Raw genomic sequence first — 57671 nt, forward strand, 5'->3', positions numbered from 1 at the left:
CTCTTGTCTAAACTCTCTAGTCTTTCTTTCTGCTTTAAACATTCTTTAGTTGATTGGTTTTAATATTATAAAGTCTTGTAGGTTAAGATGAGATACAAAATATCGTTTGCAGAACTTAAGGGTGGGGTGATCTTTACAGTGATTGGGTTCTCTTTGTTTTTCTTGAAATCATAATACTTTCATCAAAAAAACTGCTCATAGTTTTCCACCTACTGTGCTGAACAAATAAGGTATATCATGACAAGCTTAATGAAGTAGATTTAAGGTTATAGAAAAACTGTATATATCACAATTTATCTGGATAATGGATTGTTGCAATCGTACATTTTTTTATATATATCACCGCCGAATATGAAAATGAACGAAGCTTTAATTTTCTTGCTGCTAACTTGATGCTAAGCGGTGTGGAGCAAGAGTAAGCGGTGTTGTTATTCGTACTTCTTCCCATCTATATACTCAAAAGAATTATAGGTGATGAATTTCCAAACAGTCAATTTTGAGGGCTACCGTGTTAGCTACATTACCTAAAAATATACGCTCTTTAATAATACAAGCGCCTATGGCTGGTGTATCGACGCCTGAGATGGCGGCTGCCGTATCTAATTCTGGTGCGGTTGGTTCGATAGCTATTGGCGGATTGGGGCCGGATGAAGCAGTTTTGTTAATTCAAAAAACGAAAGCACTAACTGATCGGCCGTTTAATATTAATCTTTTCTGTCATGATCCTTTTGTGCGTGTGGATACAGCAAAAGATTCTCATTGGCGAACTAAGCTAAACGATCATTTTTTAGGTGGGGAAATGATTCTAAATACTCCTCTTAAGAATATATACACCTCTATTAAAAATAATAAGGCTTTAGCTATCGCTGTTGCTGCACAATCCCCTGATATTATTAGTTTTCATTTTGGTATTCCTGATGATGATATCATTGACATCTTTCGACAGACTGGTGCCAAACTCATGGCTACAGCAACTTGTCTTGAGGAGGGGAAAGAAATTGCAGACAAGGGTTTGGACGCAATAATTGCTCAAGGCTTTGAGGCAGGAGGCCACCGAGGACAATTTAATCTTTCACAATTCGACGAGAAGTTATCAACGCACGCCTTGACTCGGCTTTTGGCCCAGCACTTGTCACTTCCTATAATTGCTGCGGGCGGTATAATGACTGGGGCTGATATAGCGAGTGTTATGCTCATGGGTGCTCAGGGGGTACAATTAGGGAGTGCCTTTATAGGGTGTAACGAAAGCGGTGCGAGCCATTGTCATAAAAATCTTTTAAAGTCTGATAAATCCATACCAACCGTTTTGACGCGAGCCATTTCTGGGAGGCCTGCGCGGTCAATAATGACGTCGTTTGTCCAATGGGCGATGAGTATTACTGATAAGGATATTCCGGAGTATCCTTACGGTTATGATGCCTTTAAGCAGCTGCAAAAAAATATGCTCTTACGAGGAGATCTTGATATAGGTCCTTTTTGGGCGGGGCAAAACGCTTTCTTGGTGCGTTTTATTCCGGCAGCACAAATTATCGCAGAGTTAGAAAACGAGTATGCTCATTATATACAGGGCTAAGAAAAAGTAAATCTAAAGCTAATATAACAATGAATAAAACGGTCAAGTACGTATTGAGTGGATTTGCTGCATCTTTGGTTGGCATAGGTTTATCACGCTTTGCTTATACACCTGCAACACCTTATCTTATAAGCCAAGGTTGGCTTGATGAAAATCATATTTTTTGGGTGGGTTCTGCAAACTTTTTAGGATACTTCATCGGTGCTTTTTCATCCCCTTATATTTTACGCCTCACTTCTCCAAGATATGCATTGAGATTAGCATTCTTCATGAGTGGGCTGTCTTTTTTATGCTGTTGTTATCCATATGGAAGCTTATGGTTCATGATATGGCGTTTTATTGTAGGCTTGTCGGGTGGGGTCTTAACAGCTGTGGCTGCTCCGACTTTGTTATCGGCTATAGATCCAAAAGATCGCGCTCATTCTGGTGGTATAATGTTCTCAGGAGTGGGGTTAGGCGTGCTATTGTCTGCTTTGTTTATACCTATGATAGCAAGTATTAAAGTATATTATTATTGGGGGGCACTTTTTTTTATCACTCTTATATTTTTTATAATAACCTATCAGTTTATCCCCAACACCAATTTTGAGCACATTAAAAAGTCGTATAAGTCTAAGCGAATAGATTATTTCATATATCTAACATATGGTATCAACGCTGCAGCGTTGATACCATATATATTATTTCTTGTGAATTTTGTTTTGCTTCGCACAATACCATCAACCTATTTTGCTTCTATTATTTGGCTAGTTTATGCCTTTGGTGCGTTTTTAGGAGCCATAATATTGGGCATAGCAGCCAAGAAAACATCGTATCGCTCAATGATCTTTTTGATGAATTTTGTGCAGTTATTTGCTTCGTTGCTATTGCTATTGTTCCCTGATTCAAAGATCGCGTTGTTACTATCGGCTTTTATTATGGGGGCCGCTACCCCTGGCATTGTACCTTTATATCTTGGTTTAATAGGAGAACTGTCTTCATCTGATCCACAAATTCAGCAGATTATCTGGAGCAGAGCAGTGTCAGCATTCGCCTTATCACAAGCAATAGCTGCGTATATGTTTACTTGGTTTTTCTATATAATAGAGAATTATATCCTCATATTCTCTATTTCATCATTTCTTCTTTTTATTCTATGCGTGTGGTTTATACAGGAAAGACACTATGGCTACAAACAGAAAAAAAATCATTAATTGTGCTATCATCGGTTTTGGGGCTCGTGGAATTAGTTTTTATGAAAGGATAAATGCCTATGCGCGTCGTTATATAAGTAGTGTGCATATAAACTTGACAATATTTGATCCCAATGAACATGGTTGTGGATCTCATTCGCCAAGACAAGCAGATTATTTATTAGTCAATACAGTTGCATCGCAAATGACTATGTTCTTAGATAAAACTTGTGAAGTTTCTGGCCCATATACCAACGGACCATCATTTGCTCAATGGGCTAAAGATGCAGGTATCCGTAAAATAGGTTCTAACTTCTATCATATGGCCGAAGACACAGATATTGGAGCACCTATAGACGATAATGACTATCTATCACGTGCTGAATTAGGGAATTATTTACAATTCGTTGTAGATCAATTGACAGCAAACAGACCGCGTAATGTAGATGTGTCTATTATCAGATCTCATGTCATTGATATTAAGCCATTATCAGAGCGTGAATTTATTGTTGTGGTAGATGGGGATTATAAGCAGTCGTTTGAATTTATATTTATGACTACTGGGCATGGTACGAATATACTCACAGAAAATGAGCAACAAAAAATAGATTTTGTTTCTTCAAATAAGCATAAAAATCCCAATTTAGGATTTATAAGATCTCCTTATCCTTTATCCATGATAGAAAGTGTTAGCCCTGATGCTCGAGTGCTGGTGCAGGGTATGGGACTAACGGCGCATGATGTTATAGCTGAGCTAACAGTTGGAAGAGGAGGACGATATAAAGAGAACAGAGGCCGTTTGGAATATATACCATCAGGGCGAGAGCCTGTCATCAGTCTCTTCTCAAGACAAGGACTTCCATTTTCTTCTAGAGCCATAAATGAGAAAGGGGCCTCTGAGGCTTATACAGCTGAATTTTTTACATTAGATTACTTCAAATCTTTGCGACAGAAAAAAAAGAAATTTGATTTTTTTGAAGATGTTCTTCCAGTCTTGAAAAAGGAAATGTTAAGGGCATACTATCATGCCGTGGGTAAGACTACGTGCATTGACTACGAAGATTTTAGGAAAATTGATGAAATATTATATCCTTTACAAGACGTTGTATTCAAAAATGCTGTTGATTACAAACGCTATATCTATGAATTTTTGGAAGATGATCTCAAAAATGCTTACGCAGGAAATGTTTCTGGCAGTGTCAAAGCAGCAGCCGATGTTTTGAGAGATGTGCGTGATACTATGCGTTATTGCGTTGAATGGGGTGGTTTGACACCAGAGTCGCATGCTTGTTTTGTAAGAGACTTTGTCCCTATTATGAATCGTATAGCTGTCGGTCCGCCTTTAGTGCGGAACAGGCAGTTACTCGCTTTAATTGATAGTGGTTTACTTCGCATAGATCTTGGTCCTTCACCTATTTTAGAAATTGATGAGAAAAATTCTGTTTTCCGTATTGTTGGTACTTTCTCAGAAGAAATAACGACTCAGGTTGCAGATGTTGTTATCCAAGCAAGGATAGATCCATTTGACATAAATCTTGAGCGTTCACCATTAATCAGAAACCTCTTTAGTAAGGGTTTTCTCACAGAATATGTAAATGGAGACTATCATACTGGTGGCTTGAATATTGATAGAAATTATAACATTATCGATCTCAATGGAGATGTGAGAAAAAATGTGTGGTCTTTGGGTAATCCGGTTGAAGGTCCTTGTTTTTTTACCTTTGTTCTGCCACGACCAGGTGTGAACTCTCGCTTTCTCTTGGATTCGGATAAATGTATCCAGCAGATGTTTAATGAAATAGAAGTGAACTATGCCACATCTAGGTAAATTTAATCCCTCAAAAAGTGTTTGGAAGCGCTAAGTAAACAGTTAAGCGTAGTAAGGATATTCGGCAGCGTGTTTTGGATAACTCTCATGTTTATGAGAGGTAAAAGAAGTAAATTGTCGATAATTTTAAGAAACCGTTGCAAGAACGGGTAACTGTTTGTGTGTGAGGATATCCCAATAGAGGCAAAAAGGATAGAGGTTTCGCTACTGTATTCATGCTTATGGATATGGGAGCGATTCTTGAAGTAAAACCACATGTGAGAGATGCACTGAACGTTTGTTAAACTACAAGGAAACTACGTGAAGTTAATATTCAGGTAACGAATTGATTTATAATGATAAGTCATCGCTATACACTTTGAATCATAATCCCGCATATTGTAAAATACGCTGTTTTGTGTGCGGCGTTTTTTCCCTAGTGTCTTGTGTGTTTACAGGTGTCGTGTTCATTTCCCCATCTTAGTTTTTAAGCTAAATCCTAAAATTATCGCGCACTTTATTGTGTTTTCTTACAAAATGCAAAAAAATATTTTTAAAATCATCACACTTTCCTTTTATTTCCATAAGGGGATAAACATCAGTAAATACGTCAATATGGTTTGGGGATAGGCTAAAGAGGTTTTCTTATATTATGCAGCCAAGAATAGAGAGAACGTCTAAAAGTTAAGATATTTTAAACCTTTTGGGGGAGACACAAGAGCCATTGACGAATTGGTCTAAATTCGATAATCGAAGGTATTTTTAATTGGGTGGGAAAACATGACGACGTTACAATCGCTTTTACAGACTTATCGTGATGAAGCGCGTACAAAACGGGATAAGGGTACGTATTTTGAGCGTTTGGCTCTTGCTTATCTGACTCATGATCCAATCCAGTCAGGATTTTATGAAAAGGTTCAAACCTTTAAAGATTGGGCCCATGAAAATGATTGGGATGGTCGTGATACCGGTATTGATCTGGTGGCAAAGCTTCGTCATGAAGATGGTTTTGCAGCAATCCAATGTAAATTTTATGATGAATCCTATCGGATTAAAAAAGCAGATATTGATAGTTTTATTTCAGCATCAGGTAAGGAACCGTTTAAGCAGCGTGTTGTCATAGATAGCACCATGAATGCTTGGAGTGACAATGCGGAAGCAATGATACGGGGGCAGGATATTCCTGTTAATCGGATTGGTCTTTCCGATTTGCAAAAAAGTCCGATCCGTTGGGAGATTTTTGCGGCCAAAGGTCAAGTTGAGCTGGAGGGTAAAAAGAAACTCCGTTCCCATCAGCAAGAGGCATTGCGTTTTGTGCGTGCGGGGCTTATGCAAGCAGATCGGGGTAAACTTATTATGGCTTGTGGGACCGGTAAGACATTTACCAGTCTTAAGATTGCTGAGGATTTAGCGGGTAAAGGCAAGTTTGTCTTGTTTCTTGTGCCTTCTTTAGCCTTGATGTCACAAACAGTGCGTGAATGGACGACGGATGCAGAAATAGGCTTGCGTTCCTTTGCGGTCTGTTCTGATACACAAGTAGGAAAGCGTCGTAAAAATAGTGATGATGTTGCAGAAATTGATGTGTGTGATCTTGCTTTTCCAGCAACAACCGATGCAGCGAAACTGGCAGAACAGGCGGGTAAGAGTGTTGCAGATGAGATGAGCGTGGTGTTTGCAACCTATCAATCCATTCAGGTGATTGCGGATGCGCAGAAAAACTATGGTTTTCCTACCTTTGATCTGATCATTTGTGATGAGGCACATCGTACAACAGGAGCAACGCTGGAGGGAGAGGATGAATCCAATTTTGTGAAGGTGCATTCCAATGATGTTATTCGGGCTAAAAAACGTCTTTATATGACAGCGACACCCCGCATTTTTGGGGATAACGCAAAAAGTCGCGCGAATGAAGCCAATGCTGTTCTCGCTTCGATGGATGATGAAAAGCTTTTTGGTAAAACACTTTTTTATCGGGGCTTTTCATGGGCTGTACAACATAACCTTTTAACGGACTATAAGGTTATTGTCTTAGCCATGGATGAAAAACTGGTGAGTTCTGCTGTTCAAAAGCGTCTTAGTGATAGCGAATCCGCGCTTATTCTGGATGATGCTACGAAAATTATTGGCTGTTATAAGGCGCTGACCAAACAAGATATGAAGGCTGATGTTGGGGGTGATCGACATCCTATGCAGCGTGCTTTGGCATTTTGTAAAGATATTCGCAGTTCTGAATTGGTTCGTGATGAATTTTCAGCCGTGGTTGAAGAATATCTTGAGTATACGCAAGGGAATGCGGAAAATGCGCCATTTTTGCAATGTGAAGTGGAACATGTTGATGGCAAGTTTAAGGCTAAGGATCGTAGTGCACTGCTTGATTGGTTGAAAGCTGAGAGCGGCGATGATGTTTGTCGTATTTTGACCAATGCTCGGTGTTTGTCTGAAGGGGTGGATGTTCCAGCGCTTGATGCCATTATGTTTTTAAATCCACGCAAGAGTCAGATTGATGTTGTGCAAGCGGTTGGGCGGGTGATGCGCCGCTCTGAGGGCAAAAAGATGGGCTATGTCATTTTACCCATTGGTGTTCCTGCTGGGGTTCCAGTGGAACAAGCTTTGAACAACAATGATAAATATCGGGTTGTTTGGCAAATTTTAAATGCTTTGCGCGCGCATGATGATCGTTTTGATGCGACGATTAATAAGGCATCGCTGGGGCAAGATATTAGCAATGTGATTGAAATTATTGGGGTGACGCAAAGTAGTGAGTTACAGGCTGTGACAGCTGTTGTCGACAATCTTCCGGTTCGCTCAAAAGCTGCAAGCTCGAGAATTGGAAGTTCTGCGCCTGATCTCCTTTTGACGGATGGTCAAGGGGAGCTTTCTTTCCCTGTGGATGAGCTTTCGCGCGCCATCATGGCAAAGATTGTCAAAAAATGCGGTACGCGTGATTATTGGGAGGATTGGGCAAGCAACATTGCGGAAATTGCCAAGAACCATATCACGCGCTTAACAGGACTTCTGGCAGAGCCAGAGACGAGAGCGCGTCAAGCTTTTGATCAGTTTTTAGCGGAACTGCGTGATGATTTAAACAATACCATAACAGAGGCTGATGCCATTGAGATGTTGGCACAGCATATTATCACGCGTCCTGTCTTTCAGGTGTTGTTTGAAGGTTATCAGTTTACGCGTGAGAACCCTGTCTCGCGTGCTATGCAACGGATGCTTGATGTGCTTGATGAGGCCAATCTTAATAAGGAATCCAAAGATCTTGAGAAATTTTATGCTAGTGTAAAATTACGCGCCAGTGGCATTACCGATCCACAAGCCAAGCAGAGGTTAATTGTAGAGCTTTACGATAAATTTTTCCGTTATGCTTTTCCTCGTACGGTAGAAAAGCTCGGCATTGTTTATACCCCCGTTGAGGTGGTGGATTTCATTTTGCACTCCGTCAATGATGTTTTAGAGAAAGAATTTGGTCAAACGCTTGGTTCGTCGGGGGTGCATATCATGGATCCCTTTACCGGAACGGGCACCTTTATTACACGGCTTTTGCAATCGGGCTTGATCACACCAGAGGAGATGAAACACAAATATTGTCATGAAATTCATGCCAATGAAATTGTTCTCCTGGCTTACTATATTGCAGCTATTAATATTGAGACAACCTATCATGGTCTGATGGGGGGTGATTATGTTCCGTTCGAGGGAATTTGTCTGACCGATACATTTCAGCTCTATGAGCAAGATAAAGATCTGATTAGCGATTTGCTGGCGGATAACAGCACCCGACGGGCACGCCAGAAAGAACTGGATATTCGTGTTATTGTTGGCAATCCCCCTTATTCTTCTGGACAAAAAAGCGAAAACGACAATGCAAAAAATATTGGCTATCCTAAACTGGATCGTTGCATTGGAGAAACTTATGCCGTTCAATCTAAAGCAACCTATGTACAAACACTTTATGATAGTTACATTCGTGCTATTCGCTGGGCAAGTGATCGCATAAAGAGTAGTGGTGTTATTGGTTTTGTGACAAATGCGAGTTTTATCAGTAGTCACTCTACGGATGGTTTACGAAAATATTTAGTCGAGGAATTTAGCAGTCTTTATATCTTCCATTTGCGGGGAAATCAGCGGACCTCTGGCGAACTTTCTCGAAAAGAAGGGGGTAAAATTTTTGGTGCCGGAAGTCGAGCACCCATTGCTATTTCTATTCTGGTAAAAAATCCAGATGCACAGCAACATGGGAAAATATATTTTCATGACATTGGCGATTATCTCACGACAAAAGATAAACTCCGTGAGCTTCAGCGATTAGGCAGCGTTGATGGCGTCAAACATGAATATGGATGGCAGACAATTACACCGGATGAACATGGTGATTGGCTCAATCAGCGCAACAGTGATTTTGAAAAATTTCTAGCTTTAGGTGACAAGAAGGGTCGTGATAAAAGACTCTTTGAAAATTTTTCTTGTGGTATTGTAACCAGTCGTGATGCATGGGCATATAATGCAAGCCGTGAAGCTTTAGAGAGCAATATGAGCCATATGATTGCTTTTTATAATAATGAAGTGGAACGTTTTAATAGCGCTTATGGACATGCTGATCGCAAGGTACGTACAAATGCTGTAAACGATTTTGTTAACACGGATGTTACAAAGATCAGTTGGAGTCATAATGTTAAACAAGAATTAGTAAGAGGAAAAGTTTCCGAATTTGAAAATGATTGCTTAGTTCAGAGTTTGTATCGTCCTTTTACACGACAGTGGCTCTATTATAATCGTACTTTCAATGAGAGAGTATATCAAATGCCGTGTATTTTTCCTCTAGAAAAGACAGTTGAAAATAGGGTCATACAAGTTACAGGTATAGGAGGAAAAAAGAGTTTTTCTGTTCTTATGATTAAGAATTTGATTGATTATCAAGTGATAGAGAATGGTCAATGTTTTCCACGGTATGTTTATGAAGATGGTGCTTTAGAAGATAAAGAAGGAAATTTGGTTCATTTATTTGCCAACCTTGCAGAGGAAAGCAAAAAAGCTGGTTTAGAGCGGCGTGATGCACTCACAGATGAAGGGTTAGCTTATTTTAAGGCGGCATATCCTGGTGAAGTAATTACAAAGGATGATTTGTTTTATTATATTTATGGGGTCTTGCATTCGGAAGATTATCGTGCGCGTTATGCGCATAATCTGTCTAAAGAATTGCCGCGAATTCCAACGGTCAAAAAAGCAGAAGACTTTTGGGCTTTTGTGGAAGCGGGGCGAAAGCTTGGTGATTTGCACATGAATTACGAAGAGGTTGAGCCCTATCCGGTGACCTATAAACAAGGCGATCCAAAAACTTGGGTGATTTCTGATGCGGTGAGTTTCTATCGTGTTCAAGCGATGAAATTTGCCGGTAAGCGCGGGGCTATTGATAAAAGTACTGTTGTTTACAATGCGAATATCACCATGCAAAATATTCCTCTTGAAGCTTATGATTATGTGGTCAATGGCAGGTCTGCTCTTGAATGGGTGATGGAGCGACAGATTGTCAAAACGGATAAAGCGAGCGGCATTGTGAATGATGCCAACCGCTATGCTGTTGAGACGGTGGGTAATCCAGCCTATCCTTTAGAATTGTTTCAACGGGTTATTACGGTAAGTTTAGAAACCATGAAAATTGTACGCAGTCTGCCAAAATTGGAAGTGCGAGAAACTGAAAAGGTTAAGTTATCCATTGTGCGGTAAAATAGTGTCGAGTTCTAACAAGATGGAACTTTCATATATTTTTGCCAACTCGTGGGTGTAGCGATAAGCCCTTGAAGTTTGCGGTGGTCTATAAGGGGGGCATGTTTTTCTTAATGGGTCACGCCTCTCACGTAAAACAGAGCGCCACCCAGTTGCTAATCTACGGGTTTGTTTTAAGAGACATTTCTTAAAGTAGTCACACCTATTTCACGGCGTTGACCATGAATGGTATAATGGTAAAGCCCCCTGGAATAATATAAAATCCATTGATCACCCCCCATCTTTACGTTTGTGAAGTAACAAGCCGACATCATCACACACTTTGCCAGCCTTAGAATGTTGCGATAAGCTCTTGGCACTTAAGACGATTCATAAGAGGCATTTTTAGTCCTTTCTTTAACAGTTTTTAACCACATACCAGCCCTGCTTATGACGTTTAAGCAAGTGATTTGGGTTGATTCAACAGAGAGCATATTTGCAATGAGAGAATCATAGGGTATTTAGGATTCTTATTTAAGATAAAGAGCTCTAGTCTTTATTCATCAATAGGGTATTGATCATAAAACATCCTATGCAATAAGGAAGTTAAAGTTTTGAGATATGAGCTTTAGCGACAGGGGTGAATATCTTTAAGGGATTGCTTGTCGCGCTTTATATGAGAGTGAACCCTATAAAGGAGGAAGCAAAGTGGAACTTGCTTTATTGCCACCCGCTTTTGTTCCTTTTGTTCTATTAATAGGGTCACGTCCGTTACGAAGAAAAAACGCCCGCCCCAAGCGGAATATATTTGCGTTGCATATTCATGTGCTTGTGTTAAAAGAACATCTCTCAATGCTCGTAAAACTCATTTTACGACGGCAGCCTGTACAAGAGTATAACGATAAAGCTCCAATGAAGTGTATAAAATTTATAGGGCGCCTCCTCTTTACGTTTCAGAAAAGAGCAAGCCAACACTCTCATACATTTTGCTCACTCGTGGGTGTTGCAATGAGCCCTTGGAGTTTGAGATACTTTATAAGAGGCATGCCTTTCTTGTACAGTTTTATTCCAGATCCAAGCAGTGCTTTGATGATTTTTCTGGTGTTCGTTGCTCATCTCTTATACTGAAGCAATTAAAATCTTTTCTTATACGTCACAAATAGAGCATGTTATTATTAAAAAGGCATAAAAATGTTCTTGTATGCTCTCAAGTGATAAGGGCTGTTATGGACACGTTTGGGGATATGGGAGAGGTGTGTGGTTTGCTCCTTTTATGAAGCCTACGGTGGTTCTATAATATGTCTGGAGAACTTTATTGATAAGGGTTGTCTTAATATATTGTGAGATGGCATTGATAGATCTGTGCTGTGAGAGATGTTTTTTAAAGCGGGTGAAGGTACAACACAGTGACAGGTGTCTTGGGGCGTTTTGCTTTGCATGAAGATAAGGGGTTGCTTGTCGCGTCTGATAGAGTAGAATATTGACCAGCAGTTGGGATCTAATCAAAAGAAGCTAATCTTTAAATGAGATGAGAAAGAGACTTTCATTTTTTATAACGATAAAGTCATTCATTGAGCATCCCCATCTTTACGCTTGTGTAGGATTAAGCCGACATCATCACACACTTTGCCAGCCTTAGAATGTTGCGATAAGCTCTTGGCACTTAAGACGATTCATGAAAAACCATTTTAGTCCTTTCTTTAACAGTTTTTACTCATACGCCAACCCCACTTATGAGGTGAAAAGGAATGATTTTGATTGATTCAAGATAAACAAGTTTGAAATAAGAAAATCTTACGCTATTCGGGTTTCTAATTCAATATGAGCAACACTATATTATTATAAATCAATGTATTGTCTAAGGTTCCGGGGAGATGTCAACGTTATTGTCTTATGGCTTGATTGTATATCTGTTGGTTGAGAGTTTATAGTCTAATACAGTTCTTAATGATTTTAGTGTTTTTTATTATTGTTATTTAGGGTTGTGGGTGATGTGAAGCCATAGCACTAGAAAAATCATCGAATAAAGCAAGCGTTTTAGTGTTTAGAATATCGTTACAATCATCATGCGGATAGTGTGGGTAGTGTATATTTGTGGGAAAATGATCACGTAAGAAATATAAAAATTGAGGGAATAGTTGACTGGGTTAAGCTTAAAGTAAGGCTCTTGAGCGGACAGTGGAGTGGATAAAAAAGTTTAAAGTCATAAAGGGGAAAGGCCAAGGGAAAAGTCAGAGGAAAGGCTGGGGGGGGGGAAGATCAGAAGGCTGTTCTGATGTAGACTTGGAGCGTTTTAATATATTGGATTATAAGAATGCGGAATTGATTGATCTGTTGTATTGTGCTTTCCGCATTACTTTTTTTAACAGGGTAAGCAATGAAATGGATATCAGGCATGAGATATTTAAGCTCACGCATTGAGCGCCATATGTGGTAGTCATGGGTGACAATATAAAGGGTTTTATAATGGTGTTTTTTAATCCAAGCGGCACTTTCTTCAGCGTTTCCTCTGGTGTTAATTGCCTGATGCCCAATGTCAATACAACAGGATACAAGCCGTGGGCTAATATGCATATTATGCATAAAACCCTTTAGATTGGTTGAGGTGTTAACACCACTGATGAGGAGTCGTGAACCAAGCCCCTTTTGTAAGAGATGAAGTCCTATCTCTATTCGGTTTTCTCCGCCTGTAAGCACAATGATGGCATCGGCTTTGGGCAGAGGCGTTGGGGGGGAAAGCTGTTCGGTTTTTTCAGAAAAAATAATAAAACCACCCCAAAAAATGAAAAAAATGACAGTAAGAGTAAGGGTTGTGGGTGGAAAATAGCGAAATAAGCAGCCGAGAGACCAATTATAATGGAGCCGTTTTGCAACAGAGTGTTCTAAATAGTTTTGCGTTGATGAGTTAGAGCTGCGAGTCATAAATTAAAATAAACCATTTTCACATTGATCGATTTTTTTCAATTGCGTTAAAATAGTCATGCGGTTTGTAAGAGTAGTGAGAAAAGAAACGAAAATAATAAGGAGGATGATTTTTCCATAAGGAATGGAACTTATGGAAATATGTCCAAACAAAGCCGTTACTTGGCTGGCTTTTGCTCTTCCTAGATTATACTTCGACCAGAGGCAAAAGGCTGAAAATAAAAATATGCTTGTAAGCCCCCCATATAAGGCTCCGCGCAGCGCAGTTTTAAAAAAATGCCAATCAAATTGGCGCGCAATGAAAAGGGTTTCAGTCCCAAGGAAATATAACACATTGATAATATGGGCATTTTCTGCCAATGCATTGCGGGTGGCAAAAATGATGGTGAGGATAAGAGAGCCTAAAACCAATGCTAAAATTGAAAAACCAATGAAAACTGTGGTAAATGCCATGGTTGTAAAACGTTTGACCCAAAAACGGTGATCGTCAAATTGACCACCTGGAATTTGAGTTTTAATGGCATGATTGATGGCGGCAAAATCGCTTTCTGCATTTTCTTTTAGGGTGACAATAATAAGACGGGGAAGAGGCAGTTCGTTCAAATTAAAACCGGTTCCAAGCCATGGTTCCAGTAACTTTTCCGTGGCTGTTTGGTCAACTATTTTTGCATCTTGCACACCGGAAAAGGTTTTAACCAATTGTACAGCATCATGAAGTGCTTTGTTGATATCAACATTGTCAACGGGGCGTATTTGTATTGTTGCTTCATAGCTAATCTGATTGCTCCAATTTTTAGCAGAACGCTGGACTAAATCAACACCAATTAAGGTGAGGCTTGAGAGAAATGTCATAATAGCAATTACGGCAACCAATGCTTTTCCAGAAATATTGTTACTGGGAATAATCGCTGTTGTGTTTTTTTTATTGTTGGTAAAAATGGAAAAAACTTTATTCATGAATCGTCATCCGTCCATTATGGAGAAGCATACGCCGTGCTGCAACTTGTTCCATTAAGGCGATATCATGGGTGGCAATGATAACAGCTGTTCCAAAACGATTTAATTCAATAAACAAACGCAGAAGGCGTTTTGCCAAGGGCGGATCAACATTTCCTGTTGGTTCATCCGCAAGCAGAATTTCTGGTTGATCAATAAGCGCGCGTGCAATGGCGACCCTTTGTTTTTCTCCACCAGAAAGAACCGGTGGTAAAACATGAATATGATCTCCAAGACCGACCCAACAGAGAAGATCTTCTACTTCACTGCGATAGGTTGCCTCTTCTTGTCCTTTAATGCGTAAAGGTAAGGAAACATTTTCATAAGTGGTCATATGGTCGAGCAAACGAAAATCTTGAAAAACCACACCGATACGTTGTCGTAGTGCAGGGAGTTCTTGTCGTTTGAGTAAAGCTGTATCTGTTCCAAATAAATCAATATGACCGCGGGTGGGTTTGAGCGCCAAAAACATCAGACGCATTAAAGATGTTTTCCCTGCTCCAGAGGCACCAGTGAGAAATTGAAATGATCCAGCAGGAATATGAAAGCTAATATCACGAAGGACCTCCGGGCCCATTCCATAGCGCAGACCGACATTTTCAAAATGAATCACTTTTTATTATTACTCCTGATCTTATATTGCATTATTTATTCTAAAAATTATAGCTTTCTTTCATCATGCTAAGCTTTTGTTGTAAATTTGTTCATTTCAGAGTTCATGTTTTTTTCTACGCTTTTGTTGTCGATAAATATTCCTGTTCAAGAATATCATCACTTATACTTGCTCTTTTTAACTTTATTTATGATTTTAACAGGAATTTCAAAGTGATTCTAGCATAAACATGAAAATCATCTTGCCTTTTTGCTTAGAGGCTTTTTTTGCATTGGGTAGGCATTAAACGATTCAAAAAGGTTCTGTTGTTCTTTTTATCTCATTTTCTTGTTCGCATTTATCCTCCAATTCTGGCCTATTCCAATTTGGAAGTTTTTTTAATTGTTCCTTTTTTATTATGAAGAAACCCGTTTTTTGTTAACGTTATTGAGCTTCTCATAAATTATTTTCTTAATTCTTATCGGTGGTTTTTATAACAATGCTGAGCTAATTTTAGCAAAAGAAATAAAAACCACCCTGTTTTATAGTAAAGTTTGGTTTCTTTAATCTTGTCGGTTAGCAATCAACTCTTCAACAACTTGTGGTTCTGCAAGGGTTGAAATATCTCCAAGATTATCAAAATCGTTTTCAGCAATTTTTCGTAAAATACGTCTCATAATTTTTCCTGATCGCGTTTTGGGGAGTTGCGGAGCAAACTGAACTTTATCCAATATGGCAATGGAGCCTATTTCCTTTCTGACATGTTTTATAAGGTTGTTTTGCAATTCTTCACTTGGGGTTATTCCTTCCATAAGCGTGATAAAACTGTAAATGCCTTGTCCTTTAATGGGATGCGGGTAACCTACAGTAGCCGCTTCTGATACAGCTGGATGAGAAACAAGGGCTGATTCAATTTCAGCGGTTCCTAACCTATGTCCAGAGACATTGAGAATGTCATCAACGCGTCCCGTAATCCAGTAATAGCCATCACTATCGCGTTTACTGCCATCACCTGAAAAATATTTTCCTTTATAGGCGGAAAAATAAGTTTGAATAAAGCGTTCATGATTCTTATAAAGCGTTCGCATTTGTCCAGGCCATGAATCACTGATACAAAGATTGCCTTCTGCTTCCCCCTCTAAAACATTGCCATCGGCATCAACAATTTGCGGTTGAACACCAAAAAAAGGACGCGTGGCTGATCCCGCTTTTAGGGGTATTGCACCGGGCAAAGGGGTGATCATATGTCCCCCTGTTTCTGTTTGCCACCATGTATCGAGAATTGGACAACGGTCATTTCCAACGGTATGATAAAACCATTTCCATGCCTCTGGATTAATCGGTTCTCCCACGGTCCCTAAAAGACGCAAAGATGTCCTTGCTGAGCGTTCAACAAATGAATTTCCTGCTCCCATTAAAGTACGGATAGCTGTTGGGGCAGTATAAAGCGTATTGACTTGGTGTTTATCGACAATGTCCCAAAATCTGCCCTTGTCAGGAAAGGTTGGCGTGCCTTCAAACATTAAAGTGGTCGCACCGTTGCATAACGGTCCATAGACCAAATAAGAATGCCCCGTAATCCAGCCAATATCAGCTGTACACCAGTAAACTTCATCTGGATGATAATCAAAAACATATTGATGGGTCATTGATGCAAAAACAAGATAGCCTGCGGTGGTATGCAAAACACCCTTCGGTTTGCCAGTTGAGCCTGAAGTATAAAGAATAAAAAGCGGATCTTCAGCATTCATGGGTTCTGCTGGACAGTCTATTTTAGCATGCGCTATCTCTTCATGGTACCAAAAATCACGCCCCTCTACCCATTGAATGGGTCCACAAGTGCGTCGTATAACCATGACTTGGTTGACATGCATGTTTTGACGGGCGGCAATCTCGATGGCATGATCAACAGTGTCTTTTAAGTTGATCTGTTTGCCACCACGCAAGCCTTGATCAGCGGTAATAACGAAGGTTGATTCACAGTCAACAAGGCGCCCTGCTATTGCTTCAGCAGAAAAGCCAGCAAAAATCACCGAATGAACAGCACCAATGCGAGCACAAGCGAGCATAGCATAGGCTGCTTCGGGAATCATAGGGAGATAAATAGTTACTTTATCGCCTTTCTTAATGCCGTGGCTTTTCAAAAGATTAGCAAAACGACAAACATGTTCATAAAGTTCGTTATAGGTTATTTTTTTATCATGATAAGGGTTATCCCCTTCCCAAATGAGTGCAATGTGGTCGCCATGGGTTTTCAGGTGGCGATCAATACAATTATAGGCAACATTTGTTATCCCGTCCTCGTACCATTTAATCGATACATCTCCATTAAAAGAAGTGTTTTTTACTTTTGTAAAAGGTTTAAACCATTCAATGCGTTGACCATGTTTTGCCCAGAAACTTTCTGGATCATTGATGCTTTCTTGATACCATTTTTTATAAGTTTCCTCATCAAGCAAAGTATTTTTTTTAATATCTTCTGATATTGGATAAATCTTTTCAATCATGCTTCCCTCTTTTATTATGCTTGGAAAAATCCGCCATAGTATTTTTTAGGCAAAACTTCCCCATCAGCTTTTCATTTCATTTTAAGGGTAGACTAAAGGACAAAGATTGGAATAGTCAATTTTTAAAATCTGATGTGATGATATTAAAGAGAGTTTTTACTTATTTAGGATAGGCAAATGTGGTAGAACCTATCATAGTACAGAGCTTTTTATAAAAACATAAAAGAAATTAAAAAATACCCTATAAAAAAGGCAAAGGGAATGAGAGCGCTTTCTTGATGAGAATATTTTTTGTTTCTAAAAGAATAGCTCCCATTAATATAAAGCAAAATATCAAAAATAATGAACAGAATTACTGACGATAATGCCATTATAATAGATAATTTCCAATCCACACCACAGAATATTTTAAAAGGAATGGCAGCTATTAGGAGTCATTAATTAGTATGAAAAATATTCCTATGATTTCATAATGAATATTCATTATAAAAAAGTCTTAATTATAAAATGTAATCTATATTAAATATCTCTGAAAACTATTTTATTCATAGATGTAGATATTTTACTTTGGTATGTTTTTTCAAATATATTTACAAAACTACTAATTTCAGAGATAGCTTTGTAGCTACTTTTTATAAATTAGAACCAATAATTTCAAGCAGACTGTCCAAAGCTATAAATAGAACCTCCAATGAGTCCCCCTCCCAAACCTACAGTTCCACCTGTAAGAGCGCCTGCTGGTCCTCCAAACAAAAATCCCCCTGCTGCACCTGTTAGTCCTCCCTGACCTCCTAGTGTAGGGGCGTGTGAAACCATGTTATTAGCAAAACCACTGGGACTACATGCATTTCCATAAACAGGTGTTGAGTTATGTATCGTATAAGTTACATATGAAGCAAAATTTCTTATATTAATCCTCTTTGAATTATCTCTATTAAAACAGTATGATAATGATATATTTCAAATGACTATTACACACTTTATAAGATATTAAAATATATCACTATTTTTCTTAATTTAATTTTAAAATTAGAAGAATTTCGTATCTGAAAAGTTGGTGGTTTTCCTTTGATTTATAATAACTGGTTAAGAAAATGAGACTGTTATTAAATTCGGCTTCGTTGCCGTTGTTTTGCGTGTATGTGTTTTGTGCATACGCACGGTTTTTTTTATTTTTTTTCAGTTGAATATCGACCGTATTTTACGTTCAGTGTGTGGAAAGCCTTTGTTGTCCTTTGCTGAGCTGTTGTTGTTCTTATAATGGCCCCCTTGTTGTTTCGTATGGTTTTATATATTTTCTTGGGCGTAGGACATTTGTCGTGCATCGGTTTTATTGGGTGTCGTCTTCGAATCTTTTCTTTGCCTGCTTGATGGTATTGAAGTGAGGGCATATCGGAGAAGTTGGTAAAGTGCCCCTTTTTACGAAAATTGTCGCGACAACTGGAATGTTCTTTTATCTTTTAGTTATTTTGCGATCTTTTTTCATTAATGTACAAACTACTTTTATCGTTCTTATCATTTTACCTTTACAAATAGTTGTTTCTTTTTTTCTGGAAAGATGGTCGAGGGAGGTGCTTTAAGATAAGTCAATATGTTTATGTATCATGGTAATATATCGTTATTCACCTTGAATGAGAGCCTTAAAGACCGTTAGATTCTCTCATTTAAAATCTCTCTTATGGTGAATCAATCAAAACCATTTGTTTGTATGTGATAAGAGGAGAAGTCTTGCGTGGCGTAAAACTGTACAAGAAAGGCATGTCTTTTCATGAAGTTTTTTCAATGGCTTAAGGGTTATCGCAACGTTGTGAGGGGAGTGTAGGACGGCGCTGGCTCATCTCTTCATAAAGCAGAGTCAAGGTGAAGAACCGGGAGAGCCAATAGGACAATTTTGAAGTCATTGTACAGGTTTAGGGATGTGCTGGTGAGAAGATTAGGAAGAGCAGCTTTTGCTCATTTTGCGCATAGGGTGAAAAAGGGATGGGGGTAAAAAAGGGACGGGAATTTTTTCTGCTAGAGTTGCGCTTTTATCGCGATTGAGGGGAATATTTTTTCTCATTTCTGTTGTTTTTGGCTTGTTCGGAGAGTTTTCAATAGGAATTTATATGAAGGGGGAATGACTTTATATGAAGCGAAATTGCTTTACACAGGACGTTTTCCAAATAAAGCAGAGCCAATACGAAGGACATTAGAGCCAAATTGTAGAGCGGTTTTGAAGTCACTAGACATGCCCATGGAAAGCTTTGGAAGACCGGCTTGTTTTGCCAACTGTGCTAAGAGTGCAAAATAAGGACCGGGGTTTTCGTCGACAGGGGGGATGGCCATAAGACCGATAATATCAAGCCCATAGGTGTTTTTGCATCGAGAAACAAAAGGGATCACTTCTTGTGGATCAACACCACTTTTTTGTGGTTCTAAGCCAATGTTGACTTGCACATAGCAGGGAAGGTGCCTTTTTTGTTTTTGCATTTCTATGCTCAAAATTTTGGCTATTTTTTCACGATCAACCGTTTGAATAACATCAAAAAGTTTGACAGCTTCAGCGGTTTTATTGGATTGTAGAGGTCCGATGAGATGAAGTTTAATATTTTCAAATTCTTGACGTAAATCGGGCCATTTTGCGGTAGCTTCTTGCACACGGTTTTCTGCAAATTGAGCATGACCGGCTTGCAAAAGGGGGCGTATATCAGCGGCAGAAACAGTTTTTGAAACAGCGATAAGTTCAATTTCTTCTATGGGGCGTTGTCGTTCTTGGCATATTGCCGCAATGTCTTTTTGCAGGTTTTCCCATGCTTCAATGGAAGAGTTATGAGGGGGGATGTGTATATTCATGTTTTTGTTACCATTTTTGTTCAATTTTTATTCAGGGGTTGATTGTTTTTATAAAATACTTAAGGAAATATTTCATGAAATTGTTGACGATGAGGTTAATCCATGGTCAAGCATAATAAAACAAGTTTTTTGGTTCAGTTTTGTTAAAAGAGTATAATGGGAATGACAGTTGAACATTATAAGTTAGGTGAACGCTATAATCCACGGGCACGAGAAAAAAAATGGCAAGAAATTTGGGATGAAAAGAAAATTTTTCAGACTGTGGGGGAAGATAGTCGTGAAAAATATTACGTTTTAGAGATGTTTCCTTATCCCTCAGGGCGTATTCATATGGGGCATGTACGTAATTATGCTATGGGAGATGTGGTTGCGCGCTATAAACGCGCAAAAGGCTTTAATGTGCTTCATCCTATGGGTTGGGATGCTTTTGGTATGCCGGCTGAAAATGCGGCTTTGCAAAGTAAAGTTCATCCTAAAACTTGGACCTATGAAAATATTGCGGTCATGCGTGGGCAATTAAAGCAATTAGGGCTTTCACTCGATTGGACACGTGAATTTGCAACCTGTGATGTGGACTATTACCACCGTCAACAAATGCTGTTCCTTGATTTTTATCAAAAGGGATTGGTGGCGCGTAAAGTGGCTAAGGTGAATTGGGACCCCGTTGATCATACCGTTTTGGCCAATGAACAGGTTGTTGATGGTCGGGGATGGCGTTCGGGGGCGTTGGTTGAACAACGTGAGTTGACCCAATGGTTTTTCAAAATTAGCGACTTTAGTGAAGATCTCTTGACAGGCCTTGAAGAACTGGATCAATGGCCGGAAAAAGTTCGCACGATGCAAAAAAATTGGATCGGCAAATCCCAAGGCTTGCTGATTCGTTGGGCTTTAAAGTCGGCAGCTGATGACGCGAGGAATACTGGTAATGCAAGGGATGCGGATGATGCCAAGAATGCTGAGGATATTTGTAAGGCATTTGATGAGGTTGTGTGTTATTCAACGCGTCCTGATACGTTGTTTGGCGCTTCCTTTTTAGCGCTGTCTGTTGACCACCCCATTGCTCAAGCTTTGGCAAAAAAAGACAAAGCACTAGAGGCTTTTGTTGAGAGTTGTCGGAGCGGGGCAATAACAACAGCAGCACTTGAAACAGCTGAAAAACAAGGTTTTCTTACCCCTCTTGTAGCGGTGCATCCTTTTGATTCAACGGTGCATATACCCGTTTATATCGCTAATTTTGTGCTGATGGACTATGGAACGGGGGTTGTTTTTGGTTGTCCGGCTCATGATCAGAGAGACTTTGATTTTGCGCGTAAATATGACCTTCCGATAAAACCGGTGGTTTTGCCCAAAGGGGTTGAAAAAGAAGATTTTGTCATATCTGAAACGCCTTATGTTGGTGATGGGGTAATGATCAACTCCAGCTTTTTGGATGGTTTGACACCGCAACAAGCCTTTGAAGAAGCAGCCAAAAGGCTTGGGGAGCAAGTGCTTAATGGGCAATCGCAGGGAGAAAAGACTGTGCAATTTCGTTTGCGTGATTGGGGAATTTCGCGTCAACGTTATTGGGGATGTCCCATTCCGATGATCCATTGTACAACGTGTGGCGTTGTATCTGTACCACGTTCCGATTTGCCGGTTGTGTTGCCGGATGATGTTACTTTTGATCAACCAGGCAATCCTCTTGCGCGGCATGAAAGGTGGCAGGATGTTGCTTGTCCTTCCTGTGGGAAACCTGCTAAACGTGAAACGGATACCATGGATACATTTGTTGACTCTTCTTGGTATTATGCACGCTTTACGGCTCCTTTTGCATCAGAACCTGTTGAGAAACAAGCAACCACTGAATGGTTGCCTGTACAACAATATATTGGTGGAATTGAGCATGCGATTTTGCATCTTCTTTATGCGCGCTTTTTTATGCGTGCTATGAAATTAGTTGGTCATGTGACGGTGAATGAGCCTTTTAAGGGGCTGTTTACCCAAGGGATGGTGGTGCATGAAACCTATCGTGATGATCAAGGGTGGGTTTCTCCAGCAGAAATTTCGATTGTTGAAAAAGATGGTAAGCGTCAGGCTTATAAATTAACTGATCAAAGCGAAGTGACGATCGGCTTAATTGAGAAAATGTCAAAATCAAAAAAGAATGTTGTTGATCCGGATGACATTATTGCTTCCTATGGCGCCGATACTGTGCGTTGGTTTGTATTGTCTGATTCACCTCCCGAGCGAGATGTTATCTGGACAGAATCGGGGGTTGAAGGTGCGCATCGCTTTGTGCAACGTGTTTGGCGCCATGTGGCTTTGAGTGCTGTTGTGTTAAGGGATGTGGCCCCTTGTGCAGGGCATCAGGGGGTGGCTTTGGAACTTTCAAAGGTTGCACATCGTACGCTTCAGGCTGTAGAAGATGATTTAGAAAAATTCGCTTTTAATCGCGCTATTGCACGTCTTTATGAATTCTTGAATATTATGGCACCTTTGTTAAATAAAGTGGCTGATCTTGAGGGTGAAATGAAAGCCTCTCTCCGTCAAGCCGTGGATTTTTTTCTTGCTATGATTGCACCGATTATGCCCCATTTAGCTGAAGAATGCCATGCTGCTTTAGGGGAGAGGACTTTAATGTCTGCGCTTGCTTGGCCCATTTATGATCCCGCATTAATCGTTGAAGAAAGCTATATTTTGCCGGTACAAATTAATGGTAAAAAACGCGGTGAAGTGAGGGTTGCAGCAACAGCGAGTGAGACGATGATTAAAGAAGCGGTTTTGGCTTTAGATTTCGTACAGACACAGCTGGGCGAAAAGCCTATGAAAAAAATCATTATTGTTCCACAAAGGATTGTAAATGTTGTTTTTTAAAAGTTTTTTGCTTGTCAGTATAGCTGGTTTGTTAACTCTTTTATATGGATGCAAAGTTGAGCCGCTCTATCGTCAAGAGTCGCAGAGTTTAAGGGCAATGAATTCTATTACTTATCAGGATTCTGTTGCTTCTCAGAACTCTATTGCTGAGCACCTTTCTGGGCAAGCTTCTTTGGGGCTTGCAGCAAAGCTTGCCTCTATTGTTGTGGAAGAGCCTTCGGATCGTTTTGGACAAATGGTGCGTAATCATTTGTTGTTTTTGCTGTATGGCAATGGTGGTAAATCTTTAACTCCAGCTTATCAATTGGCATTGCAGATATCTGTCTTTACAAGAGAATCAATGCAAATAGAGGTTGATCTTGAGAAAAAGAGAGAGGGACGACCTTCTGTTGGAACTGTTATGAGCAGAGCTTCCTATATCTTGCAGGATATGAAAAATATGCCTGTTGCAAAAGGAACAGCAATCATGAATGCATCTTTTGAACGACTTCGTCAAGAATATGCAACGATGCAAGCAGAAGAAGATGCAAAAAAACGTGTGGCAGAAGAGTTAGCTGAGCAGATTTTTTTATCACTTGCAAAAGATCTTTCTCATAAGATTTCTCGCCATTAAGCAATATTTTGTCCTGTTTTTTTCCAATCATCGAGAAATATTTGCAATCCTTTATCGGTGAGAGGATGCTTGATCAGTGCTTTTAAGATTGCGGGTGGGATTGTTGCAACGTCAGCACCGCTTAAGGCTGCCTCTTTAACATGATTAACGGTGCGGATTGAAGCAGCTAAGATTTGTGTCTTAAAGTTATAATTATCATAAATTGTGCGAATTTCATGGAGGAGTTCATTGCCATTGATTCCGCAATCATCGAGTCTTCCGATAAAAGGCGAAACAAATGTTGCACCTGCTTTAGCAGCAAGTAAGGCTTGATTGGCAGAAAAACAAAGTGTGAGATTTGTTTTTAATCCTTCTGCTGTAAGGGCTTTACAAGCTTTTAATCCATCAAGTGTTAAAGGAAGCTTGATGCAAATATTGTCAGCAACCTTTGCTAAAATAGCTGCTTCTTTCATGATGTTTTCAAATTCTGTTGCTGCAACTTCAGCAGAAACAGGTCCGCTAACAAGGGAACAAATTTCTTTTGTCACTTCAAGAATATTGCGTCCTGATTTGAGGATAAGAGAGGGATTGGTGGTCACACCATCAACAAGGCTTAAATTTTGTAATTCTTGGATTTCTTCAATATTGGCGCTATCTACAAAAAATTTCATCTCTCACCTATTCTTTTTCGCTTTTTTATTCAAAGCTTTTCGCACTTTATCCTGCTTTTTTGTTATGCGCTATTGTTGACTGTAAAAGCAAGAGCAAGAATGAATATCTCTGTGAAAATAGGAATGCCGTGGAGTTAATGAAAAAGGGTGTTCATGAAAAAGAATGCCATGGTGTTCGTTATATCCCTGCTTTCTGTAAACAAGATCTCGTGTTATTTGCACATCTATTTTATGGCTTTGTTTGTGATAAGACATAGGATTCATTGCGCATTAATATTTTTGTGTATTGGCATCTTTGTAGAGCGGTATCTTTATACTTATGGCAATAGGCGAGCATTATCACACCCTTTGCTGATTTTTCATGGGTGATTGCTTTTGATATTTGTGAGTGCATCATAATCATAGGGTGCTCCCCTTTTTCACAGGGAATTATGTTTCATTTTGTTCGTAACGTATAAAAGAATGGATTTATTGTGTCGTAAAACACTACTGGAGAAAGCATGTAAAATTTTATTGTATGAAGTATTTTTTATGATCAAGATATTGATTGAGAATGATAAATAATAAATTTTAAACTTAAATCATAACAGTGAAGATAGTGTGGTTTTCTCATCACATACGTTGCTTTGTGTTACAACCATTAAAATTGCTTTTTTGTACGTTATAGAGGAGAGGGAAGATGAGGTAAAAACATTAAGGATTAAAGATTCTTCTTATGAAGTGTTTCAAGCGCTAAAGATTATTGCGGCATTTACAGGTTGGCAGAGCTTGTGATGGTGTTCGCTTTCTCTTTTATAGCTTTTATAAAAGTGTAAAAAGGTTGGTGACCAATGGTTTTATCTTTAGACTATTGATGATTACCTTTACCAAGTAAGCTTGGGAGTGGGTGATGAATATTTTAGAGAAGGGCGGGTTTTATCTTACGAAATAGCGTTTGGGGGATATGCACGATATGAGGAGGCTGTAAAGCCTGTTTTGGAAGTTAGAGTATGGGCATTATTTACAGATTTGTGGGGTTAAAAACTTTCGTTTTTTTAAGATGTTGTAAGACATTTTAAAGGGCTATGATCGTGGGGGCTTATGATTAAATGGAGGCATCATAAGATGATGAGAAAAATGGGTTTAAATAGCGCTTAATATCAAGAAATTTTATGAGAAAGATTTTTAAAAAATACACAATAATTCTTTAACAATTTACCTCTGTATTGCATTGATTTATAAAAATAATGTATCGTTCTTCAATTTGAATTAAGAACTTTCTGTAAAACTTTCTCATCTCAAATTTGTTTCTGTGTTGAATCAAGCAAAAACATGGACTTGCATGTTATAAGGGGGTAGCCTGCGTGGATAAAGTTTGTTCAATAAAGGATTCAAAATGTCTCTTATGAACTGTCTTCATGGTTGTTGCAACATTCGGGGGTTGGCAAAAGGGTATGATGGTGTCGGTTTGTTGCCTATATTGTTTGTGTATTTTTCCAAGCTGAAAGATACGTGTACTGTTTTCATGCCTTGGTATGAAGCTTAAGACGAATATTGCAGCGGTTCTTACAATGGTTTCATTTGCAGTATTACTTTTCCTATTATCAAAAGCATTGAATATTTTTGCATCAATAAAGATTTGCAAATGTTTCTCGATGGGGTGGAAATGAAAAAACGCTCATATTAGGGGCATATTACAGTATATAAAACAGTTATTTATCTTTATAAATCAAATTATTGATTACAAATTGAGGTATGGTGTAATCAGAAAATAAAAGGGCGTATTAGGCATGAAGCTGCACTATGGGATCACTAAAGAGCGTACTGATGATATTCTATTGAATGCTTAATGGCGATGAGCTTTATACACTAGAGAATGGCACTGTTTTTTTGTTATAGAAGATGACGTTGTGTTGATTGTTGGTGTTTTGGTGATGGAATGCGTATTAAAAAGAACTTTTGTGAGAGGCGTGTGTGTGAAAGGGAGAGTGATTTAAATCCCGCCATGCGTTTTATAAGAGTGTTTAAAGATAAGATGTAGATCTGTTGATGCTCGAGAGGATTTGAGATAAGGGGGGAAACGTCGCTTGGTTAAAAGGGTAAATTCAAACATGATAGAGGAAAAGGTTGTCTCTGTATTGGTTCCTCTTCCTGTTGCTCATGCTTATAGTTATAAAGTTCCGTCTTCTATGGAGGTAGAAATTGGTTCTTTTGTTCGGGTTCCAGTGATGGGGCGTGAGCTTTGCGGTTTTGTTGTGGATGTTGGAGAGGGGGAAAAGGATGGACAACGGGCTGCTTCGGTAGCGCGTGAAAAATTACGTTCTCTCTTACATGTTTTTGATTGTCCGCCATTAAAGCCAGAAATGATTGCATTTTTGCAGTTTGTTAGTCGTTATACAATGACGCCTTTTGGTCTTGTTGCACGATTGGTTTTGTCCGTACCGGCTGCTTTAGAGCCGGAAGCGCAGATGCTGGGATTGCGCTATTGTGGGGGAGATGTGGAACGTCTCACACCAGCCCGATCACGGGTTTTGGAATTGGTGCGTGGTGAGAAGATATGGACACGTTCTGGTCTTGCGCATGCGGCTAGAACTTCTGTTTCTGTTGTTGAAGGGTTAAAAGCGTTAGGCGTTTTTGAAGATGTTAAGATTCCTGCTCCTGATCTTGTGGGCATGCCTGATCCTGATTTCTGTTCTCCTCAGTTGCAGGGTGCACAGAGTGAAGCAGCAAAATTGTTGCGGGAAGGGGTTTTATTTTCTCAGTTTCAAGTTTTTTTGCTGGATGGTGTGACGGGTTCTGGAAAGACAGAAGTTTATTTTGAAGCGGTTTCTCAAGCTTTTAAAGGGGGGCGCCAAGTTTTAATTTTATTGCCGGAAATTGCTTTAACACAGCAATTTTTAGATCGTTTTTATGCACGTTTTGGCGCTGTGGCAGCAGAATGGCATTCTGATTTGACTCCACGTCGTAGAGAACGTGTTTGGAGACAAGTTGCAGAAGGGCGGGTGCGTGTTGTTGCGGGCGCTCGTTCGGCACTTTTTCTTCCCTTTCATGCACTTGGTTTGATTGTGGTTGATGAAGAACATGATAGTGCTTATAAACAAGAAGAGCGCATTTTTTATCATGCGCGTGATATGGCTGTTGCACGGGGCTCTTTTGAGCATTTTCCTGTTATTTTATCTTCAGCAACACCGTCGATTGAAAGCCAAGCCAATGTTTTAAAAGGGCGTTACCAAAAGGTGCATTTGCCTTCGCGTTTTAAAGAAGTCGCTCTTCCACAATTGCGGGTCATTGATATGCGTCAAGGAGGGGTGCAAAAGGGGCGTTTTATTTCCTTTTCTCTTGAAAGGGCTTTAAAACAGACGCTTGAGAAAGGTGAGCAGGCGCTGCTTTTTCTTAATCGCCGTGGTTATGCGCCTTTAACTTTATGCCGAGTTTGCGGACATCGTTTTCATTGTAGCGATTGTTCAAGTTGGTTGGTCGAACATCGTGCGCAAGGACAACTGAAATGCCATCATTGTGGCTATCATCAACCAATTCCAGAAGCCTGTCCTGAATGTGGAACATTAGACCATCTTGTGGCTTGTGGACCGGGTGTGGAAAGAATTGCAGAAGAAACACAAGGACTTTTTCCACAAGCGCGATCATTGATTCTTTCAACAGATCTCAAAGGCGGGATTGGACAGTTGCGAAGCGAATTGCAAGCTATTGCCAATGGCGATGTGGATATTATTATTGGAACACAGTTGGTCGCTAAAGGACATCATTTTCCCAAGCTCTCGCTGGTGGGGGTTATTGATGCTGATCTTGGTCTTGCCAATGGCGATTTACGGGCAAGTGAACGGACCTTCCAGTTGCTTTCTCAAGTGACTGGAAGAGCAGGGCGGGTAGGATTGGAAAGTTTAGGATTATTGCAAACCTATCAACCGGATCATCCGGTTATAAAAGCTCTCCTTTCGCAAAAAGGTGAAGATTTTTATGCGCATGAGATTGCAGTACGTCAGCATTATCATTTGCCTCCCTATGGGCGCCTTGCCTCTTTGATTGTGTCATCACAACAGCGTCAAGCCGCAGAACATTATGCACGTGCATTGCGTCAAGCGGCACCACGGGACAAAAATATCTCGGTTATGGGACCCGCAGAAGCCCCTTTGGCTTTGGTTCGAGGGCGTTATCGTTTTCGGCTTTTACTACAAGGTCTACGCTCTTTTGATATACAAGGGTTTATTCGTACCATGCTTGGCAATACCCCCAAAATGCCGAGTTCCGTTCGGGTTCAAATTGATATTGATCCGCAAAGCTTTTTTTAAAAATTAAATTTCTTTTTCATATGACTGGAAGAGTAGGGCGGGTAGGATTGGAAAGTTTAGGATTATTACAAACCTATCAACTTCAAACCTATCAATAGGGTCATCCAGTTATAAAAGCTCTCCTTTCGCAAAAAGGTGAAGATTTTTATGCGCATGAGATTGCACCACGTCAGTGTTATTATTTGCTTGTCCTATGGGCGTCTTGCCTCTTTGATTGTGTCAGCATAACAGCGCCAAGACGTAACAACATTTTGATTTATAATGATATTTTACTATTTTGTATGTTGAATGAGAGTCCTGAATATCGTAAGATTCTCTCATTTCAAGTCTACTTATGTTAAATCAATCAAAATCACTTGCTTGCACATAACAAGCGGGTGGGCCATGTGGGTAAAAGCTGTATATCGGAGAGGTTGGTAAAGTGCACATTTTTAACGAAAATTATCGCGACAACTGGATTGTACAATAAAAATGGCTTTTTATGAACCGTCTTACAAGCCCAAAGTCTGGTCCGCAACATTCAAAGGTTGGCACAAGTGTGTGATGGTGCCGGCTTGCTCCTGATCAGGCGTAAAGATGGGGGGCTCAATGGATTTTATATTATTCCAGGGGGGCTTTACCGGTATACCATTCACGGGTGCCGCCCGCGAAATGGGTGTGGTGTGCACTTTGAGAGATGTCTCTTTAAAAGAAGCCCGTGAAACTGCAACTGGGGGGCGTTCTATTTTACGTGAAGGTCGTGATCCCATTAAGGAACGTGAGAAACAAAAGCGTGAGGCAATAAGCAATTTCCATTATTTAAAAGAAGAATCGTTGTTTGGAGCTGCAAAAGCGTTTGAAGCAAAATTAAAGAGCATGACTTTTTTTCACAGAATGTCAAAAAGAGGCATAAAAAAACGTGATGCCATCTTATCGATCTAAAAAAATCCTTTTCAAAAATATTTTGAATATTTTATTTAAAATTTTTAAAAAGCAGCGATTTGTGGTGTTGCGAGTCGGTTATGTCTATGCTAGAAACCAAAAGGTTTTTATTCGAGGTTTTAAGAAGAAGATTCTTAAGATTGAGGATGTCTGTTTCATTATCATCTGATAACTATCAGAGAGTCGCTTAAGGGAAAGAGGCGGTATTTCGTGTCAGATTCATTTTCTCTCATACCGCTGCCGTTGGTAGATCAACGCTATGCGCAAGCGCTTTTTAATTGCGTTCAAGAAGCAGGAAACGTTGAAAAGATTGAAAAGGCAGTGGAAGATTTTTTGCTTGTTTTAGAGCAAAATGAAGATTTAAAGCACTTTGTGCTCAGCCCATTCTTTTCGGTTAAAGAGCAAATTAAGGTGATGCAGTCTGTTTGTGAAAACATCAAATTTGCTGATAAAGAAGCAGGAAAGGTTGTTGGTAATTTTTTACGCGTTATTGCAGAAAACCGTAGGCTTAGTGCCGTATTTGGTATTTTACATGCTTTTCAGCGTTGTGTTGCACGTGCTCGTAGGCAAATTACTGCACAAATTGTTTCTGCGCGCCCACTGAATTCTCAACAAAAACAACAGTTGTGTGAGACTTTGGAAGGTGTCGTTGGGGGAAAAGTTTTGCTACACATCATTGTGGATCCAACAATTCTTGGTGGATTAATCGTTCGTGTTGGGGCGTTTCAAATTGATACGTCTCTTTTAACAAAATTGTCTTCACTTAAGCTTGCATTGAAAAAAGAGGTCAGCTGATGGATATTAGACCATCTGAAATTTCAAAAATTCTAAAAGAGCAAATCAAAAACTTTGACCAAAAGGCTGAGGTTTCAGAAATTGGTTGGGTTCTCTCTGTGGGGGATGGTATCGCTCGCGTTTATGGTTTGGATAATGTTCAAGCTGGGGAAATGGTTGCTTTTCCAAATGGTGTGCGCGGGATGGCGCTCAATTTGGAAGTTGATAATGTCGGTGTGGTCATTTTTGGCTCAGATCGCGATATTCGCGAAGGGGATTGTGTAAAGCGCTTGGGCGCTATCGTGGATGTCCCTGTGGGGCCGGCTTTGCTCGGCCGTGTGGTTGATGCTCTTGGAAATCCTATAGATGGTAAGGGGCCACTTCAAGCAACAGAGCGTCGTCGTGTTGATGTTAAGGCGCCAGGGATTATTCCGCGTCAGTCTGTGCATGAACCAATGTCGACCGGATTAAAAGCCATTGATGCACTCATCCCTATTGGGCGGGGACAGCGTGAGTTGGTGATTGGTGATCGCCAAACAGGAAAAACAGCGATTTTGCTCGATACATTTTTAAACCAAAAGCCTTTTCATGAAAAAGGAGCTGGTCGAGAGCAGGATAAAGTTTATTGTATTTATGTGGCTATCGGCCAAAAACGTTCAACTGTAGCGCAATTTGTTAAAGTTTTAGAAGAACGTGGCGCATTGGAATATTCCATTATTGTTGCGGCAACCGCTTCTGATCCTGCGCCCTTGCAATTTATTGCACCTCTTGCGGGATGTGCTATGGGCGAATATTTCCGTGATAATGGGCAACATGCTTTGATCGGTTATGATGACTTGTCAAAACAAGCCGTAGCTTATCGTCAAATGTCTCTTTTGTTGCGTCGTCCACCAGGGCGTGAAGCTTATCCGGGAGATGTTTTCTATTTGCATTCGCGTCTTTTAGAACGGGCTGCAAAGTTGAATGCGGAAAATGGATCGGGGTCGTTGACCGCTTTGCCAGTCATTGAAACGCAAGCCAATGATGTTTCGGCTTATATTCCTACAAATGTGATTTCGATTACGGATGGGCAAATATTTTTGGAGACCAATTTGTTTTACCAAGGTATCCGTCCTGCTGTAAATGTTGGTCTTTCTGTGTCTCGTGTTGGTTCGTCCGCACAAATTAAGGCAATGAAGCAGGTTGCCGGTTCGATTAAAGGTGAATTGGCGCAATATCGTGAAATGGCAGCTTTTGCGCAGTTTGGCTCTGATTTGGATGCGTCAACTCAGAGACTTTTGAATCGGGGAGCGCGCTTGACAGAGCTTTTAAAGCAGCCACAATTTTCTCCACTCAAAACGGAAGAGCAGGTGGTGGTTATTTTTGCGGGTGTGAACGGCTATCTTGATTCTCTCGCGGTTTCTGATGTTGCGCGGTTTGAGCAAGGGCTTTTGGTGCTTTTGCGGAGTGATTATCAAGATCTCTTAAAGGCAATTGCTGAGCAAAAGCAGATAACAGATGAGTTGAAAGATAAGTTGATCACTGTTCTTAACACTTATGCGAAAAATTTTTCGTGATGAATCGATGGAATGCTTGAATGGCTTCATTAAAGGATCTTAGAGACCGTATCGCTTCGGTTAAAGCAACACAGAAAATTACCAAAGCTATGCAAATGGTTGCAGCAGCAAGGTTGTCGCGTGCGCAAGAAGCGGCACAATCAGCACGCCCTTATGCGAAGAGGATGGCTGATATTTTAACCAGTGTTGCTGCGGATGTGGATGGTGTTGATGCCCCTGCTCTTATGCGTGGTACGGGGCGCGATGATGTGCATCTCTTGGTGGTGTGTACTGCCGAGCGCGGTTTGTGTGGTGCTTTTAATGTGCAGATCGCTCGTCGTGCTCGTGAGCAGATTAAAGCGTTGTTGGCAGCCGGTAAGATTGTGAAAATTATTACTGTGGGTAAAAAGGGTGCTGATATTTTATCGCGTGATTACAAAAGTTTGATGATTGATCACATCGACTTGCATGCTGTAAAGCGAGTTGGTTTTGCAGAGGCGATGATGATTAGTCAACGCATTGTTGATTTGTTCAATGAAGGTGCTTTTGATGTCTGTACGCTGTTTTATTCTGAGTTTATTTCTGTGATTAATCAGCGTCCAACAGCTTTCGGCTTGATCCCTATGGTTGCTCCAAAAGCAGCTGTTGAGGCAATAGATGTTGTGGATCAAACAGAGATGATTGGAGATTCACAATCGGCTGTTAATGGAGCAATTGTTTATGAGTATGAACCTGATGCTGCTTCTCTTTTAGAGGTGCTTGTGCCTCGCAATCTTTCAGTACAAATCTTTCGGGCTTTACTGGAAAATGTTGCGGGTGAAATGGGGGCAAAGATGACAGCTATGGACAATGCATCACGCAATGCGGGTGAAATGATTAATAAATTGACGGTGGCTTATAATCGTCAACGTCAAGCACAAATTACGACAGAATTGATCGAAATTATTGCGGGCGCTGAAGCGCTGTAAATGGAAAAGGTAAAGATTGATGGCAAAAGCAGTAACCTCAAGCAAAGGAGCAGAAAAAGGTGAAAAAAAGAAACCAGCTGCTCGTTCCAGCGTGAAAAAAAACATTTCAAAATCTCAAGTGGATGTAAAGGATTCGTCCACGGTGTCTGCGCGTAGCGCCGCTAAAGGGACAGTGGGAAAAAAGGAAACGGTAAAAAAAGAAGAGCATGCAAAAGGCGCTGTTGGTGAGATCAAGCAGGTTATTGGTGCTGTCGTTGATGTGCAATTTGAAGGGGCATTGCCAAATATTCTCAATGCTTTGGAAACAGAGAATTTAGGCAATCGCTTGGTGTTAGAAGTTGCGCAACACTTGGGTGAAAATACCGTGCGTACGATTGCGATGGATACGACCGATGGTCTAATGCGCGGCCAAAAGGTCGTGGATACAGGAGCACAAATTCGTGTTCCTGTAGGAGAAGCAACATTGGGACGTATTATGAATGTGATTGGAGAGCCGGTGGATAATGTAGGACCAATCCCTGCGACCAAAACACGTTCTATTCACCAAGAGGCGCCTGAATATGTTGAGCAATCGACTGTTTCAGAGATTCTTGTCACGGGTATTAAGGTTGTGGATTTATTAGCCCCTTATTCGAAAGGGGGTAAAATTGGCTTGTTTGGTGGTGCTGGTGTTGGAAAAACCGTTCTCATTATGGAGCTTATAAACAATATTGCAAAAGCACATGGTGGTTATTCTGTATTTGCTGGTGTGGGAGAACGGACACGTGAGGGAAATGATCTTTATTACGAAATGATTGAAAGCCGCGTGAATGTGAATCCAAAAGACAATAATGGTTCAACAGAAGGGTCAAAATGTGCACTTGTTTACGGGCAAATGAATGAACCACCAGGGGCTCGTGCGCGTGTTGCTCTTTCAGGCTTGACCATTGCAGAAAGTTTCCGTGATGAAGGACAAGATGTTCTCTTCTTTGTGGATAATATTTTCCGTTTCACACAAGCAGGGGCTGAGGTGTCGGCTCTTTTAGGACGTATTCCTTCTGCTGTGGGGTACCAGCCTACTTTGGCAACGGATATGGGGGCTTTGCAAGAACGTATTACCAGTACAAAAACAGGCTCTATTACTTCCGTTCAGGCAATTTATGTTCCTGCCGATGACTTGACAGATCCAGCGCCGGCAACGTCTTTTGCTCATTTGGATGCAACAACTGTTCTTTCGCGCTCTATTGCGGAAAAGGGAATTTATCCGGCTGTTGATCCGCTTGATTCTTTCTCGCGTATGTTGGATCCATTGATCGTGGGAGAAGAGCATTATACGGTTGCTTGTCAAGTGCAAACCATTTTACAACGTTATAGAGCGCTTCAGGATATTATTGCTATTCTGGGAATGGATGAACTTTCTGAAGATGACAAATTATTGGTGGGACGGGCGCGTAAAATTGAACGTTTCCTTTCGCAACCTTTCCATGTGGCGGAAGCCTTTACGGGTTCGCCGGGGAAGCTTGTTCCTTTGGAAGATACAATCAAAGGCTTTAAAGGTCTTTGTGCAGGCGATTATGATGATTTGCCAGAAGCTGCTTTTTATATGGTTGGTTCAATTGATGAAGCTCTTGAAAAAGGAAAACGTCTCATGGCAGAAGCTTCTTAAATGAGAAGCTTTTTACTTGAAGAGAAATTTTTCGTTAAATAAGGGCAAATTGTTGAAAAGATGAGTTGTTAAAGAGGGCAGAGAGTCCTTCTATCGGGTATTGTGGAGACTGTTGTGGAAAACAATAGAGAAGAGCATTTTTTATTTGAGCTTGTATCGCCGGAAAAGATTGTGTTTTCAGAGCAGGTGGTGTCTGTTGTTCTTCCTTCAGCTTCAGGTTCTTTGACCGTTATGGCACATCATGCGCCATTGGTGGCAAGCATTGTGTTGGGGAGTGTTCGTGTTCACACTTCTGCGGGTGAAAAGCTCTTTGCTGTTTGCGGAGGTGTTGCCAATATTACCTTTTCGGGTTGTTCGTTATTGGTCGAGCATGTTGTGGCTGTTGAGCATCTTTCTTTTGATGTATTAGAACAGAAGATTTTGCAGGTTCAAGCGACGTTAGAGGGGGGAGTGAGCGATGCGGACAATCCTAAAATCGAGGCTTTTTTCCAGCAATTTTCAGCTGATGGTTCTGTATTGATAGAAGCGTAGCTAAGGGTGTATTAGGAATAGGTGACATGAGCGGAAAAAAGAGTACGGTTGTGTCTGCTAAAAGAGGCGGAAAACCTTTTCCGCATCCTGGGCGTATTTTTGCCGGACCTTTGCCGAAATGTTTTGTTTATATTTTTGCTTCTCTTATTTTGCAGTGGGCTTATGGTTTAGGGGCTAATATTGTTCAGTCTAATATTGTCCATCTGACCGGTGATTTTCACGCAACTTTAGCTGAGACGACATGGTTGGTTGCAGCCTACATGGCACCCAATGTCAGTGTGGCGATTATGTTGATCAAAATCCGCTATCAGTTTGGGTTGCGTGCTTTTGCTGAACTGTCGATCCTTGGCTTCGTTTTGGTTTGTGTGTTGCAGCTTTTTGTGACTGATTTGCGTTCTGCGTTGATTATTCGCTTTTTTGCTGGGATTGCTGCTGCGCCTTTGGCCTCGCTTGCACTGCTTTATATGATGGAGGCTTTTGCGCCAGCAAAAAAGTTTACTGTTGGTTTGAGTTTGAATTATATGAATGCAGCTCTAGCGGCACCTTTATCACGGTTGATCTCGCCTGATTTATTGGAAAGTGGTGATTTTTCCAGTCTTTCTGCTTTGGAAATGGGGTTGGTTCTCATCAGTTTGGTCTGTATCTATACTTTACCCCTTACGCCTGTTGTTCGCAGCAAGGTTATTCAAAAGTTAGATTGGATAAGCTACGGTTTGATTGCTTTTGGTCTTGGTCTTAATGCCGTGATTATGTCTGTTGGCATATTGTATTGGTGGTATGAAGCACCATGGATTGGTTGGGGGCTTGCACTTGCTATTTTCTCGTTGGCTATTGCTATTATGATTGAGCTTAATAGAGAGAAACCATTGATTGATCTGCGTTGGATCTTCAGTAAAGAAATGATCCAATCTGTTTTTATTTTATTGATTTTTCATGTTTTTTTATTGGAACGACCCAATTTGCCTGTTGGTTTTTTTAATCTTTTTGGTTTGCTCAATCGTGAAATGGCACCCATGTATCTTGCGGTGACATTGGGGACTCTGTTAGGGGGAGCTGTTTGTGTGTTTTTTTTACGCGTAGGGCGTGAAGATTATTTTTATTTGTTATCTTTGGGGTGTTTGGCACTTGGCGCTTATTTAAACAGTCGTGTCAATCATCTAACGCGTCCGCAAGACATGATGCTCAGTCAAGGGTTGGTGAGTTTTAGTTATGCACTTTTTTTGCCTCCTGCTCTTTGTAAGGGGTTTGTGATAGCCGGAGAAAAAGGACCACGTTACGTTTTGAGTTTTATTGCTGTTTTTTTGCTCACGCAAGTGACAGGAGGGCTGATGGGGTCGGCTTTTTTTGGCAGCCTACAGGTTTATTTTGCCCATAAGAACTTTGAGTCTTTAACACAAAATATTGTTGTAACTGATCCGCTTATTTCTGGTGAGATGAATACTTTGTTTTCGCCTTCTTATGGTGCTTCTGTTCCTTATGGTTTGGGGAGTGAGCAGGGAACTTCTCTGTTGATAGAGAAATTTAAGTTAACAGCAAATATTTTTGCTTATGATGATGTTTTTCGGCTTTATTTTTATATTTCAATGGTTGTATTCGTTATTCTTCTTGTCACAATGGTTGTTAAGTCATGTTCTTTACGGGCATTAGATAAAGTAGAGTGATGTTATAGAAGAGGGGTGCAAAAAATGATAAAAGCATTACGGTCAAAAGCTACAATTGTTGCATTTCTGTCAGGTATTACGGGTGTTCTGCTGATTTTGTGGGCTTGGAGACTTCCTCCTTTTGTGAGTAACATTCAAATAACAGATAATGCTTCCATTAAAGGTGAAGTTACTTTGGTTAGTTCACAGATCTCTGGGGTGATTGCACGGATTTATGTGCAAGATTATCAACGCGTCGAAAAGGGAATGCTGCTCTTTGAGCTTGATGATTCTCTCTTTCGTCAGCAGCTTGCACGGGCACAGGCTGTTCTTGATTCAAAAAATGCAAAATTGGCTAGTATTGAATTGCAAGCACAGCTTTTGCAGGGTGAAATTAACACAGCAGAAGTCGAATTGGCGCGTTCACGAGCGTTCTCCAATGTTGTTCCAGACAGTAAAAAATTAGGTTTTGATGATGCAGAAAATGCTATTTCTCGTCCTCTTTCACAACTCTTGGCAGCGCTGGAAACAAAACGACAATTACAAAAACAATTAAATCTTGAACGGCAAAGTTTACAGTCAGAAGTTGCGGGTGCAAAGGTGAGTGTTGAGTTGGCAAAACTTAATCTCGATCATACAAAGATTTTATCGCCTCGAACAGGCTATATTGGATTGGTTGGTGCTAGGGTAGGGCAATATGTTATGCCGGGTACGCAACTGCTTTCTGTTATTTCTGATGATATTTGGATTATTGCTAATTATAAAGAAACGCAGCTTTCTCAGATGCGTGTGGGACAACCGGTTGTTTTTTCTGTTGATGCATTGAACAATAAAAAGTTAACAGGGCGTGTGGTTCGTTTTGCTCCAGCGACAGGTTCAGAGTTTTCATTGTTAAAAACAGATACGACAATTGGTAACTTTATTAAAATTGCGCAACGTATTTCAGTGCGAATCGCTTTAGATCCTGGTCAGGAAGGGATCGAAAAGCTCATTCCTGGGATGTCTGTGGTGACATATGTGGATACTTCGCAGCGGGTCGATTCTGGAGGATAAAATTTTGGGTTTTTTCAGTTTAATTTTTATACCATTTGCTTATAGCAAATGGGTGTTCACTTTAGAAGATTTCGTTTGGTTTGTGATGATCGATTTTGTAAAGCTCTTATCTGTTATGATGTAAAATAATATTTTTTAGAATTTTCAAGCGCATGCCTCTTTGAAACACTTCCATTTCCTTTGAAATAACTTCAGTAGAGGAGAATGGGGGTGAATGGAATACTTTAGAGCTTCCTTGACGTCTCTCACGACACTGTTCTTTGAGATATGGTGGTTCTTTGAGGTATGGCGATGTGGGGTGGCATGTGAGGACATTAGGTGAAACTACTCGATAAAAAATTGAGTGTTTACAGACTGATGACTTGGAGGAATATTAAAACAATATTGAGAACAGAGTTTGCCTGACGTTTCGCGCAATGCTGTTCTTTAAAGTGTGGTGGTTATGAAGTGCAAATGTGTGACAGAGGACGCGTTGATAAAAAGTTGGATGATAGAGACTGGTGGGGTGGAAAATTTATCCTGTTGAGGATGTCAAGTTAGGAGCAGGGCGTCAAGTATTGTGCTTGATCAACGGTGAAAAAATGCCCGCTTTGGGGGCGGGCATTAAAAGAGGGAGGTTGTTGGGGGGATTAATTTTTACGCATTAGTAAGACGCTTGCTAAAGCTAATCCTGCAGCGAGTGCGAGGGTTTTTTTAGGGTTTTCTTTCACTTTTTTCTTTAATTCTGTCGCATGTTCGTTGAGGTGATAAAGCGCATGGCGCCCCTTTTGTTTCCACGCGTTAAATAGCTCAGAAATGTTTTCAAAGCTATCATTTTGAGAACCCCAATGATTGACGGGGACCAGCTCTTTTTTTACCAGCTCTTTTTTTAATTGTGCGATACGTTTTTTTATTTTAGCATTTTTAGCGTTAGTTGAAAATAGACACATCTGTTGACTCCTTCATGTGTTAAATTGTTGCATGATCGTTGGAATTGTGTTTGGGGTTTTGCTATAACGGCTTAAAAATTGAAAGGTTGCATGGATCATCTGATTGGGGTATGCAGCTTTGGGGGTGAGAGAAAATTTAAGCGTTTGGGTTTAATGAGGTGTCTATTGATGGGTGGGCGTTTATTTCATGATGGGTTTGTGAAGGGTGTAAGGTACAATCTCTTGCAAAGAATGATCCTTTGTGAAGGATATAAAGCTCGTTTTTCATCCTCTCTTTGATTTCATAAAAGCTGTACAGCTTGTGCCTTCGTTTTTTTTTGTTTTTTTCGTATTGTGATAGCCTTTAGAGACGGCTTATCAAGCATTTTTATCTTTTTAGTTTTTCTACACGGCTGCTTTTAGGTGCTTAGGAGATATGGTTTTGATTGATGATGAATAGGTTTGAAATGAGAGAAGCTTACGATGTTTCGGTTTTCCATTCAAATTTGGAAAAAAATGGATTATTGTAAATCAATATGTTGACTTAATTGGGCGGTATTTTTCATGCATTTTTTAAAATTATGCTATGATAAGCGTTATCTGTTGTGTTGTAAAATATTGTTTTGTTATGATGTTGATGTAGGGTATAGGTGATGCAACTTAAACATAGCGTATTGTCTCTGTTTGATTTCAGTTTCTCTTTGAAGAAAGCAAGTGTAAAAGTGTGAACCGGAACAGGAGGGGTAGGATTTATCTGGGGCATTTGTGAAATGAATCTCGCTTATGGGCTGGATTGCATCAGGGGGTGACAGGTGGAACTTAAAGCAATCTCTTAAAGATTGGGGGGCGGTATCATTTTCGTCCTTTGAGGCGCGGAGAAAGTCAATATCAATGATGATTGAGAGCGCAGGCTTTAAAGATTTGAGGACTTGATGAGCACGACCTATTCTTTATCTAAACCCCTTGAGCGTCGTCGCTCTGTTGGTGTTGCTGTTGGTGATGTGATGATTGGGGGGCAGAGCCCGATTGTTATACAGTCAATGACCAATACCGATACTGCTGATGTTGATGCAACCGTTGCTCAAGTGGCAGCTCTTTGGCAAGCCGGTTCAAAATTGGTCCGGATTACGGTTGATCGTGATGAAGCGGCGGCAGCGGTACCAAAAATACGGGAGCGATTGGAGCGGTTAGGATTTTTTATTCCATTGGTTGGGGATTTTCATTATATTGGCCATAAGCTTTTATCAGAGCACCCAGCATGTGCTGAGGCGCTTGCAAAATATCGGATCAATCCTGGAAATGTTGGTTTTGGTGCAAAAAAAGATCGTCAATTTGCAGAAATTATTGAAATTGCTTGTCGGTATCATAAACCTATTCGCATCGGCGTGAATTGGGGTTCTCTTGATAATGCGTTGTTAACACGGCTTATGGACGAAAATGCACGACAAGAAAATCCTTTATCGGTTGCTGAAGTCATGCGGGAAACGATTGTGCAGTCGGCTTTGCTTTCGGCATCTTTTGCGGAAGAGCTTGGGTTGGGGCGTGATAAAATTATCCTTTCTGCTAAAGTGAGTGATGTTCAAGATCTTATTGCTGTCTATACCTCTTTGGCAGAGCGGTGTGATTATGCTCTTCATTTGGGGTTAACGGAAGCGGGGATGGGAACAAAGGGAATTGTTGCTTCTTCGGTGGCTTTGGGCATTTTATTACAGCAAGGGATTGGCGATACGATACGAATTTCTTTAACGCCTGAACCGGGTGGGGATCGAACACGAGAAGTAAAAGTGGGGCAAGAGCTTTTACAAGTGATGGGATTTCAGCAATTTTTGCCTGTTGTTGCGGCTTGTCCTGGATGTGGTCGCACAACCTCGACAGTGTTTCAGCAATTGGCACAAAAAATTGAAGCGGATTTACACAAAAATATGCCCGTTTGGCGTGAAAAATACCCTGGAGTTGAAAGTTTGAAGGTTGCTGTGATGGGCTGTATCGTCAATGGACCTGGAGAATCAAAACATGCGGATATTGGAATTTCATTGCCTGGAGTGGGGGAAAATCCAGCGGCTCCGGTTTTTATTGAAGGACAAAAGGTCAAAACTTTGCGAGGGGATCACATTGCTGAAGAATTCGAGGCGCTTTTGAGTGATTATATTCATACACGCTTTGGGCAAGGTGAAGAAAAACAATCGCACAAGGTTTAAAAAAGGCGGTAAAGATATCTTTTAAGATCCCTAAGTTTTAAAGTTCCCAAGCCTGTTTCACGATAGGGTTTATGAGTGGTATAAGCGTAAAGTTTTCGTGAAGTGTAAAACTTATGGAGCCCCTTTACGCTTCATAAATAATAAAAATTGCTTATTGCCTCATGCCTTTATTCCTCACGTTTTTAAATGCAGGCACGATTCTCACGTAAAAAACAAAACGCTATTGGTTTGCATATTTATAGGTTTGTTTTAAAGAGACATCTCTCAAAGTACTCAATCTTATTTCATGGCACCGACCCATGAAGAATATAACAATAAAGCCATGAAACCCCTTCATCTTTACGCTTTATAAAAGAGCACACTATAAAAGAGCACACCGGCACCATTGTACTATTTGCTAGCCTCCAATGTTGCGATAGCTTTTGCATTGAAACGGTTCATGAAAAGCTATTTTTTGTTCTTTCTTTAACAATTTTTACCCCCATGCCCGCCCCGCTTATGATGACGTGCAAGCAAGTGATTGTGTTTGATTGATTCCAGTATAACAGAGATTTTAAATGAGAGAACTTTATAGTATTCGGGATTCTCATTCAACATAGGAGACAATGAATTATCTTATTCAATCAATGTGTTGATATTATATGCTGCTTTGGTGATGATAAATGCTATTGGTGGCCCGCTTATGATCTTAAGTCACAAAAACAGTTATTATGCATGTTATCAGAAGCCTATAATCGATATCGATGTATTTGAGTTTTTAAGACTATTAGGCAAAATTATATGAATACTTTGATAAATCTGTAAATGTTGTTGCTGACTCGTCGGCAGTTCTTGAAACCATAAAAATATTTAATAGATTTTGACAAATGTCACATTATAGAGAAAACATGATTTATTAATTTTTCCAACATTTTCGGGCGTTTTTCTAGATATCAAATTAATAGGACCGAAGATCCCTATAGCGGTTATTGCCCTATTTGTCATAAAAATATAAGCTTTTATATTGATATAAAAAATGTATACAGGTGCCTTTTGGGCGTTAGTGGGGGATGAATGGCAAGTATATTAGCCTTTGGATTTTTATTTAACGGTATAAGAATTTTAACGGGTGCTTTTATTGTCTTTTATATGCTTGAAAAAGGTTTAACGCTTATTGATATCGGGATCATTAAGTCATTTCAGGCTTTTACTATGATGGTGACAGATATCCCTTTGGGGTATTTTGCCGATCGAAAAAGTTATAAAATATCAATCGTTTTAGCAGTGACTTTTGCAGCCATATGGCTCTTGCTTATGGGAATTTCTACAAGCTTTTATGGTTTTCTTGTGGCAGAATCTTTCAATGCAGTGTCGCTGGCATTGATTGCGGGGGCTTATAATGCTTTGCTTGTTCAATATGCAAAAGCCAAAGTGACATCGACTAAAAAAGTGCTTGGATCCAGCGCGCAATATAATTACATCGGCATGTTTGTCTTTAGTTTGATCGGTGCTTATTTTGCTGATTATTCGAGCCAATATATATGGTATATCGCGGCGTTTTTAATGTTGATGACAACGGGATTTGGTTTGTTTTTTCTTGATGATCTGAAAGGGGCGAAAAAAACAAGTCGTGTCAATTCTCTTCAAGAAAATTCTTTTATTTGTGAAGCCAAAGAGATGATCTCTATTTTTGTTAAAGTGCCTTATATCTCTTTATGCTTTTATTTTTCATTGATTTTTTTCAATATATTTTCGCAATATTGGCAGTGGATCTTTAAAGATTATGATATTCATATCACTTATTTTGAGCTTGGTATAACGTTTTCTCTAATATTGCTCTCTCAGCTCTTGGCGAGTTTTCTCTTTACAAAACTCAGTGAGAAGATAAATTTTGTTTTATTGTTGTTTCTTTCGGTTTCAATGATTTTTACAATGGCTTTCTTTGAACCAAGAAAAGAAATGGCTATTCTTTTAGTCTGTATGATTTTTTATCTCATTAAGTATACTTATCTTCGTGTGGAAATTTTCCTACATGATAGCATTAGCGATCATTTCAGGGCGACATACGAGTCTTTTTTGTCAACCGTTGGAAGGCTTAGTTTGTTGGTATTTTTTTACATGAGTACATTTATGGTCAATATATTTGGTTTTTTCTCACTCGTTTATATTTTTGCTCTTTATTTATTGATTTACTTGTTGGCAGTGTTTTTTTTAGAAAGAACTCTCAAAAAAGCTCCGTGAGAATGAGAACGTATTATGACACGTGTGTTTTATGGGCTGTTATAGCCGATAAAGTCTTTGATCGAGGCGTATCATCGTTTTGCATGTTGCATGAGAAAGTTGAATAATAAACTTATTGATGGAGACTTTGAGTAATATTCCCTCTTTTAAGAGGAAATAAAGCTAAGTGTAGCAATATTGTTGAGTATAATTTGCTACACATAAGTGATAAAAATAATACAGATTGATGTATTTGATCAGAAACAGTTAAGTTAAACAAATTTATAGTTATTAAAAGGTTAAAGCGATGAAGTCGTTATCCATAACGCCTTTTGCAATATTTATAACGTTTTTTCTGTATTAATCTTATGGGGGTGTACGCGCGTCGATAGTCTCGAGCAGTACAATAAACTTTACGAAGAATATATCAGTGAAAAATATGAAGCTTTTGAACATTTTCAAAAGCAAGAAGAAGCAAGAAACTTTATATATAGGCGCGGCTATCAGAATATAGCATCTAAATTTGATGTTATAGAACATCGTCATATACTGATTGTTTTATGTGGACGCTTTGTTAATTTATTACGTGGTGATTATAATGAAGAGATGTCATGGGCAATACTACCCAATGTCATAAGCAGTTTGTGTTATGATTATAACTGGAGAGAAAGCGATTTTATTTGGGCCTATAATATGTCTATGAATTCTACAGATCTTATGATTGATTATGCGCAAAGGTTTCTGAATTCTTCAAGTGGGAATGGCATTAGTCCCAAAACACAAATGATTGATCTCGTATCAAGCATGAGTGCTGGCCATGGTGAAAATGTTAAACAAATAGTGCGTTTTTGCAAAGAGCTCCATACGATATATGACATGATGAAACCAAGAAGAATTTATAAATAACATTGAGTGAGAAAATGAAAGATATTCAATGGTTATGGTACGATTGATTATCATGATATTTTTGCTTATTTTTTCATTATGGTCATATTTTCCAACTTTGGCAACGGGTATAGGTTCGGTTATAATAGTGCTTTTTATCTCTATAAAAAATATCGTTTAAAGTATGAAATTTATTCTTGGCTTGAAAAAAGGACTTATCATTATCCTATTATGCCGTAAAATGCTGCCGTTTGAGGTGTGGTGATGTGAAGAGATCTAAAATTCTACGTATTTGGTCTTACGTGCGTGGTGAATATTCTTAAAGGCTTGTTTGTTAAGCCTTATGTCAGTGAACTATACAGCAGCTGTGAGTACCCGCTTTAAGAATCCAGATGGTTTATAAATTGGCAGGGGGAAATCCTTGCTCTTTGAAATGTGGGGAGGAGGCAAAGTTGCGTTATTCTATAGAATAATAAGGACTTGCCTTTTTATCGCGAGAATCACTCTTTCATTTAATTTTTTATGCAATAAATTGAATAAATGCGATAAAGATTCTGACAAACTGAAGGACTACAGTGATTATTATTATTAAACTGAAGTTATTGTATAATTTTGTAAAAGTGCTTCTGTGTTTCGAAAAAGCAAATCGGCACCATCATTCACGCTTGCAATGGTTATAGCCTTTGGTATGTAAGATGGCTCATAAGAGGTATTTAGCTCTTTCTTGAATATTTTTTCCATACTCCAGTTTGTATTGTGTAAGAAAATAGTTTTGATCGATCCAACAGAGAAAAGATTTGAAATGAGAGAGTCTTACGATTTTCGGGTCTCTCATTCAAGTTGAATAACGCTATATTATATTTATAAATCAATAGTTTATATGATTATTGAAACCTTCGTTTAATGATGTGGTTGATGATATAATGTGGATCAATGGTAAGTTTTTTTTAAACTTCTTGTATCCTCAACGAGAAAGATGATGGTGTACAATATGTATAACAGAGTGGAATGTAATAGGGTGGATGACGTTAATTTTTGCGTATTGCACTAAAGCGGGCAGCTTGTTGGAGGGGGAGTGCTTTGGCATCAAAAGGGTGTAAGAGGGTTTCTGCTTTTGTGATGAGCGCATTTCGCTTTTTTTGGGTTTCTTCAATGCCATAAAGGCGAACAAAAGTTGCTTTTTGTGCCGTTTCATCTTTTCCAGCGGTTTTGCCTAGGGTCTGCGTGTTAGCGGTGACATCAAGAAGATCATCGGTTAATTGAAAGGCTAAACCAAGATAGGTTCCAAAAGCCGTCAATTTTGTCGTTAATTCTTTGGACGCTTTGCCAATGATGGCACCTGCTTGGCAAGCAAAGCTCATCAAAGCTGCTGTTTTCATGCGTTGTAGTGTGATGATGTCAGTACTTTCTTGCGGTTTTTTTTCCGCTTCAAGGTCCAGCATTTGTCCCCCTAGCATACCGCCAAGCCCAGCTGATTGTGCAAGAGCCGTGATCAATTTTATTCTGATATCTGTAGATAGTGCACACGCTTTATGGGCAATGATTTCAAAGGCAAATGTCAAGAGAGCATTGCCTGCGAGGATTGCTGTTGCTTCATCAAATTCTATGTGAACGGTAGGTTTTCCACGCCGGAGGGTGTCATTATCCATAGCCGGAAGATCATCGTGAATGAGCGAATAACAGTGAACACATTCTAAGGCACATGCAACATCAAGTGAATGCTCTACAGGGATATCAAAAAGTGCAGCACTTTGAATCAACAGAAAAGGTCGCAGGCGTTTTCCACCGTTCAGCACGCCATAGCGCATGGCTTTGAGTAAGTTTTCAGGGCGCGAAATTTCACCATTTTGGATGTGATCACTTAACAGTGTGCTTAGTCGCCTTTCAACGGTGTGGCCATGTTTTGCAAGAAGGGTAGTAAATTCGTGCATTCTTACTTCCTTTGTTTTGACAAAAATGAAATTATGAAGTTTCAAGAGAAAGGCTGTTGCTCTTTTCCTTGTTTTCATCAATTGCTGTAGCTTTTTATTAAAAATAAATGTCTCTTTATTATGCGTATCTCTACTGTATGCGTAAATCCCTTTTAAAGCCAAATAAAAATTAAATGTTCATCTTATGAAAAGGTTTTTATTGCTGTATAAGACTTCCAAGTTTTTCGGTGTTTTTGATATTGACTGAATTGTTGTGACATCATTTTTGGTAAAAAGAAGATTATTTTTGGTACGAGGAGGATCATTTTGACATTGCCTCTTCTTTTTTATCAGTGTATAATGCTCTCAAAATTTTATGGTGTTTTTAAATGAAGCATTGTCATTTTTGACATTGCTTTTTCTGTTTTAATGGATTTGGAGTGTCTTTTTATGGCTGTACCTAAACGAAAAACCTCTCCAGCGAAGAGGGGCATGCGCCGTTCGGCTGATGCTCTGAAGGCGCCGACTTATATCGAAGATAAAAACTCAGGTGAATTGCGTCGCCCTCATCATATTGATTTGAAAACGGGAATGTATCGTGGACGTTCCGTTTTAGTGGTTAAGGACTGAGAATTTTTATTTCTCTTTTGCGTTGGTGAGCTTCTCTTTGATTTATTGGTGAATGCACGTTCTTAAGCCGTGCATTTTCTGGCTTGAGGTGTCTGTTGATATGTCCTTGTGTCGCTCTCATGCGATTGATTTGAAAACGGGAATGTCTCGTGGGCGTTCCGTTTTAGTGATTAAGGCTTTAGAGTTTTATTTCTCTTCTGCGTTGGTGAGCTTTTCTTTGATTTATAGGTGAATGCACGTTCTTAAGTTGTGCATTTTCTGCGTTTCCTTGAATAGAGAGTGGGCTTTGCTGTAGAAAAATGATTCTATTGTGGGGGATGATTTTCTTGTTTTCTTGAGAGGCTATAAAGGATTTCTTATGTGCGGAGTCTTTTATGATGACTTTGTTAAGAGCTTGGGTCTTGATATAAGTTAGCTCACGCATGGAATTATTTTCTTAAAAAGATTTTTAAAGAGCTGTTTTCTAGGGATGGTAAAAGACAAACATAAAAATAATCAACGTTATTGGAATTATGAAACTGTATATTCTGTCTGTATCGCACTTCATGTTATAGTTTAGGGGGATATCCATTTCGTATTCTACAAGATATTGATTTATCATGATAATTTATCGTTATTCATATTGAATTAGAACCTCAAATATCGTAAAATTTTCTCATTTCAAATCTCTTCCATGGTAAATCAATCAAATATGAACCATCTTAAGTGCCAAGGTTTATCACAACACTCAAAGGCTGGCACATAGTGTGATAATGTCGGCTTGTTACTCTATGAGATCGTAAAATATCGTTATTGGGGGTGGTTGACTCAAGACTTTAAGCATGAGGTATTTTTATTGGGAATGTGTGATGAATGGCCAATGAGTTTTATAGAGTTTATCGTATAACATGCTGTTTTCAGTAAAAGGATTATGATTTATAAAGATTATTCATTGTTTTACGCTTTAAATGAAAGGGTTTTATTTTTTTATTTAAAATCTGTTTTACGCTGAAGCGAGGACGATTTATTTACTTGCGCATTGTAAGTGGGGATGGTCTATGGGTAAAAATTGTATAAGAAAGGAAAAATACCTCTAATGGACACCTTCAAATAGAAGGGGTGTTAAAATATTGGAGGCTCAATGGTTGCGGGTGTCTTATAAGCAGAAAAAGAAAACTTTCTAAGACAGAAGGGGCCCATTTAATAATCGTTCGTGCTTTTGGGTGAAAAGGTGCATGAAATTTTTTATGAGAATTGCGCTTTCTTTTCATATTTTTGAGCTAAGAATTGTGCATATATTTTTCTTATTTTTATGAATATAAGGGACTTGTTACGAACAGCTTGTCAAAATAAGAAACGTCAAACCAGTATCATGGGTTTTGAAGTTATTTTATCAAAGTCGGTATGGTCTTCTTCATTCATAGCTTGTTTATGAATGGTTTTATGGCATTGTTTACTTAAATTTTACCTAAGCTTATGCTTTTTTATTGTTTGTCAATTAAAATATAATCCTTAGCAGTATGTTTGAGACAGAGATTGAGACTTTAGAGTTTTGTGAGTCGTTCCAGATTTTATGTATCGAACTGGCGTGAAGAATATTGGAATATATCTTATAATTTTTGAAATGAGAAAGCTTCATTTTGCAAATATGACATTGCATGTGATGTTGCAAGGGGTGATGCCAACGCTCATTTTTTAATTTAGCCTTATCATTTTCAAAAGTATTTGGACTGTCTGTTAAAGAAGAAGGGGATAGTTTTTTCAATGTCTTTATTCTTCTCGTTTTTAATGGGGGCATGCTTTTCATACAAAATAGAATACCTTAAATAGAAGATATTTGATGTGGAAGCTTCACGTTTTTTTTAAGAAAATATTTCTTGATGTGTTTTTAAGCTCATTTTGTGATGGTGCTTCGTGAATGGTAGAACGGTAAAGCCCTATGAAATAATATAAAATTTATTTATTTTGTCTTGAGGCTTCATAAAGGTGCACGCGAGCACTGGCATATACTTTTCTAGCTCGTGGGTGTTGCGGATAGCTTTTAACTCTTGAAACGGTTTATAAGAGGCATGGCTTTTATGTAAAGTTTTTACTCACATGATCTCTGCGCTTGTAATGGGTAAGCGAGTGTTTTTGATTGATTGAATATGGAATAGATTCAGAATAAAAGAATCTTGCGATATTAGGGGGGGTTAACTCAAGATGAGAAAATGTAAATTATCTTTATAAATCAGTATTTTGAATTGAACGTGTAAGCAATTTATTTTAAGGGTTTAATGTAATCTTTCAGTATTCAGACTTATGAGTGAATATAAAAAATGCTTATTATCATTATAAATCAATGCGTATCTTATCCGTCGAGCCTTTTAAAATATTTCAGCTCCTAACACCATTAATGGACTATGTTTGTGACGTTGCTGATATGCAACAATCTTCTATCGATTTTGTGGCTATCTCTGCATTATGTGGTTTTGTTGCTGTCATTGGAAATAGTGTGCGTATCGCTCCAGAACAACATGCCAATTGGACAATTGTTCCTAATCTCTGGGGGGCTATTGTGGCGCAACCTTCAACCTATGAAAAACACCTACCATGAAAGCTGCTTTAGCCCCTCTCTATGCTTTTCAAGAGAAATGGCATCAAGAATGGGTAAAGCAGAAAAAACAGCAAGAAACAAAAGATATTCTGATTGAATTAGACAAACGAGAAAAGAAAAAACAAGCCTACAAAGCACTCAAAGATCAAGACGAGGAACAAGCCCTTGCTCTTCTTTCTCAAGCTCTTGAACACAAAGAAAGTGACGATGATGACACGCTTAATAAACGACGTCTGATTGTCAACGATGTCACGGTCGAAAAGCTTGGGGAATTGTTAAAAGAAAACCCCCGTGGTCTGTTGTTGGTTCGTGATGAATTATCTGGTTTTTTAGCCAATTTGGAGAGAAAGGAATATCAATCAGACCGTTCTTTCTATTTAACAGCTTTCAATGGCAATAAGCCATATACCTATGACCGTATAGAGCGTGGAACCATTCATATTCCTAATGCAACTCTTTCCGTTATTGGGGGCATTCAACCTTCACAGAATTATTCCAGTCATTCAAGCAATGCACCGTGGAATAAACGATGATGGTTTATTGCAACGATTTCAAATGCTGGTCTTTCCCGATGAACGAAAAGAACGTGAATGGGTTGATAAACCTTTCAAGCAAAAGGCATGGGAAAATTATCAAGAGGTCTTTCGTTCTCTTTATGATAAACCATTAGGATCACCAAAATACCCCATTACCATACGTTTTTCTGCCGAAGCCCAAGAGATGTTTCGTGAATGGTGGGAAAATTTTCAAAAAACAATCAAAGGGGAAAATTTCTATACAAGTTTACAATCATATCTTTTGAAAATGGATAATAAGGCGCATGCGGTGGTAGTGGGTGAAATTTGACGAAAAGTTAGATTATTTATTGGTACTTCAAGAAACGTTCTCCTTGAGAGTACAGAAGGTGATAAAAAATAAAACCAGCATTTGCTGGTTTTATCAAAATATCCTGTTTTTATGAAGAGTGTATTATGCAGCGTAGACAGTTTTGCTGTTTTCAGCTGTTTCATCTCTCTCAGTTTTAAATTCGCGCTTCGGTTTGTTGGAGAGATGCATCTCGATGAGATTGATCGCTTCTGTTTCAGAAAGGCTATTAATAACCGCAATTTCACGTGCCATCCTTTCAAGAGCAGCGGTATAAAGTTGACGCTCAGAGTAGGATTGTTCGGGCTGTATGTTAGAGCGAAAAAGATCACGGACAACTTCGGCTATACAAATAAGATCTCCAGAGTTGATTTTAGCATCATACTCTTGAGCACGGCGAGACCACATGGTTCGTTTAACGCGTGCTTTTCCGCGTAAGACTTTTAAGGCGCGTTCGACGGAATCACCAGCAGATAACTTACGCATTCCAACGGAAAGGGCTTTTGCAATGGGAACTTTGACATCCATTTTATCTTTTGCAAAATGAATGACAAAGAGTTTTAATTTGTGTCCTGCAACTTCTTGATCTTCAATCGCTATAATTTGTCCTACTCCATGCGTAGGGTAGACGATATATTCAGAAGTTGCAAATTCTTTAATCTTGGAAGATGTTCCATGTTGGGATGCCATAATTTTAATTTACTCCCTTATGATCAATAAATGTATCGGAAAACAGGTTATAAACCTGAGGGTTGAGTTTTCTTTAACCAAGTATATTGTACCAATTAAGTGAGCATAAAAGTTGAGTACCTTTAAATCCAAAAAAAATACATTGCTTTATTACAAAAAGCAAAGAAAAATACTTAGAAAGATGATCACGTTAGAGTAACATTAACATCAAACTTCAAAAGAATCAATCATTTCGCTTAAGGATTTTTTATTTTTACAAGAGAAGTCTTTTACTTGTTGAAGAAGGGGTTGTACACTGTATCATTACTCTTCTCCGCTTCCTGGATTTTCTGAAAAATACTTTTCTAATTTGTTTGGAACGCCATCCATTTCTTTTGCTTGAGGAAGAGGCTCTTTTCGGGTCGTCAGATTAGGCCATTTATTGGCATAAAGAAGATTAAGTTCTAACCATTGCTCGAGCCCTGGTTCTGTATCAGGTATAATAGCTTCTGCTGGGCATTCTGGTACACAAACACCGCAATCGATGCATTCATCAGGATGAATGACCAACATGTTTTCACCTTCATAAAAACAATCAACGGGGCAAACTTCAACGCAATCCGTATATTTGCAGTGAATGCAGTTGTCGGTTACGACGTGGGTCAAGATCAAACTCCATTTATTATTTTAATGCTCTTTAGAAGAAAGTGCGTGTGTGTTTTTATGATTGGTGAGTTGATCGCGTAGCACAGCGAGTTTTGCGAAAGGTGAATCAGGGTTAAGACGCTTTTCTTTTTGAAAGGGTTTATGATTCACACGCTTGTCTTGAGATTTATGGAATTTATGAGAACGTTTTGTTTGTGTAGAGGCTTCTTGAGGGGAATTTCCATTCGCATTATCCCCTTTTTTTATAGCGCTTTTGGGTTTATTCTTCCATTTATGTCCGGATTTATCACGTTTTTTTTGTGTATTGTGGTGAAATGGATGCCTATAATGCCATAATAAAATAACTTTATCTTCTGCGAGAGGGGGCGTGGGTTTGGCAAAATTTCCAACAGGTTCAGCTGCTGGTAAATCATTGGTTTTATGGGAGGATTTTTCAATATGAGAGGATAAACTATTCAAGGGTGAAGGTTTTTTTTCTTCTTGTCTTGTTTCTACAATACTGATTGTTTGCCAGTGACTGCCAACACATTCTGCTTCAGGAACATCTTGGGTTGTCGTATTGATAGGAAAAGAGCTTTGGAGTGCAAGAAGATTTTGTTCAAAAACAGTATTGCTTATGCTGTATGATTGGTAGCCAAGTCCTTTGAGGATTTCTTCCATGTCATTTCCATTGGCTCCAAGAATGGACATCATGGCTGGGGTGACAAAAAAACTTTTGCCATCATAAGCACCATCGGGTTTGGGCTCATTTCCTTTTTTCCAATGAAGGGCAGGGCGAATGAGATTGGCAAGACGTTCTAAAATATCAATCCGTACAGCTCGTTGTCCTAAGATGCGATACCCAGCCAATTGATAAAATTGGCGGTTATAGGTAGGTTCAACAATCAAAGAAGTGCGACCAGCAGATAACGCCGTAAAAATTTCACCTAAGCCTGTTTGGTCTTGTCCTGCATTTTGAAGGTTCCACAAAAGGGTAATGGCTTGAACCGGAGCGGGTTTAAGTATTCCTGCAACATAGATATGAAAAGCACCAAAACGCACACCTAGACGCCGAAGCACAGCACGTGATTCTTGCGCAAGGTTTTTGACAAGGTCTAAAACTTCATGGCGGGGTAAAACCCCTAAAGAGTTAAAAAGTTGTAAGGCAAGATTTTTGGTTGAATCTGTTAAATTATCGGCATTGCGCAAATCAAATAGGGGTTTTAAAGCCGTTTCAAAATGAAAGGTCACAAAGCGCTCTAATCGTTTTACGACGTTATCGCGAGATTCTCCAATTAGTTGTTCATCTGCTAAAATAATCAACTTTGGATTGAAAAAATCTTCTGTTGCTACAAGTTGTCCTACGGGTTGACCAATCCAGCGTACGATGCCATCAGAACTGAGGGTAAAATCGCCATTGGCACAAGCACAAAAGCGGGTTGCGCGTTTGGAAAACGCAAGAATCAAATTTTCATTCTCTGTTGAGTGTTGCTTCTCAGCTGTTTGATCAGTATTGTTTTTGTTGGCATAAAAACGGAAACCTTCAAATTTACCCTTTCCGTATTTTTCAATGAGAATATCATCCTGAAAAATCTCGTTCTGTTGAACAATTTTGCTATCCATGATCATTTTCTTTCTTAGTGCAACACTGGTAAAAACCTTTTGCGACAACTCCATAATGCTGCTCTTTCTTTAACACGTTTGTTGCGCTTGCTTCAATCACTCTTGTCGTTTTTTGATGTTTCTTTTTGCGCCTTTAAAACTTAGATACTTCTTTTTTATTCAGTTTTCATTCAGTTTGGATGTTTTATATTTGTAAATTACACTTATTAGTTGTAATGTAAAGCTGAAAGCATAAAAAATAGATTCTTTCAAATTTAAAAGGAAATGGAATCGATCTTCAAAAAAAGCAGTGTGTATTTTGTCTGATCATTTTATTTTTTTCTGTTTTGTTATGAAATTTGTCATGAAAAGTGGAGAGATTTTTTTCAAACATTTCATAGGCAAAAAGGCGTATTGTAGGGGCGTTTTGCAGGTGAAATTATGTCTTACAATAGAAAGTTTTACCATGATCATGAAAAAAACAATTGCGATTATAAAATTACACGCTAAAGTAGTGCGGCATAAGTGGACAACTTTTGCGTTCTTTTTTTTAAGAAGAACAATGATGTCGTTGCCAAATCAATTTTGATAATTTTAATCGCAAGGGGTTATTATGGGTAATCTTTCAAATGCTGTTTATAAAAGCAGCAAAAATTATAGCGATGCAGACAAAAGCTTAGGGCGTAATATGATGCGTTCTGCTATGCAAGCACCTTATCTTGAACGACAAAAAGAGCATGATTTGGCTCTGCGATGGAAAGACAAACGTGATGATGATGCTATGCATCAAATTGCAGCGGCTCATATGCGTTTGGTGATTGCTATTGCGAACCGTTTTAAACGTTTCAAAATGCCCTTAGGGGATTTGGTACAAGAAGGGTATGTGGGCTTATTGGAAGCCGCTGCACGTTTTGAACCGGATCGGGAAGTGCGTTTTTCAACTTATGCGACATGGTGGATACGGGCTTCTATCCAAGATTATATTTTGCGAAATTGGTCAATCGTTCGAGGGGGAACCAGCTCTTCGCAAAAAGCACTTTTCTTTAATCTGCGGCGTTTACGCGCAAAATTGGTGCAAGATGATAGCGCTTTGTCAAAACAGGATATTTTTCGCACAATTGCTGAAAAACTCGGTGTTTCTGTACGAGATGTTGAAACAATGGATTTTCGTTTTTCTAGTTCAGATAACTCTTTGAGCGTTTCTGTTTCTGAAAACAGTGATAATCCTATTGCAAAGATGGATGTTTTGGTCGATGAGAGTCCTCTTCCTGATGCTTTAATTGAGCAAGTGATTGATGGTCAACGGCGTACGCAATGGCTTTACGATGCATTGCAAATTCTCAACGAACGGGAGTTGGAAATTATTCGCTTTCGTCGCTTAAATGAAGAGGGGGCTACTCTAGAAGTTTTGGGTGAAAAATTAGGAATTTCGAAAGAGCGTGTGCGCCAAATTGAAGCACGGGCTTTACAGAAACTACGTTCTGCTCTTCTTACGATTCATTCAGAAGATGCTTATGATATATAAGCCGTGAAGGCTTTTGGGGGAAAAAGGGGAGTGCATAGAGGGGCATAGGGCGTGATGAAGCTGGTTTGAGGGTTTTATAGCTTTATCAAGCAATACGCCTCTCTTTGCGGGTTGCATTGAGCTGTGTTTATGCACAGAGGGAGATTAGAGGGTGAGGTTTGTTTGAGGAGGCTTGCGTGGAAATTAACGTTTTTCTCTCCTTGATAAGTTTATTTAGAAGATCTTCACGCTATAAGCCGTGATAAGGTTTTTGGAGGAAGGAGAGTGCATAGAGGGGCGTGGGGCATGATGAAGCTGGTTGCATTTGCGAATAGATTTGGGGTGGGTGTGATTAAGGTGAGAAAAAGAATCAAGACTATAGCCGATGAAAAAGAAAAAGGAGTCTTAGTCGGTGATAATTTTCACTTTTGTACCGGCGTGTAAAGTTTGAGTCGGTGAGAGGGAATTGAGAATGCGAAAGAGTTTTTCTTTGTTTGGTGTGTGTTGCATTTTATTGGCGAGGTTTGCAATATTTTCTCCTTGTTTAACGCGGATAACACGGATTTTTAAGGGTTTCAATTTTTTTAGCTGCGAAGTTGAAAGGGGATGAAAGCTTTGGATTGTTTTTTGGGCAATTTCTGCAAAATTTTGAGAATTATAGGGGGCGGCTGTCAGAAAACGAAAAATATGATTATTAAACAGAATGACAACCACATCAAATTGCCATTGCTCATGGGTCGCATGGGCTTGTGCTCCAAGTAAGTTTTGACTTAAGTGTCCTTGATGGAGGTATCCTTGGATTGTGATGGGGCGGATAGAGGATGGATCGAGCCCGATAATCCACCCACTTTTCAAATAATCGCTTGCTGACATTCCAGTAGGATGGGCAACAGCATCCAAACGAATCGCAATTTTATTGGGGCCACTTGCCCAAACTGTGTGGGCTGAATATTCTATTGTAAAATTGTTGGGAATAGAAAAAGCGATGCGCCATTGTGGGTGAATAAATTGGTTACCTCGTACAAACCCTGTATAAAGACTTCCTCCAAAAGTCATGCCATCAATGCTTTTGAGAAAAGAATCACGATCCGTGTATCCTCTGTTTTGTTTACTGATTTTACAGGCTTTTTCTATCGCTAGCCGAATGCGTTGGGGGGGGGTTGGGTGAGAGGCTAGAAAGTCTAACGAGGTATTTGGGGTACCAGAGATATTCTGAAAAGCATTATAGGCTTCCATCGTTTTGAGAAAGCGCGGTGAAGCAAATGGATCATATCCTGCTTGTTGAAGCATTTCGAGGGCAATGGAATCGGCTTCCAGCTCTTGATTACGGGAAAATTGCGCGAGTTGTTGCTTATTTTGCATGGGATTGTGAAGTTTTGTGCCCATAGAAGAAAGAAGATGTGAAGACATAGGGTTTGTCATCTTCTTCAACTCTGCTTCTTTTTGTAAGCGTAAAATGCCATGATTGGCTCTGATATGTGCCATCTCATGGGCTAAAATGGCGGCAACTTCTGAAGAATCATTGGCAAGTGCCAGCATACCACGGGTGATGTAGATTGAGCCATTGGGGAGTGCAAATGCATTGACACTTTCTGAGTTTAAAATTGTGACAGAATAGCTTTGAAAAGAATGGTGGGATGCAATGGTGAGTTTACGGACAATCTTTGCTAAAAAGCGTTCAAGTTTTGTATCATGATAGGCACCGCCATACATTTGCAAAATACGGGGGTGTTGCAGAGCGCTTAATGTGACATAGATATTGTTATTGTTGGTACGTTTGATCGTTTTAGAAGAATTGGAAGAAAGCTTATCATTTTGAGAAAGGCGTGTATGACACGCTGAAAGGAGAAGCGTTAAACTGATGAAAGCTGCTCTATAAAGAGGCGAGCGAAAAAGAAAATTCCGTCGAAAAATGGGGTATATTGAACCACGATGCATGTTGTTTCTACGGTGTATTTTGGCAAATTTCATGTGTATTTTTATATCGTATGTTTTTATAAGAGAAGCTTTAGGGGTAAGGATTTGTTTGGCTATATCACGGTTTTTGTTTCTAAAAAATGGCTCTTAAATTTAATTTAAGAGGATGTGAGAGAATAAAATTTTGTGGAAGGTTGTGAAAGGCAAAATATGGCATGACAACATTTACGCTATTATTAAATGGGGATGTTTGTATCACTGATCGTTTGTTGAATCAAATTCAAAACAGTCGGGTGATTGCTGCGGATGGTGGTATGCGCCATGCGGCAGCACTTAATGTGATACCTGAATTGTGGTTAGGGGATTTTGATTCGTCTGATCAGGCTTTGATAGACAAATATAACCATGTTCCGCGTGAGGTTTTTCCCTCTGATAAAGATATGACAGATAGTGCTTTGGCTTGCGAAAGAGCGCTACAAAATGGCGCTAAAAAGCTTATTTTGTGTGGAGCTTTGGGAGGTGAGCGAAGTGATCATAGCCTTTCTCATATGACGCAAGCGTTGATGATGGCTGAAAAAGGCATTTCAGTGTTGTTGACAAGTGGTTTGGAAGAAGGTTGGCCGGTTGTGCCAAATCTTGTTCCCTATGATTTGCCTGAAGAGTGTTTGTTTAGTCTGATCGGTTTTTCTGACTTAAAAGGCTTAACGCTTAAAGGGGTAAAGTGGCCAATTTGTGACAAAAATGTGTCATTTGGCTCTTCTTTAACACTTTCTAACCGTATTTGTGGAACCTTTTCTTGCCATTTAGGTTCTGGAAAAGCTATATTGTTAGCGTCTGTGCCTATGCCATAAAGCTCTTCCAATAATATTTTGAATAAGGCAGGGGGGGGCTTAGTGATTAAGTGCTGACATAAACGATATATTATGTATTGATCTTGAGAAGGAAAGGTTTTGATATGTTAAAATCAATTTTAAAAGTGGCCGTCGTTTCAGCGATTGGCTTCAGTGCGGTGGCCTGTACCACAACTGATGAGCGCGTTGCGCGTTACGGTGTCGGAGGAGCAGCAATTGGTGCTTTGGCTGGAACGGCTATTGGGGGAAGTACGCCTGGAGCAGCGCTTACCGGTGCAGCATTTGGTGCTTTGGCTGGAACAGTAACCGGTGAGGCTGTAAATCAAAGAAGACAACAAAAACGGGCATCACAATTGTGCACCTATCGTGGGCGTAGAGGATATGTTTACCAAGCACCTTGTGCGCAAAGAGTCCCAGTGCAACAATTATGTACTTACCGTGATGCAAGAGGGGTGATGTATCAAGCACCTTGTCCGCGCCGCGTTCGTTAATGACAGTGCCATTACTGCGGCTTGATCGCATTTTCCTAAATTTTGGGACAACGCCTTTGCTCAACCAAGCGAGTTTATCGGTTGAGCAGGGAGCGCGTATTGCGTTGGTGGGCCGTAATGGTTGTGGAAAATCGACTCTGTTAAAAATTGCCGCAGGAATATTAGAGCCGCATGGGGGCGAAATTTTTCGCCACCCTCGGGTGCTCCTTCGTTATGTCTCACAAAATCCAGATTGTTCAGGTTT

Annotated in this window: 35 protein-coding genes and 3 pseudogenes (1 of these 38 running past the window's edge); 24 read left to right on the forward strand and 14 right to left on the reverse strand. The window is 39.5% G+C overall.

Going from position 1 to position 57671, the window contains the following annotated elements:
• Positions 1 to 508: 508 nt before the first annotated feature.
• The 4 genes from FNZ60_RS01360 to FNZ60_RS01375 all read left to right on the forward strand — a co-directional run bounded on the left by FNZ60_RS01360 (position 509) and on the right by FNZ60_RS01375 (position 10282).
• On the forward strand, positions 509 to 1573 hold the full coding sequence (locus tag FNZ60_RS01360; RefSeq protein WP_142415970.1) for an NAD(P)H-dependent flavin oxidoreductase: 1065 nt from the start codon (positions 509 to 511) through the stop codon (positions 1571 to 1573).
• Between the two features lie 29 nt (positions 1574 to 1602).
• The gene (locus FNZ60_RS01365) at positions 1603 to 2766 is read left to right on the forward strand and encodes a YbfB/YjiJ family MFS transporter (RefSeq protein ID WP_246054690.1); all 1164 of its coding nucleotides are present in this window, start codon (positions 1603 to 1605) and stop codon (positions 2764 to 2766) included.
• On the forward strand, positions 2738 to 4573 hold the full coding sequence (locus FNZ60_RS01370; protein WP_142415971.1) for an FAD/NAD(P)-binding protein: 1836 nt from the start codon (positions 2738 to 2740) through the stop codon (positions 4571 to 4573). Before FNZ60_RS01365 ends, FNZ60_RS01370 begins: the two co-directional genes overlap by 29 nt.
• 759 nt (positions 4574 to 5332) lie before the next feature.
• A complete protein-coding gene (locus tag FNZ60_RS01375) occupies positions 5333 to 10282 on the forward strand; it encodes a DEAD/DEAH box helicase (RefSeq protein WP_142415972.1) in 4950 nt (1649 codons plus the stop codon).
• A gap of 105 nt (positions 10283 to 10387) precedes the next feature.
• Here the strand turns inward: FNZ60_RS01375 and FNZ60_RS09960 are convergent.
• The 7 genes and pseudogenes from FNZ60_RS09960 to FNZ60_RS01400 all read right to left on the reverse strand — a co-directional run.
• Positions 10388 to 10664, reverse strand: a pseudogene (locus FNZ60_RS09960) (integrase); the annotation flags it as partial.
• Positions 10665 to 12520: 1856 nt separating this feature from the next.
• The gene (locus tag FNZ60_RS01380) at positions 12521 to 13183 is read right to left on the reverse strand and encodes a YdcF family protein (RefSeq protein WP_142415973.1); all 663 of its coding nucleotides are present in this window, start codon (positions 13181 to 13183) and stop codon (positions 12521 to 12523) included.
• Positions 13184 to 13186: 3 nt separating this feature from the next.
• Positions 13187 to 14140, reverse strand: coding sequence for a cell division protein FtsX (locus FNZ60_RS01385; RefSeq protein WP_142415974.1), 954 nt, complete (start codon positions 14138 to 14140; stop codon positions 13187 to 13189).
• Complete coding sequence (gene ftsE / locus FNZ60_RS01390; protein WP_012232498.1) at positions 14133 to 14792, reverse strand: cell division ATP-binding protein FtsE; 660 nt, start codon at positions 14790 to 14792, stop codon at positions 14133 to 14135. The genes FNZ60_RS01385 and ftsE overlap by 8 nt, the downstream gene beginning before the upstream one ends.
• 542 nt (positions 14793 to 15334) lie before the next feature.
• On the reverse strand, positions 15335 to 17278 hold the full coding sequence (acs, locus tag FNZ60_RS01395; protein ID WP_142415975.1) for an acetate--CoA ligase: 1944 nt from the start codon (positions 17276 to 17278) through the stop codon (positions 15335 to 15337).
• 654 nt (positions 17279 to 17932) lie between these two features.
• Entirely contained in the window at positions 17933 to 18094 is a 162-nt protein-coding gene (locus FNZ60_RS09575) for a hypothetical protein (RefSeq protein ID WP_185913401.1), read from the reverse strand.
• Between the two features lie 1326 nt (positions 18095 to 19420).
• On the reverse strand, positions 19421 to 20110 hold the full coding sequence (locus tag FNZ60_RS01400) for a YggS family pyridoxal phosphate-dependent enzyme (protein ID WP_142415976.1): 690 nt from the start codon (positions 20108 to 20110) through the stop codon (positions 19421 to 19423).
• Between the two features lie 162 nt (positions 20111 to 20272).
• On the opposite strand from FNZ60_RS01400, the gene leuS reads away from it, so the two are divergent.
• Positions 20273 to 22963 (forward strand): leucine--tRNA ligase, encoded by a 2691-nt coding sequence (gene leuS / locus FNZ60_RS01405; protein ID WP_142415977.1) that lies wholly within the window; start codon positions 20273 to 20275, stop codon positions 22961 to 22963.
• Entirely contained in the window at positions 22950 to 23576 is a 627-nt protein-coding gene (locus FNZ60_RS01410; protein WP_142415978.1) for an LPS assembly lipoprotein LptE, read from the forward strand. Before leuS ends, FNZ60_RS01410 begins: the two co-directional genes overlap by 14 nt.
• Here FNZ60_RS01410 and fsa read toward each other — a convergent pair.
• Positions 23573 to 24226, reverse strand: coding sequence for a fructose-6-phosphate aldolase (fsa, locus tag FNZ60_RS01415; RefSeq protein ID WP_142415979.1), 654 nt, complete (start codon positions 24224 to 24226; stop codon positions 23573 to 23575). The genes FNZ60_RS01410 and fsa overlap by 4 nt on opposite strands.
• A 1375-nt stretch (positions 24227 to 25601) precedes the next feature.
• On the opposite strand from fsa, the gene FNZ60_RS09580 reads away from it, so the two are divergent.
• From FNZ60_RS09580 to FNZ60_RS01465, 10 genes and pseudogenes are all read left to right on the forward strand, one after another.
• Positions 25602 to 25751 carry a hypothetical protein gene (locus FNZ60_RS09580; RefSeq protein ID WP_185913403.1) on the forward strand — a complete coding sequence of 50 codons (150 nt, stop codon included), beginning with the start codon at positions 25602 to 25604 and terminating at the stop codon, positions 25749 to 25751.
• A 565-nt stretch (positions 25752 to 26316) separates the two neighbouring features.
• Positions 26317 to 28512 (forward strand): primosomal protein N', encoded by a 2196-nt coding sequence (locus tag FNZ60_RS01420; RefSeq protein WP_142415980.1) that lies wholly within the window; start codon positions 26317 to 26319, stop codon positions 28510 to 28512.
• 542 nt (positions 28513 to 29054) lie between these two features.
• A pseudogene (locus FNZ60_RS01430) lies at positions 29055 to 29364 on the forward strand (integrase arm-type DNA-binding domain-containing protein); the annotation flags it as partial.
• A gap of 279 nt (positions 29365 to 29643) precedes the next feature.
• Positions 29644 to 30228, forward strand: coding sequence for an ATP synthase F1 subunit delta (gene atpH / locus FNZ60_RS01435; protein WP_142415981.1), 585 nt, complete (start codon positions 29644 to 29646; stop codon positions 30226 to 30228).
• Positions 30228 to 31763, forward strand: coding sequence for a F0F1 ATP synthase subunit alpha (gene atpA, locus FNZ60_RS01440; RefSeq protein ID WP_142415982.1), 1536 nt, complete (start codon positions 30228 to 30230; stop codon positions 31761 to 31763). The genes atpH and atpA overlap by 1 nt, the downstream gene beginning before the upstream one ends.
• 20 nt (positions 31764 to 31783) lie before the next feature.
• The gene (locus FNZ60_RS01445) at positions 31784 to 32710 is read left to right on the forward strand and encodes a F0F1 ATP synthase subunit gamma (protein ID WP_142415983.1); all 927 of its coding nucleotides are present in this window, start codon (positions 31784 to 31786) and stop codon (positions 32708 to 32710) included.
• 19 nt (positions 32711 to 32729) lie between these two features.
• Positions 32730 to 34355, forward strand: coding sequence for a F0F1 ATP synthase subunit beta (atpD, locus tag FNZ60_RS01450; protein WP_142415984.1), 1626 nt, complete (start codon positions 32730 to 32732; stop codon positions 34353 to 34355).
• A 114-nt stretch (positions 34356 to 34469) separates the two neighbouring features.
• Positions 34470 to 34886, forward strand: coding sequence for a F0F1 ATP synthase subunit delta/epsilon (locus tag FNZ60_RS01455; RefSeq protein ID WP_142415985.1), 417 nt, complete (start codon positions 34470 to 34472; stop codon positions 34884 to 34886).
• A 26-nt stretch (positions 34887 to 34912) separates the two neighbouring features.
• Entirely contained in the window at positions 34913 to 36547 is a 1635-nt protein-coding gene (locus FNZ60_RS01460) for an MFS transporter (protein WP_142415986.1), read from the forward strand.
• A 24-nt stretch (positions 36548 to 36571) separates the two neighbouring features.
• The gene (locus tag FNZ60_RS01465; protein WP_142415987.1) at positions 36572 to 37579 is read left to right on the forward strand and encodes an HlyD family secretion protein; all 1008 of its coding nucleotides are present in this window, start codon (positions 36572 to 36574) and stop codon (positions 37577 to 37579) included.
• A gap of 629 nt (positions 37580 to 38208) precedes the next feature.
• On the opposite strand, the gene FNZ60_RS01470 is transcribed toward FNZ60_RS01465, so the two are convergent.
• Complete coding sequence (locus FNZ60_RS01470) at positions 38209 to 38508, reverse strand: hypothetical protein (RefSeq protein WP_142415988.1); 300 nt, start codon at positions 38506 to 38508, stop codon at positions 38209 to 38211.
• Between the two features lie 911 nt (positions 38509 to 39419).
• On the opposite strand from FNZ60_RS01470, the gene ispG reads away from it, so the two are divergent.
• Positions 39420 to 40685 (forward strand): flavodoxin-dependent (E)-4-hydroxy-3-methylbut-2-enyl-diphosphate synthase, encoded by a 1266-nt coding sequence (gene ispG, locus FNZ60_RS01475; protein WP_142415989.1) that lies wholly within the window; start codon positions 39420 to 39422, stop codon positions 40683 to 40685.
• A gap of 1053 nt (positions 40686 to 41738) precedes the next feature.
• Positions 41739 to 42905: an MFS transporter gene (locus FNZ60_RS01480; protein WP_142415990.1), complete on the forward strand. Its 1167-nt coding sequence runs from the start codon at positions 41739 to 41741 to the stop codon at positions 42903 to 42905.
• Between the two features lie 1892 nt (positions 42906 to 44797).
• Here the strand turns inward: FNZ60_RS01480 and FNZ60_RS01490 are convergent.
• Entirely contained in the window at positions 44798 to 45700 is a 903-nt protein-coding gene (locus tag FNZ60_RS01490) for a polyprenyl synthetase family protein (RefSeq protein ID WP_142415991.1), read from the reverse strand.
• A gap of 429 nt (positions 45701 to 46129) precedes the next feature.
• Between FNZ60_RS01490 and rpmF the strand changes: the two genes are divergently transcribed.
• On the forward strand, positions 46130 to 46309 hold the full coding sequence (rpmF, locus tag FNZ60_RS01495; RefSeq protein ID WP_005774555.1) for a 50S ribosomal protein L32: 180 nt from the start codon (positions 46130 to 46132) through the stop codon (positions 46307 to 46309).
• A gap of 2320 nt (positions 46310 to 48629) precedes the next feature.
• A pseudogene (locus tag FNZ60_RS01500) lies at positions 48630 to 49694 on the forward strand (YfjI family protein); the annotation flags it as partial.
• Positions 49695 to 49853: 159 nt separating this feature from the next.
• On the opposite strand, the gene FNZ60_RS01505 reads toward FNZ60_RS01500, so the two are convergent.
• The 3 genes from FNZ60_RS01505 to FNZ60_RS01515 form a co-directional block, all read right to left on the reverse strand.
• Positions 49854 to 50438, reverse strand: coding sequence for a CarD family transcriptional regulator (locus FNZ60_RS01505; RefSeq protein ID WP_142415992.1), 585 nt, complete (start codon positions 50436 to 50438; stop codon positions 49854 to 49856).
• Positions 50439 to 50741: 303 nt separating this feature from the next.
• Positions 50742 to 51083, reverse strand: coding sequence for a ferredoxin FdxA (gene fdxA / locus FNZ60_RS01510; RefSeq protein ID WP_142415993.1), 342 nt, complete (start codon positions 51081 to 51083; stop codon positions 50742 to 50744).
• Positions 51084 to 51104: 21 nt separating this feature from the next.
• Positions 51105 to 52685: a hypothetical protein gene (locus FNZ60_RS01515; RefSeq protein WP_142415994.1), complete on the reverse strand. Its 1581-nt coding sequence runs from the start codon at positions 52683 to 52685 to the stop codon at positions 51105 to 51107.
• Between the two features lie 592 nt (positions 52686 to 53277).
• Here FNZ60_RS01515 and FNZ60_RS01520 point away from each other — a divergent pair.
• Positions 53278 to 54189, forward strand: a complete 912-nt coding sequence (locus FNZ60_RS01520; protein ID WP_142415995.1) for an RNA polymerase factor sigma-32 — start codon at positions 53278 to 53280, stop codon at positions 54187 to 54189.
• A gap of 384 nt (positions 54190 to 54573) precedes the next feature.
• On the opposite strand, the gene FNZ60_RS01525 is transcribed toward FNZ60_RS01520, so the two are convergent.
• Positions 54574 to 56139 (reverse strand): M48 family metalloprotease, encoded by a 1566-nt coding sequence (locus FNZ60_RS01525; RefSeq protein ID WP_185913405.1) that lies wholly within the window; start codon positions 56137 to 56139, stop codon positions 54574 to 54576.
• Between the two features lie 161 nt (positions 56140 to 56300).
• On the opposite strand from FNZ60_RS01525, the gene FNZ60_RS01530 reads away from it, so the two are divergent.
• From FNZ60_RS01530 to FNZ60_RS01540, 3 genes are all read left to right on the forward strand, one after another.
• On the forward strand, positions 56301 to 56936 hold the full coding sequence (locus FNZ60_RS01530; RefSeq protein WP_142415997.1) for a thiamine diphosphokinase: 636 nt from the start codon (positions 56301 to 56303) through the stop codon (positions 56934 to 56936).
• 104 nt (positions 56937 to 57040) lie between these two features.
• Positions 57041 to 57427, forward strand: coding sequence for a glycine zipper domain-containing protein (locus FNZ60_RS01535; RefSeq protein ID WP_142415998.1), 387 nt, complete (start codon positions 57041 to 57043; stop codon positions 57425 to 57427).
• Positions 57427 to 57671: the start of an ABC-F family ATP-binding cassette domain-containing protein gene (locus tag FNZ60_RS01540; RefSeq protein WP_142416066.1), read on the forward strand. It continues 1636 nt past the right edge of the window; the window shows 245 of its 1881 coding nt (coding positions 1-245); it begins with the start codon at positions 57427 to 57429; the stop codon falls past the right edge of the window. Before FNZ60_RS01535 ends, FNZ60_RS01540 begins: the two co-directional genes overlap by 1 nt.

It is taken from the genome of Bartonella massiliensis, from assembly GCF_902150025.1.
In the GTDB taxonomy this organism is placed as follows: Bacteria; Pseudomonadota; Alphaproteobacteria; order Rhizobiales; family Rhizobiaceae; genus Bartonella; species Bartonella massiliensis.

Coding starts and splice junctions, on each gene's coding strand:
- FNZ60_RS01365 (WP_246054690.1), top strand. CDS start 1,603: ATGAATAAAACGGTCAAGTACGTATTGAGTGGATTTGCTGCATCTTTG.
- FNZ60_RS01370 (WP_142415971.1), top strand. CDS start 2,738: ATGGCTACAAACAGAAAAAAAATCATTAATTGTGCTATCATCGGTTTT.
- FNZ60_RS01375 (WP_142415972.1), top strand. CDS start 5,333: ATGACGACGTTACAATCGCTTTTACAGACTTATCGTGATGAAGCGCGT.
- FNZ60_RS01380 (WP_142415973.1), bottom strand. CDS start 13,183: ATGACTCGCAGCTCTAACTCATCAACGCAAAACTATTTAGAACACTCT.
- FNZ60_RS01385 (WP_142415974.1), bottom strand. CDS start 14,140: ATGAATAAAGTTTTTTCCATTTTTACCAACAATAAAAAAAACACAACA.
- acs (WP_142415975.1), bottom strand. CDS start 17,278: ATGATTGAAAAGATTTATCCAATATCAGAAGATATTAAAAAAAATACT.
- FNZ60_RS09575 (WP_185913401.1), bottom strand. CDS start 18,094: ATGGTTTCACACGCCCCTACACTAGGAGGTCAGGGAGGACTAACAGGT.
- FNZ60_RS01400 (WP_142415976.1), bottom strand. CDS start 20,110: ATGAATATACACATCCCCCCTCATAACTCTTCCATTGAAGCATGGGAA.
- leuS (WP_142415977.1), top strand. CDS start 20,273: ATGACAGTTGAACATTATAAGTTAGGTGAACGCTATAATCCACGGGCA.
- FNZ60_RS01410 (WP_142415978.1), top strand. CDS start 22,950: ATGTTGTTTTTTAAAAGTTTTTTGCTTGTCAGTATAGCTGGTTTGTTA.
- fsa (WP_142415979.1), bottom strand. CDS start 24,226: ATGAAATTTTTTGTAGATAGCGCCAATATTGAAGAAATCCAAGAATTA.
- FNZ60_RS09580 (WP_185913403.1), top strand. CDS start 25,602: ATGTCTCTTATGAACTGTCTTCATGGTTGTTGCAACATTCGGGGGTTG.
- FNZ60_RS01420 (WP_142415980.1), top strand. CDS start 26,317: ATGATAGAGGAAAAGGTTGTCTCTGTATTGGTTCCTCTTCCTGTTGCT.
- atpA (WP_142415982.1), top strand. CDS start 30,228: ATGGATATTAGACCATCTGAAATTTCAAAAATTCTAAAAGAGCAAATC.
- FNZ60_RS01445 (WP_142415983.1), top strand. CDS start 31,784: ATGGCTTCATTAAAGGATCTTAGAGACCGTATCGCTTCGGTTAAAGCA.
- atpD (WP_142415984.1), top strand. CDS start 32,730: ATGGCAAAAGCAGTAACCTCAAGCAAAGGAGCAGAAAAAGGTGAAAAA.
- FNZ60_RS01460 (WP_142415986.1), top strand. CDS start 34,913: ATGAGCGGAAAAAAGAGTACGGTTGTGTCTGCTAAAAGAGGCGGAAAA.
- FNZ60_RS01465 (WP_142415987.1), top strand. CDS start 36,572: ATGATAAAAGCATTACGGTCAAAAGCTACAATTGTTGCATTTCTGTCA.
- FNZ60_RS01470 (WP_142415988.1), bottom strand. CDS start 38,508: ATGTGTCTATTTTCAACTAACGCTAAAAATGCTAAAATAAAAAAACGT.
- ispG (WP_142415989.1), top strand. CDS start 39,420: ATGAGCACGACCTATTCTTTATCTAAACCCCTTGAGCGTCGTCGCTCT.
- FNZ60_RS01480 (WP_142415990.1), top strand. CDS start 41,739: ATGGCAAGTATATTAGCCTTTGGATTTTTATTTAACGGTATAAGAATT.
- FNZ60_RS01490 (WP_142415991.1), bottom strand. CDS start 45,700: ATGCACGAATTTACTACCCTTCTTGCAAAACATGGCCACACCGTTGAA.
- rpmF (WP_005774555.1), top strand. CDS start 46,130: ATGGCTGTACCTAAACGAAAAACCTCTCCAGCGAAGAGGGGCATGCGC.
- FNZ60_RS01505 (WP_142415992.1), bottom strand. CDS start 50,438: ATGGCATCCCAACATGGAACATCTTCCAAGATTAAAGAATTTGCAACT.
- FNZ60_RS01515 (WP_142415994.1), bottom strand. CDS start 52,685: ATGGATAGCAAAATTGTTCAACAGAACGAGATTTTTCAGGATGATATT.
- FNZ60_RS01520 (WP_142415995.1), top strand. CDS start 53,278: ATGGGTAATCTTTCAAATGCTGTTTATAAAAGCAGCAAAAATTATAGC.
- FNZ60_RS01525 (WP_185913405.1), bottom strand. CDS start 56,139: ATGAAATTTGCCAAAATACACCGTAGAAACAACATGCATCGTGGTTCA.
- FNZ60_RS01530 (WP_142415997.1), top strand. CDS start 56,301: ATGACAACATTTACGCTATTATTAAATGGGGATGTTTGTATCACTGAT.
- FNZ60_RS01535 (WP_142415998.1), top strand. CDS start 57,041: ATGTTAAAATCAATTTTAAAAGTGGCCGTCGTTTCAGCGATTGGCTTC.